This is a genomic window from Streptomyces sp. NPDC056161 (genome assembly GCF_042268025.1).
GTDB lineage: Bacteria > Actinomycetota > Actinomycetes > Streptomycetales > Streptomycetaceae > Streptomyces.
In genome coordinates this window covers 56,923-107,360 of the sequence record NZ_JBHJUV010000035.1, presented here as the reverse complement: position 1 = coordinate 107,360, position 50,438 = coordinate 56,923, and the positions used below count along the sequence as shown (strand labels likewise).

Annotated in this window: 46 protein-coding genes (1 of these 46 running past the window's edge); 7 read left to right on the top strand and 39 right to left on the bottom strand. The window is 71.7% G+C overall.

The window, feature by feature from the left end; all coding sequences use genetic code 11:
- Nucleotides 1–405 precede the first annotated feature (405 nt).
- The 5 genes from ACFC09_RS29070 to rpsB form a co-directional block, all read right to left on the bottom strand.
- Nucleotides 406–1,590 (bottom strand): phosphatidate cytidylyltransferase, encoded by a 1,185-nt coding sequence (locus ACFC09_RS29070; protein ID WP_376533290.1) that lies wholly within the window; start codon nt 1,588–1,590, stop codon nt 406–408.
- Nucleotides 1,590–2,147 carry a ribosome recycling factor gene (gene frr / locus ACFC09_RS29065; protein ID WP_376533289.1) on the bottom strand — a complete coding sequence of 186 codons (558 nt, stop codon included), beginning with the start codon at nt 2,145–2,147 and terminating at the stop codon, nt 1,590–1,592. The genes ACFC09_RS29070 and frr overlap by 1 nt, the downstream gene beginning before the upstream one ends.
- A gap of 145 nt (nt 2,148–2,292) precedes the next feature.
- Nucleotides 2,293–3,051, bottom strand: a complete 759-nt coding sequence (gene pyrH / locus ACFC09_RS29060) for a UMP kinase (protein WP_376533288.1) — start codon at nt 3,049–3,051, stop codon at nt 2,293–2,295.
- A 189-nt stretch (nt 3,052–3,240) separates the two neighbouring features.
- Nucleotides 3,241–4,077, bottom strand: a complete 837-nt coding sequence (gene tsf, locus ACFC09_RS29055; RefSeq protein ID WP_376533287.1) for a translation elongation factor Ts — start codon at nt 4,075–4,077, stop codon at nt 3,241–3,243.
- A 157-nt stretch (nt 4,078–4,234) separates the two neighbouring features.
- Complete coding sequence (rpsB, locus tag ACFC09_RS29050; RefSeq protein WP_376533286.1) at nt 4,235–5,167, bottom strand: 30S ribosomal protein S2; 933 nt, start codon at nt 5,165–5,167, stop codon at nt 4,235–4,237.
- Between the two features lie 379 nt (nt 5,168–5,546).
- On the opposite strand from rpsB, the gene ACFC09_RS29045 reads away from it, so the two are divergent.
- Nucleotides 5,547–6,191, top strand: a complete 645-nt coding sequence (locus ACFC09_RS29045) for a M23 family metallopeptidase (RefSeq protein WP_376533293.1) — start codon at nt 5,547–5,549, stop codon at nt 6,189–6,191.
- 313 nt (nt 6,192–6,504) lie between these two features.
- On the opposite strand, the gene ACFC09_RS29040 is transcribed toward ACFC09_RS29045, so the two are convergent.
- The 18 genes from ACFC09_RS29040 to proS all read right to left on the bottom strand — a co-directional run bounded on the left by ACFC09_RS29040 (nt 6,505) and on the right by proS (nt 21,976).
- Nucleotides 6,505–7,062 carry a TetR/AcrR family transcriptional regulator gene (locus ACFC09_RS29040; RefSeq protein WP_376533292.1) on the bottom strand — a complete coding sequence of 186 codons (558 nt, stop codon included), beginning with the start codon at nt 7,060–7,062 and terminating at the stop codon, nt 6,505–6,507.
- Between the two features lie 382 nt (nt 7,063–7,444).
- On the bottom strand, nt 7,445–8,287 hold the full coding sequence (gene whiG, locus ACFC09_RS29035) for an RNA polymerase sigma factor WhiG (RefSeq protein ID WP_376533285.1): 843 nt from the start codon (nt 8,285–8,287) through the stop codon (nt 7,445–7,447).
- A gap of 292 nt (nt 8,288–8,579) precedes the next feature.
- Nucleotides 8,580–9,740, bottom strand: a complete 1,161-nt coding sequence (gene dprA, locus ACFC09_RS29030) for a DNA-processing protein DprA (protein ID WP_376533284.1) — start codon at nt 9,738–9,740, stop codon at nt 8,580–8,582.
- A complete protein-coding gene (locus ACFC09_RS29025; RefSeq protein WP_376533283.1) occupies nt 9,737–11,356 on the bottom strand; it encodes a YifB family Mg chelatase-like AAA ATPase in 1,620 nt (539 codons plus the stop codon). The genes dprA and ACFC09_RS29025 overlap by 4 nt, the downstream gene beginning before the upstream one ends.
- Before the next feature lies 1 nt (nt 11,357).
- Nucleotides 11,358–11,729 (bottom strand): YraN family protein, encoded by a 372-nt coding sequence (locus ACFC09_RS29020; protein ID WP_376533282.1) that lies wholly within the window; start codon nt 11,727–11,729, stop codon nt 11,358–11,360.
- A gap of 326 nt (nt 11,730–12,055) precedes the next feature.
- Nucleotides 12,056–12,364, bottom strand: coding sequence for a DUF2469 domain-containing protein (locus ACFC09_RS29015; protein ID WP_003965949.1), 309 nt, complete (start codon nt 12,362–12,364; stop codon nt 12,056–12,058).
- Between the two features lie 56 nt (nt 12,365–12,420).
- The gene (locus tag ACFC09_RS29010; protein WP_376533281.1) at nt 12,421–12,954 is read right to left on the bottom strand and encodes an NUDIX hydrolase; all 534 of its coding nucleotides are present in this window, start codon (nt 12,952–12,954) and stop codon (nt 12,421–12,423) included.
- A complete protein-coding gene (gene lepB / locus ACFC09_RS29005) occupies nt 12,944–13,717 on the bottom strand; it encodes a signal peptidase I (protein WP_376533280.1) in 774 nt (257 codons plus the stop codon). The genes ACFC09_RS29010 and lepB (ACFC09_RS29005) overlap by 11 nt, the downstream gene beginning before the upstream one ends.
- A gap of 341 nt (nt 13,718–14,058) precedes the next feature.
- Complete coding sequence (lepB, locus tag ACFC09_RS29000) at nt 14,059–15,051, bottom strand: signal peptidase I (protein ID WP_376533279.1); 993 nt, start codon at nt 15,049–15,051, stop codon at nt 14,059–14,061.
- Nucleotides 14,939–16,030, bottom strand: coding sequence for a signal peptidase I (gene lepB, locus ACFC09_RS28995; RefSeq protein WP_376533278.1), 1,092 nt, complete (start codon nt 16,028–16,030; stop codon nt 14,939–14,941). Before lepB (ACFC09_RS28995) ends, lepB (ACFC09_RS29000) begins: the two co-directional genes overlap by 113 nt.
- Nucleotides 16,023–16,721, bottom strand: coding sequence for a signal peptidase I (gene lepB / locus ACFC09_RS28990; protein WP_376533277.1), 699 nt, complete (start codon nt 16,719–16,721; stop codon nt 16,023–16,025). The genes lepB (ACFC09_RS28995) and lepB (ACFC09_RS28990) overlap by 8 nt, the downstream gene beginning before the upstream one ends.
- 45 nt (nt 16,722–16,766) lie before the next feature.
- Entirely contained in the window at nt 16,767–17,117 is a 351-nt protein-coding gene (rplS, locus tag ACFC09_RS28985) for a 50S ribosomal protein L19 (RefSeq protein WP_376533276.1), read from the bottom strand.
- A gap of 137 nt (nt 17,118–17,254) precedes the next feature.
- Nucleotides 17,255–18,088 carry a tRNA (guanosine(37)-N1)-methyltransferase TrmD gene (trmD, locus tag ACFC09_RS28980; protein WP_376533275.1) on the bottom strand — a complete coding sequence of 278 codons (834 nt, stop codon included), beginning with the start codon at nt 18,086–18,088 and terminating at the stop codon, nt 17,255–17,257.
- A complete protein-coding gene (rimM, locus tag ACFC09_RS28975) occupies nt 18,085–18,660 on the bottom strand; it encodes a ribosome maturation factor RimM (protein WP_376533274.1) in 576 nt (191 codons plus the stop codon). Before rimM ends, trmD begins: the two co-directional genes overlap by 4 nt.
- An 80-nt stretch (nt 18,661–18,740) precedes the next feature.
- Nucleotides 18,741–18,980: an RNA-binding protein gene (locus ACFC09_RS28970; protein WP_003973401.1), complete on the bottom strand. Its 240-nt coding sequence runs from the start codon at nt 18,978–18,980 to the stop codon at nt 18,741–18,743.
- Between the two features lie 5 nt (nt 18,981–18,985).
- A complete protein-coding gene (gene rpsP / locus ACFC09_RS28965; protein ID WP_376533273.1) occupies nt 18,986–19,408 on the bottom strand; it encodes a 30S ribosomal protein S16 in 423 nt (140 codons plus the stop codon).
- Nucleotides 19,409–19,696: 288 nt separating this feature from the next.
- A complete protein-coding gene (locus tag ACFC09_RS28960; RefSeq protein ID WP_376533272.1) occupies nt 19,697–20,299 on the bottom strand; it encodes a hypothetical protein in 603 nt (200 codons plus the stop codon).
- A 261-nt stretch (nt 20,300–20,560) separates the two neighbouring features.
- Nucleotides 20,561–21,976, bottom strand: coding sequence for a proline--tRNA ligase (proS, locus tag ACFC09_RS28955; protein ID WP_376533271.1), 1,416 nt, complete (start codon nt 21,974–21,976; stop codon nt 20,561–20,563).
- Nucleotides 21,977–22,175: 199 nt separating this feature from the next.
- Here proS and ACFC09_RS28950 point away from each other — a divergent pair, with 199 nt between their 5' ends.
- The gene (locus ACFC09_RS28950; protein ID WP_376533270.1) at nt 22,176–23,024 is read left to right on the top strand and encodes an SAM-dependent methyltransferase; all 849 of its coding nucleotides are present in this window, start codon (nt 22,176–22,178) and stop codon (nt 23,022–23,024) included.
- A gap of 94 nt (nt 23,025–23,118) precedes the next feature.
- Here the strand turns inward: ACFC09_RS28950 and ftsH are convergent, their stop codons facing one another.
- From ftsH to ACFC09_RS28920, 6 genes are all read right to left on the bottom strand, one after another.
- Nucleotides 23,119–25,056, bottom strand: a complete 1,938-nt coding sequence (ftsH, locus tag ACFC09_RS28945) for an ATP-dependent zinc metalloprotease FtsH (RefSeq protein ID WP_376533269.1) — start codon at nt 25,054–25,056, stop codon at nt 23,119–23,121.
- A 206-nt stretch (nt 25,057–25,262) separates the two neighbouring features.
- Nucleotides 25,263–26,813 (bottom strand): signal recognition particle protein, encoded by a 1,551-nt coding sequence (gene ffh / locus ACFC09_RS28940; RefSeq protein ID WP_376533268.1) that lies wholly within the window; start codon nt 26,811–26,813, stop codon nt 25,263–25,265.
- Between the two features lie 223 nt (nt 26,814–27,036).
- A complete protein-coding gene (locus ACFC09_RS28935) occupies nt 27,037–29,544 on the bottom strand; it encodes a [protein-PII] uridylyltransferase (RefSeq protein WP_376533267.1) in 2,508 nt (835 codons plus the stop codon).
- 41 nt (nt 29,545–29,585) lie between these two features.
- Nucleotides 29,586–29,924: a P-II family nitrogen regulator gene (locus tag ACFC09_RS28930; RefSeq protein WP_003997576.1), complete on the bottom strand. Its 339-nt coding sequence runs from the start codon at nt 29,922–29,924 to the stop codon at nt 29,586–29,588.
- A complete protein-coding gene (locus tag ACFC09_RS28925; protein ID WP_376533266.1) occupies nt 29,921–31,258 on the bottom strand; it encodes an ammonium transporter in 1,338 nt (445 codons plus the stop codon). The genes ACFC09_RS28930 and ACFC09_RS28925 overlap by 4 nt, the downstream gene beginning before the upstream one ends.
- A 323-nt stretch (nt 31,259–31,581) precedes the next feature.
- Complete coding sequence (locus ACFC09_RS28920) at nt 31,582–33,054, bottom strand: hypothetical protein (RefSeq protein ID WP_376533265.1); 1,473 nt, start codon at nt 33,052–33,054, stop codon at nt 31,582–31,584.
- 458 nt (nt 33,055–33,512) lie between these two features.
- Between ACFC09_RS28920 and ACFC09_RS28915 the strand changes: the two genes are divergently transcribed.
- Nucleotides 33,513–34,169, top strand: a complete 657-nt coding sequence (locus ACFC09_RS28915) for a bifunctional DNA primase/polymerase (protein ID WP_376533264.1) — start codon at nt 33,513–33,515, stop codon at nt 34,167–34,169.
- 355 nt (nt 34,170–34,524) lie between these two features.
- On the opposite strand, the gene ftsY is transcribed toward ACFC09_RS28915, so the two are convergent.
- On the bottom strand, nt 34,525–35,736 hold the full coding sequence (ftsY, locus tag ACFC09_RS28910; RefSeq protein WP_376533263.1) for a signal recognition particle-docking protein FtsY: 1,212 nt from the start codon (nt 35,734–35,736) through the stop codon (nt 34,525–34,527).
- Nucleotides 35,737–35,843: 107 nt separating this feature from the next.
- On the opposite strand from ftsY, the gene ACFC09_RS28905 reads away from it, so the two are divergent.
- Both ACFC09_RS28905 and ACFC09_RS28900 read left to right on the top strand, forming a co-directional pair.
- Nucleotides 35,844–37,328 (top strand): purine-cytosine permease family protein, encoded by a 1,485-nt coding sequence (locus ACFC09_RS28905; protein ID WP_376533262.1) that lies wholly within the window; start codon nt 35,844–35,846, stop codon nt 37,326–37,328.
- A gap of 60 nt (nt 37,329–37,388) precedes the next feature.
- Nucleotides 37,389–38,360 carry an LLM class flavin-dependent oxidoreductase gene (locus ACFC09_RS28900; protein WP_376533261.1) on the top strand — a complete coding sequence of 324 codons (972 nt, stop codon included), beginning with the start codon at nt 37,389–37,391 and terminating at the stop codon, nt 38,358–38,360.
- A gap of 121 nt (nt 38,361–38,481) precedes the next feature.
- Here ACFC09_RS28900 and ACFC09_RS28895 read toward each other — a convergent pair whose 3' ends face one another.
- The 4 genes from ACFC09_RS28895 to ACFC09_RS28880 form a co-directional block, all read right to left on the bottom strand.
- On the bottom strand, nt 38,482–39,900 hold the full coding sequence (locus ACFC09_RS28895) for a sugar porter family MFS transporter (protein ID WP_376533260.1): 1,419 nt from the start codon (nt 39,898–39,900) through the stop codon (nt 38,482–38,484).
- A 206-nt stretch (nt 39,901–40,106) separates the two neighbouring features.
- Nucleotides 40,107–43,661, bottom strand: a complete 3,555-nt coding sequence (smc, locus tag ACFC09_RS28890) for a chromosome segregation protein SMC (protein WP_376533259.1) — start codon at nt 43,659–43,661, stop codon at nt 40,107–40,109.
- A gap of 260 nt (nt 43,662–43,921) precedes the next feature.
- On the bottom strand, nt 43,922–44,125 hold the full coding sequence (locus ACFC09_RS28885) for a hypothetical protein (RefSeq protein ID WP_376533258.1): 204 nt from the start codon (nt 44,123–44,125) through the stop codon (nt 43,922–43,924).
- 383 nt (nt 44,126–44,508) lie between these two features.
- Entirely contained in the window at nt 44,509–44,790 is a 282-nt protein-coding gene (locus tag ACFC09_RS28880; protein WP_376533257.1) for an acylphosphatase, read from the bottom strand.
- A gap of 167 nt (nt 44,791–44,957) precedes the next feature.
- On the opposite strand from ACFC09_RS28880, the gene ACFC09_RS28875 reads away from it, so the two are divergent.
- Together ACFC09_RS28875 and ACFC09_RS28870 are read left to right on the top strand one after the other, a co-directional pair.
- On the top strand, nt 44,958–46,217 hold the full coding sequence (locus ACFC09_RS28875; RefSeq protein ID WP_376533256.1) for a CAP domain-containing protein: 1,260 nt from the start codon (nt 44,958–44,960) through the stop codon (nt 46,215–46,217).
- Nucleotides 46,218–46,294: 77 nt separating this feature from the next.
- Nucleotides 46,295–46,705, top strand: a complete 411-nt coding sequence (locus ACFC09_RS28870; protein ID WP_376533255.1) for a winged helix-turn-helix transcriptional regulator — start codon at nt 46,295–46,297, stop codon at nt 46,703–46,705.
- Here ACFC09_RS28870 and mutM read toward each other — a convergent pair.
- The 5 genes from mutM to ACFC09_RS28845 form a co-directional block, all read right to left on the bottom strand.
- Complete coding sequence (gene mutM / locus ACFC09_RS28865; RefSeq protein ID WP_376533254.1) at nt 46,695–47,555, bottom strand: bifunctional DNA-formamidopyrimidine glycosylase/DNA-(apurinic or apyrimidinic site) lyase; 861 nt, start codon at nt 47,553–47,555, stop codon at nt 46,695–46,697. The two genes, ACFC09_RS28870 and mutM, sit on opposite strands and share 11 nt — an antisense overlap.
- 77 nt (nt 47,556–47,632) lie before the next feature.
- Complete coding sequence (gene rnc, locus ACFC09_RS28860; RefSeq protein ID WP_376533253.1) at nt 47,633–48,484, bottom strand: ribonuclease III; 852 nt, start codon at nt 48,482–48,484, stop codon at nt 47,633–47,635.
- A 7-nt stretch (nt 48,485–48,491) separates the two neighbouring features.
- Nucleotides 48,492–48,665 (bottom strand): 50S ribosomal protein L32, encoded by a 174-nt coding sequence (gene rpmF, locus ACFC09_RS28855; RefSeq protein WP_003951102.1) that lies wholly within the window; start codon nt 48,663–48,665, stop codon nt 48,492–48,494.
- Between the two features lie 2 nt (nt 48,666–48,667).
- Entirely contained in the window at nt 48,668–49,312 is a 645-nt protein-coding gene (locus ACFC09_RS28850) for a DUF177 domain-containing protein (RefSeq protein ID WP_376533252.1), read from the bottom strand.
- A 131-nt stretch (nt 49,313–49,443) separates the two neighbouring features.
- Nucleotides 49,444–50,438 carry the 3' portion of a cell division initiation protein gene (locus tag ACFC09_RS28845; protein WP_376533251.1) on the bottom strand. Its footprint extends 181 nt past the window's final position, so only the last 995 of its 1,176 coding nucleotides appear in the window; its start codon lies beyond the right edge, outside the window — the gene reads right to left on this strand; it ends in the stop codon at nt 49,444–49,446.

Below are 50,438 nucleotides of genomic sequence, written 5' to 3'. Positions count from 1 at the left end.
CAGAGACGGCCCAGTAACCCGCGACAGGCCCTCCATCGATCCTAAATGTGCAGGTGGGGGGCCTGATTCCGTTGGAGGCTCGCCAGTTCTCCGGGCTTAGGCATGGTTTTCCCAGTGTCGCAGATCGGTTCCCGTGGCCTGCGGCCGTCGATCCCCAGGTGCGCATCGCCGCCTAACCGCGCGAGCACCTCCGCCTACCCGCGCGAGCGCCTCCGCCTACCCGCATGCGTGTCGCCGCCGGACGGGCCGACGCTCCGAGCCGCCGAGTACGGCGGAGGCGCCACCGATGCGGCCGAGGGGAAGCTGCCGAGACCTCCGGCACCGTGGGCCTCAGCGGACGAACCCCCCGCCCGGTGACCGGCGAGGGGTTCGCATGCGTGCCGGATGCGTACCGGGTGCGTACCGTCAGGCGGATCCGACGAACAGCACCATCAGCAGCCACACCACGGGCGCCGTCGGCAGGAGCGAGTCGAGCCGGTCCATGATGCCGCCGTGACCGGGGAGCAGGGTGCCCATGTCCTTGATGCCCAGATCCCGCTTGATCATGGATTCGCCGAGGTCACCGAGGGTGGCGCTGGCCGCGACCGCCAGGCCGAGGAGCAGGCCCTGCCACCAGGTGCCGTCGTCGATCAGGAACTGCATGCACAGGGCACCGGCGACCATCGCGAACAGTACGGCGCCGAGCAGCCCCTCGCGGGTCTTGCCGGGGCTGATGCGCGGAGCGAGCTTGTGCTTGCCGAAGCGCCAGCCCACGGCGTACGCGCCGGTGTCGCTGACGACCGTGAGTATCAGGAAGGTCAGCACCCGGTACGGACCGTCGGCGGCGTCCAGCATCATCGCGACGAAGGTGGCGAGGAACGGCACGTAGAACGCCGCGAAGACGCCCGCCGTGACGTCCTTCAGATAGCCCTCCGGTGGCTGCGTCATGCGCCAGACCAGGACCGCGAGCGCGGTCAGTGCCATGGCCACCCAGGCGCCCTGGGCACCGCGGACGTATCCGGCGACGACCATGGCGGCGCCGCCGACGGCCAGGGGAACCAGGGGCGCCTTGATGTCCTTGCGCTCCTGGAGCCGGTTGGTCAGCTCCCACAGCCCCACCACGACGGCGACCGCTATGACGCCGACGAAGACGGCCTTGACGATGAACAGGGACGCGACGATGACCACGCCGAGCCCGACGCCGACGCCTATGGCCGCGCCCAGGTCCCGGCCCGCGCTCTTCTTCTGCGGTGCGGGGGCGGGTTGCGATGCGTCGGGCATGGGCTCCGGATTCTGCGGCGGCGCCCCGTGCGGGAACGCCGACGGGGTCTGCGGGTAGTACGTACTGTCGTGGTACGCACCGCCGCGGAACGTCTCGTCTCGGAACGGGGGGCCGCCCAGCCGAGCGGCCCCACGGTCCCCATCCTGGTCACCGCCATGCGCGGGTACGTCGTCCGGGACGATGGGCATGGGGCGAGTCTGCTGGGCGTCACGCGCATCGTACGCGGGACCCGCCGGGGCGGCTCCTTGGGCGTACGCCTGCCCGGGCCCGTGGTCGGTGGGCCCCCAGTACCCGGCCGGTGGCGGCGCCCCCCAGGAAGAGTCGTTCATCAGACCTCAAGCAGCTCCGCTTCCTTGTGCTTGAGGAGTTCGTCCACCTGGGCGACGTACTTCGCCGTGGTGTCGTCGAGCTCCTTCTCCGCACGCCGACCCTCGTCCTCGCCGACCTCGCCGTCCTTGATCAGCTTGTCGATGGTCTCCTTGGCCTTGCGGCGCACGGAGCGGATCGAGATCTTCGCGTCCTCGCCCTTGCCCTTGGCGACCTTGATGTACTCGCGGCGGCGCTCCTCGGTCAGCTCGGGGAACACCACGCGGATGATGTTGCCGTCGTTGGTGGGGTTGACCCCCAGGTCGGAGTCGCGGATCGCCTGCTCGATGTTGCGCAGCGCGCTCTTGTCGAACGGGGTGACGACCGCCATGCGCGGCTCCGGCACGGAGAACGAGGCCAGCTGGTTGATCGGCGTCGGCGCGCCGTAGTAGTCGGCCACGATCTTGTTGAACATCGCTGGGTGCGCACGGCCGGTGCGGATCGCGGCGAAGTCCTCCTTGGCGACCACGACGGCCTTCTCCATCTTCTCCTCGGCTTCGAGGAGGGTCTCTTCGATCACCACTTGCTCCTGCGTGTCTTGAGTAGGCCCGGCTGCGGTTCCTTGTCGGGGCCCACGGCCGGCTGCGTCGCGTCTTCTTCCCTGCACGGTTCCCGACCGGCAGGTCCTTGTCCATCCCCCGGTCAGGGTCCGGACGGTTCTCCGGTCAGTGCCGACCGTCCTGGTCGCCCACGAGTGTGCCGATCTTCTCACCCTTGACGGCCCGGGCGATATTGCCTTCGGCGAGAAGCTCGAACACAAGGATCGGCAGTTTGTTGTCGCGGCACAGCGTGATGGCCGTGGCGTCGGCGACCTTGAGGTCGCGGGTGATGACCTCGCCGTAGCCGAGGGAGTCGAACTTGACGGCGTCCGGGTTGGCCTTCGGGTCGGAGTCGTACACCCCGTCCACCCCGTTCTTGCCCATCAGCAGCGCCTCGGCGTCGATCTCCAGGGCGCGCTGGGCCGCGGTGGTGTCGGTGGAGAAGTACGGCATTCCCATACCGGCGCCGAAGATCACCACACGGCCCTTCTCCAGGTGCCGCACGGCGCGCAACGGGATGTACGGCTCGGCCACCTGGCCCATGGTGATGGCCGTCTGCACCCGGGACTGGATGCCCTCCTTCTCCAGGAAGTCCTGGAGGGCGAGGCAGTTCATCACCGTGCCGAGCATGCCCATGTAGTCGGAGCGGGCCCGGTCCATGCCGCGCTGCTGGAGTTCGGCACCGCGGAAGAAGTTGCCGCCGCCGATGACCACGGCGATCTGCGCGCCGTCCCGGACGACCGCGGCGATCTCGCGCGCGATCTTGTGCACCACGTCGGGATCCACGCCCAGGCCGCCGCCACCGGAGAACGCCTCTCCGGACAGCTTCAGCAGAAACCGGCCGCGTACTTTGCCGTCGTCACTCTTCTGGGCCTTGGTGGTCATGGGATCCGCCTCTTTCACCTGGTGCGCATACGAAGAAGGCCATTGCCGGTGGGGTCGCTTCTCGCTCCCATGCGCGGCAATGGCCTCCTCGTCAGATCTGCTGTCGTCCGCCGCGCGCCCGGGTGCGGCGGTGTGCGCGGACGACTGCTGTCGACCCTATCGGGGTCGCGTGTCGATCGCGGTACGGACTCAGATGCCGACCTTGATGCGCGCGAAGCGCTTCAGGGTGACACCGGCCTCGTCCAGAACCTTCTGGACCGACTTCTTGTTGTCGAGCGCGTACGGCTGACCGAGCAGCGTCGCGTCCTTGAAGAAGCCGTTCAGACGACCTTCGACGATCTTGGCGATCGCGGCCTCCGGCTTGCCCTCCGCGCGAGTGGTCTCCTCGGCGATGCGGCGCTCGGACTCGACGACCTCGGCCGGGACGTCGTCCTTGGCGAGGTACTTCGGCGCGAAGGCGGCGATGTGCTGGGCGATGCCCTTGGCGACCTCGGCGTTCGGCTTGTCGAGCTCGACGAGGACACCGATCTGCGGCGGCAGGTCGGGCATGGTGCGGTGCATGTAAGCGGTGACGAAACCGTCGGCGAACTGCGCGAAGCGGTCCAGGACGATCTTCTCGCCCAGGTTGGCGTTGGCCTCGTCCACGAACGCCTGGACGGTCTTGCCGGCCTCGATCTCGGAGGCGAGCAGGGCCTCCAGATCGGCCGGGGAGGTCTTGGCGACGTGCTCGGCGATGGTGGCGGCGACGGCCTGGAACTTCTCGCCCTTGGCGACGAAGTCCGTCTCGCACTTCAGCTCGACGATGACGCCGGAGGAGTTGTCGTCGGCGATGATCGAGACCACGGCGCCGTTCTCGGCGGAGCGGCCCTCGCGCTTGGCGACGCCCTTCTGGCCCTTGATGCGAAGCGCCTCGATGGCCTTCTCGACGTTGCCGTCGGCCTCGTCCAGCGCCTTCTTGCAGTCCATCATGCCGGCGCCGGTGAGCTCACGGAGCTTCTTGACGTCGGCGGCGGTGTAGTTCGCCATGAGTGTGTGAATCTCTCTCGAAGTCTGAAGGATCGAAGATCTGCACGGTCTGTGGTCTACATGTAGATGCAGGTTCCCGACCCGGTGCTGACCTACGGGTGAACGGCGGGAGCGGACTTCATGTCGCCGCTCCCGCCGTCGACGCGGCGCTGACGGGTCAGGCCTGCTCGCCCTCAGCGGCCGGAGCCTCGGCGGCAGCGGCCTCCGCAGCGGGGGCCTCCGCAGCGGGGGCCTCCGCAGCGGGGGCCTCCACGGCGGGAGCCTCAGCAGCGGGGGCCTCGGCAGCAGCCTCCGCGGCCGGAGCGTCCTCGGCCTTCTTCTCACCCTCCAGCAGGTCGCGCTCCCACTCGGCCAGCGGCTCGCCCGCGGCCTTCTCGCCCTTGCCTTCGGTCGCGACACCGGAGCGGGCGATCAGGCCCTCGGCGACGGCGTCGGCGATCACCCGGGTGAGCAGGGTGACGGAGCGGATCGCGTCGTCGTTGCCCGGGATCTTGTAGTCGACCTCGTCGGGGTCGCAGTTGGTGTCGAGGATGGCGACGACCGGAATGTTGAGCTTCCGGGCCTCGCCGACCGCGATGTGCTCCTTCTTGGTGTCCACGATCCAGACGGCGCTGGGCACCTTCTGCATCTCGCGGATACCACCGAGGGTCTTCTCCAGCTTGGCCTTCTCGCGGGAGAGCACGAGAAGTTCCTTCTTGGTCAGACCGGAGGAGGCGACGTCCTCGAAGTCGATCTGCTCAAGCTCCTTCAGGCGCTGCAGACGCTTGTAGACGGTCGAGAAGTTGGTGAGCATGCCGCCCAGCCAGCGCTGGTTGACGTACGGCATGCCGACGCGGGTGGCCTGCTCGGCGATGGCCTCCTGCGCCTGCTTCTTGGTACCGACGAACATGACCGTGCCGCCGTGGGCGACGGTCTCCTTGACGAACTCGTAGGCGCGGTCGATGTACGACAGCGACTGGAGCAGGTCGATGATGTAGATGCCGTTGCGCTCGGTGAAGATGAAGCGCTTCATCTTCGGGTTCCAGCGACGGGTCTGGTGACCGAAGTGGACGCCGCTTTCCAGCAGCTCCCGCATCGTGACGACGGCCATGGCCGTGACTCCTTGGGTTTCTCGGTTGTGCCGCGGATGCCGGACGGCTTCCGCGCCTGACGCCCACCTGCGCCGTTGCCACGTGAGGACCGAGGGGCGCTGACCCGAACGGACCGTTGCCGGCCGGTTCGTGTCGGGGCGTGCGAAGTCGACCCGGTGACCCGGGTCGCCACCAGAAGTGTACGGGACCGGCGAGGCACCGGGTGACGCCGCTGTCCACAACCGGTGAGTAGTCCACCGGTCCCGGCCGTGCCCGGCGGGAGTGCGGGACGGTTCTCGCATGTGGACGATGTCTGTGAGGCGCGCGATGCGGACCCGGGGGACCCGGCCGGGGGCACGGGTGTGGGTATGGGTGTGGGTGTGGGCGGTGCTGCTGACGGTGGTGGTACCGGTTGCGGTCCTGGGCGGACCCGCTCCCCCGGCCCGCGCGGAATCGGCCCGGTCAGGGGGTCCCACACCGCTTGCGCCGACCCGCGCGGAGTCACCGCGGCCGGGGGTCCCCGCGCCGCCTTCCCAGACCCGCGCGGATTCGTCACGGCCACGGGTCCCCGCGTCGCCCCCTCCCGCGGTGCCGGCCATCGCCCGCGCCTGGCCGGTGGGGACGCGGCCCGCGGTGGTACGGGGCTGGGAACCCCCGGCGACGCCGTACGGGTCCGGGCACCGGGGCGTCGACCTGGTGGCCGCGCCCGACGCTCCGGTACGGGCGGTGGCGGCGGGCCGGATCTCCTTCGCGGGCCGGGTGGCCGGGCGGGGCGTGGTCTCCGTCGAGCTGCTGGGGACGGATCTGCGGACGACCTACCAACCGGTGAGACCGTCGGTGCGCACCGGGGACGAGGTGGCGGCGGGCGAGGTCGTGGGCCGGGGCGAGCCGACCGCGACGCACTGCGCCGCCGGCCCCTGTCTGCACTGGGGGCTGCTCAGCGGCGGCACCTACCTGAACCCGCTCCTGCTGCTGCCCCCGTGGCTGCTGCACCGGGGGCAGCAGCCAAGACTGCTGCCGGTCCTAGGGGTACCGCTCCCCTGAGACCTGGCATCCGGCCCGGCCCTGGGGCCCGGAGGCCCGGGGGGGCGCGACTTCCGGTCCAGCCCGGGGGCCCGGGGGCGCGACTTCCTGCCCGGCCCGGGGGCCCGGGAGCCTGGGGGTACGGGAGCTTGGGGGTACGGGAGCCTGGGTCGTTTCCCTGAGGGCCGGTTTCTGGTTTGGGCAGCGGGCCGGTGTCCGGTTTCCGCCCCCACCACTCCCCGAGAGTCGGTGCTCCCCCGGCAGACAGACGGAAGCAGTCACCGTGCTCCCGCCGCGGCCCGGACCGGGGTCCGTACCGGGAAGTGCCACGGAGTCAGTCCCTTACGCCCCGCAGGGCCATCGACACGGCGGCCTCCGTGATGGTCTCGGGGTCCTCGGCCGCGCCGAGTTCGATGCGGCGGACCGCCGCGTCCACGACGCCCTGGAGCAGCATCGCTGCCAGGCGCGGCTGGGCGTGCCCCAGTTCCTCCAGTGCCTCGACGATCATCGCGACGAGCCCGCCGTGCGCCGCCCGGATCTTCTCCCGTGCCCCGGCGTCCAGCTCGCTCGCCGAGATCGCCACGACGGCGCGGTGCCGCCGGTCGCCGACGAGCGCAAGTTGTCGGCGCACATACGCCTCCACCTTGTCCTCGGCCGAGTCCGCCCGCTCCATCGCCGCCGCCACCTCGGCCGCCCACACGGGGAAGTCGACCTCGCACAGTTCCTCGACGACCGCGGCGCGCGAACGGAAGTACTCGTACACGGACGACCGCGCGAGCCCGGTGCGCTCGGCGAGGGCCGGGAAGGTCAGCGCCTCCGTACCGCCCTCGGACAGCAGGCTCCGGGCCGCGTCCAGCAGGGCGGCTCGCTGCATCGACCGGTGCTCGACCACTGAGGCCGCTCGAATCCTTGGCACGCCCACCACTGTACGGACGCGCCCGCCGACGCGGGAGTCACCCGGCGGCGCCCGGAGTGTCCACACGGCCCGGACCCGACCACGGCCGAAACCCGACACGACCCGGGAACAGCACGGCCCGGGAACGCATAATCCTGCGACGACCCAATCCGGGGCCGGCCCAATCCGGGGACAGTCCGATCCAGGCGCGAACCGATCCGGGGTCGGCACGGCCAGGGAGAGGCGTAACCCGGGACAGGCGTAACCCGGGACCAGGTATGTCCCGGGGAAGGCGGGGCCAGGGACCCGGCGCGACCCGGGAGCAGCGCGACCTGGGAACGACGCGGTCCGGGAGAGGGCGGCACGTCCCGGTCGCAGGTCACCGTCCGAAACCAGCCAGCTTCGCCCTCAGCTGGAGCACGGACTTCGTGTGGATCTGGCTGACCCGGCTCTCGGTCACACCCAGCACGTTCCCGATCTCCGCCAGCGTCAGTCCCTCGTAGTAGTACAGCGTCACCACGGTCTTCTCCCGTTCCGGCAGCGTGTTGATCGCCCGCGCCAGAAACCGCCGTAGCTCCCGGTCCTCCGCGACCTCCACCGGATTGTCCGCCGCGGTGTCCTCCAGCGTGTCCATGAGGCTCAGCCGGTCCCCGCTCTCACCCCCCACGTGCAGCAGTTCTTCCAGCGCCACCACGTTCGCCAGCGACAGTTGGCCGAATACGGCGTGCAGTTCGTCCACCCCGATCCCCAGCTCCGCCGCCACCTCGCCCTCCGACGGTGTGCGCCGCAACCGCGCCTCCAGCGTCGCGTACGCCCGTTCCACATTGCGCGCCTTCTGCCGCACCGACCGCGGAATCCAGTCCAGCGCCCGCAGCTCGTCGATCATCGCGCCCCGGATCCGCGTGATCGCGTAGGTCTCGAACTTGATCTCCCGCCCGATGTCGAACTTCTCGATCGCGTCGATCAGCCCGAACACCCCCGACGACACGAAATCCGCCTGCTCCACGTTGGGCGGCAGTCCCACGCTCACCCGCCCCGCCACGTACTTCACCAACGGCGAGTAGTGCAGGATCAGCTGCTCCCGCAGCCGCTCGTCCCCCGTCGCCTTGTACGACCGCCACAGTTCGTCGAGTGTCGAAGGAGCGGGCGGTCGTGCGCTGGCACCGTCGCGGGCGGCGGGGGGGATGGCCGCACGGTCGGACCCGGAGGTGTGCTGGGGCATTCGTCGCCTTGTGCCGTTCTGCCGTGAAGTGCCGTGAAGTGCTGTGGAGCGGGGTGGGTGGGCGGGCTGTCGGTCTGGTATCGAGTTGGGCCGGTCTGCGCCGGAGTCCTCGTGAGCGTAGCGTGACTGAGGAGTCGCGGTGTGCGAACGCCGGGGCTCCACCCGTGGGCGGGCCTGCTCCGGGGCCCGTTGCAGCAGGCCCGGCGCGTCGCCGTGCGTGACCTGTCGGACGGGTCAACTCCGGGAAATCCCAAGGGCATCGGGGTTCCCCCGGACGGCCGAACACCCTCGGTCAGCAGGGCCCCGGAGGGGACCGGACCGACATCACCGCCTGGCGTGTCAACTTCCAGCCGTCGCCGTGTCGTTCGACGTATCCAAGTGCTCTAAGTTCGTACAGCCTCGCGATCACCTCGTCCTCAGTGGTCTGCGCGTCGCACGCGATCTCCCGCGGCTGTGCCGGCCGGCCCGCCGGCAGGGCGGCCAGGACCCGCCGGGCGCCCGGTTCCAGCAGGTCACGAGGGAGGACCGGACCGTGTCTGGCCGGGGCCAGCTCTCCCATGTCCCCGACGAGTTCGACGACGTCCGCGGCGTCGGTGACCAGCACGCCCTCCCCGCGCAGCAGTTCGTGGACGCCCGCGGAGCGTGAGCTGGTGGCGGGGCCGGGCACCCCCATCGTGAACCGCCCGAGGCGCTGCGCCGCCCGCGCGGTGACCAGGGATCCGCTGCGGTGGGCGGCCTCGACCACGACCGTGCCCCGGGTGAGCGCCGCGATCACCCGGTTGCGCAGGATGAACCGGCTCGGCGTCGGATGGTCACCGGGCGGCAGCTCCCCCACGACCAGTCCCTGCGCCGCGATCCTGGTGATCAATTCGAGGTGTCCGCGGGGATAGGGGCGGTCGACGCCGCAGGCCAGGACGGCGACGGTGGCGCCGCCCGCGCCGAGGGCGCCCCGGTGGGCGGCACCGTCGATGCCATAGGCGCCGCCCGACACCACGACCCAGCCGCGCTCGGCGAGCCCCGCGGCGAGGGTGGCCGCCATGTGGGCGCCGTACTCGGTGCAGGCTCGGGCGCCGACGACGGCGACCGATCTGAGCGCCCACATCCGCAGCCCGGGCCGGCCGCGCAGCCACAGCCCCAGGGGTCGGGCGTCGCCCAGGTCGTCGAGCTGGACCGGCCACTCGGCGTCCCCCGGTGCGACGAACCGCACCCCGGCTGCCCGCGCGACCTCCAGGTCCCGGCTCGGCTCGGCCCGCAGGGCACGCGCCCGCAGGCCGGCCCAGCGTCGCCCGCTCACCCCTGGCAGCGGCTGTCCGCCCGCGCGCAGCCGCCGGGCGACCTCCCGCACCCCGTACTCCCGCAGCCAGCGCCCGCCGACCTCGTCGCCGGGTTCGACGACCCGGGTGAGCAGGACACGGGAGAGCAGGTCGTCGTCCGGACGGGCGGCGCCGGTCATGCCGGTGCCCCGATGGCCATGGGCACACCCCGGGGAACCCCGGTGCGCAGTTGCAGGGCCAGGGCGACGTCACCGGCGTCGGGCCGGTCATGACCGGCGAGGTCGGCGACCGTCCAGGCGACGCGCAGGACCCGGTCGAGTCCCCGGGCCGTCAGGGCGCCCCGCTCCAGATTCCGCTCGGCCGCGGCCAGCGCACCGCTCGCCGGCTGCCAGCGGTTGCGCAGCTCCCGTCCGGGCACCTCGCTGTTGGTGCGCCACGGAGTTCCCGTGAGGCGGACCGCCGCACGGTCCCGGGCCGCCCGGACCCGGTCGGCGACCGTCGCGGTGGACTCGCCACGGGCACCGGGCCGGGTCAGTTCGGCGCGCGTCACGGGGTCCACCTCGACGCGGAGGTCGACCCGGTCGAGCAGTGGGCCGGACAGCCGCGCCTGATAGCGGCGGATCAACGACGGCGGGCATTCGCACAGCGCGTCCCGCTGCGAGAAGCGGCCGCACGGACAGGGGTTCGCCGCCAGTACCATCAGGAACCGGGCCGGGAACCTGACCACCCCGGCGCTGCGCGCGATCACCACGTGCCCCGCCTCCAGGGGCTGCCGCAGCGCGTCCAGGGCCTGACTGCGGAATTCCGGCGTCTCGTCCAGGAACAGCACTCCTCTGTGAGCCAACGACACCGCGCCGGGGCGTGCGATGCCCTGGCCGCCGCCGACGAGCGACTGCATCGTGGCCGAGTGGTGCGGAGCGCAGTACGGCGCCACGTCGATCAGCGGTTTGCCCGGCGGCAGCAGGCCCGCCACCGAGTGGACCGCCGTGACCTCCAGCGACTCCTCCCGGCCGAGCCGGGGCAGCACGGCGGGCAGCCGCTCCGCGAGCATCGTCTTGCCCGCTCCGGGCGGCCCTTCCAGGAAGAGGTGGTGACCGCCCGCGGCGGCCACCTCGACCGCCGTGCGCGCCGAGTGCTGCCCCACCACGTCGGCGAGGTCGTGGTCGTGCTGTGCGGCACCGATGCCCCGCATGCCGGTGGCCGCGCCCGCGCCGGGCACCCGCAGCCCCGCGCGGAGCGAATCGGGGCGGCCCGGCTCGTCGGGTTCCTCGTCGGGTACGGGCTCGTCCGCCAGCACGGCGATCAACTGGCGCAGACTGCGGATGCCGAGCACCGACACCCCGGGCACCAGCGACGCCTCGGCCGCGGCACACTCCGGCACCACCACCTGCTCGTATCCGGCGTCGGCCGCGGCCAGCACGGCCGGCAGGATGCCCCGGACCGGGCGCACCCGGCCGTCCAGGCCCAGTTCGCCGATCATCACGATGTCGGCGAGGACCCGGGGGTCGATCCGCTCGGCGGCGCCGAGCACCGCGCAGGCCACGGCGAGGTCGAAGCCACTGCCCGCCTTCGGCACCGAGGCCGGGCTGAGGCCCACTGTGAGCTTCTTCGACGGCCAGGACGCCCCGGAGTTCACCACCGCGGCCCGCACCCGGTCCCTGCTCTCCGTCAGGCTCTTGTCCGGCAGCCCCACCAGTGTGAACGCCGCCACTCCCGGTTCCAGGTCGGCCTGGACCTCGACCACCACACCCTCGACGCCCACCAGCGCCACGGAGCACGTCCGGGCGAACCCCATCTCAGGCCACCCCCCGCGCGTGCTCGACCACGGGGGCTCCGCGGTCCGGCACGAGGACTCCGACCAGATCGATGCGGGCGCCGCCGGGCGGTGCGCCGCCGTGGGTCTGGATCCAGCGCTCGGCGAGGTCCCGCAGCCGGTGCGCCTTCTGTGGGGTCACCGCGGCCATCGGATGCTCGTAGCACCCGCCACGGCGTGTCTTCACCTCGCAGAGGACGAGCGTGTCCCCGTCCCGGGCCACGATGTCGATCTCGCCGGAGCGGCCGCAGCGCCAGTTGCGCTCCAGAACCGTCATCCCGGACTCGGTCAGGCGCCGAGCGGCCAGGTCCTCGCCGTACCTGCCGAGTGCGTTGCGTGCCTGCTGTGCGTTCATGTGGGCACCACCTCCGCGCCCACCGTCGCGTATCCGGCCGGAGGAAGTGGATCTTGGTGGGTTACCCGCCGGTTGTGGACAACCTCGTCACCCGCCCGTGCACCTCTCGTCGGCCCGGGGGATCCCCACCGGACAGGAATCCCGTACGACCCAAAGGACCCCCATCGCCATCAGCCCAAGGAAATCCCGTACAGCTGGAAAATCCCGCACAGCCCAGGAAATCCCGTACGGCGCAGTAAATCCCGTACCCGACCGAGAAGTCCCCTCAGCCGTCCCGGACGTCCCCTCAGCCGCCCAGGGTCCCGTCAGCCGTCCCGGGCGTCCCCTCAGCCGCCCGGAAGCTCCAGGTCGCTCTTGTTCAGCTCCTCGATGTTCACGTCCTTGAACGTCAGGACGCGTACCTGCTTGACGAAGCGGGCCGGCCGGTACATGTCCCAGACCCAGGCATCCGCCATGGACACCTCGAAGAACACCTCGCCCTGTACCGAGTGCACCTGCATCTCGTAGTCGTTGGTGAGGTAGAAGCGCCGCTCGGTCTCGATCACGTATTTGAACAGACCGACGACATCGCGGTACTCCCGGTAGAGCTTCAGCTCCATCTCGGTCTCGTACTTTTCGAGGTCCTCGGCGCTCATGGCATGTTCCCCTTCAGCCGTGCGATCCCACCATTGTGCGCCAGTCCCGCGCGCCTCTAGACGATTTCCGTGTCAAGGGTCACGGGCTTGGCCGGGGGACCTTCGTCGAGCAGCGTCCGGAGCAGCTCGGCGAGTCTGGTCGGGTACACCGTCTCATGCGCCCGGGCGAGTTCCCGACACGTCCACCACCTCGCTCCGGCGACGCTGCGGCGCTCCAGCTCGGTCAGGGCCAGCGGCTCGGGCTCCCGCCGGGGCGCGTGGGCCGTACGGGCCAGGTAGTACCACTCGTCCTGGTTCCAGCGGCGGCCTGCGAACGGGAAGGAGCACCGGCGGCGCCAGAGCACCGGGCCGAGTTCGACGTCGGTGATACCGGTCTCCTCGGCCAGTTCCCGCAGCGCCGCCTGCTCGCGGGTCTCGTCGCCCTCCAGGCCGCCGCCGGGCGTGAACCACCAGTCGTCGGCCGGGTCGTCCGGCTCATGGCCGTGCAACAGCAGTATGCGGTCGCCGGGGTCAAGCAGCACCACTCGGGCGACGCGGCGCAGGCCGCCCGCGAAGGAATCCGCGCCCGGATCCCGGGCTTCAGTGGGCACCGGCGGGCTCCGGGCGCGTCCGGGAACGGCTCAGCAGCTTGGCGACCGGGCCGTAGGCACCGCCGGCGAGGACGAGCACCGCCCCGGCCACGATCAGCACGACGATGGTGCGCAGCGGACCCGGCTGGGAGAGGGCGCCCAGCGCCTCGAAGCCGGTGGGCCGCGCCAGCATGCCGTTCAGGGGCCAGACGACGGCGTCGACGCGGGCGGACACGGCGCCGGCGGCGACGGTGCCGCGGGCGGCGTCGGTGAGGTGGGCGGTGGAGTCCAGCGAGCCCTGCCGCTCGTCACCGAGGAGGAAGAGGCGGCCCGAGGGAACCTTGACGGTCGGGAAGCCCGTGAGTTCGGCCGCGCTGCCCTTGGGGAGGTAGGGCTCGTCGATCTGTTTGCCGTTGACGGTCAGCCTGCCGTCGGTGCAGCAGGCGACGGTGTCCCCGCCGACCGCGACCACGCGCTTGACCACGTCGGAGCCGGTGACCCAGGTCTTGTCCTGGAAGACGACGACGTCGCCCCGGCGGATCTCGCCGCTGTCGATGCGCTCCGCGAGGACGCGGTCACCGGCGTCGATCGTCGGGGTCATGGAACTGGTGGGCACGGTGTACGGCCGGTAGACCACCGCGCCCCACGCGAATCCTCCGAGGAACAGCACCAGGCCCAGTGCCACGGCCACCCCGGACAGGCGCTGCCCGAGCGGGCTGCCGACCTGTGCCGTGCCTGTGCCACCGCGGTGCGGGGCCGTACGTGTCGTGCTCTCGCCACCCATGGACCCGCACCCTACCGGGCGGTACCGACCGGGCCCAGCCTCCCTCTCCCTCGGCCGGGAGGGGAAGGAGGCTGGGCCTCGTACAGCTCCGGCGGGTGCCTTTGCGGGCGGGGCGGCCCGGACGGACGGACTTCCCCGGGCCCACAAGCCGGACGAACGGACATCTTCAGGTCCACGGCCCGGACGAACAAGTGCCTCCAGGCCCACGGCCCGGACGAACGGACCTTCCCGGGCGCACGGCCCCGGGTTCCTCCCCGGTGCCCGGGATCACCCGGGCCCCATGCCCACCACGGTCCCGGGGTCCACGGCAGACCCCGGGGTTCCGCTTCGCTCCGGTCTTCTCAGCGGGTCCGGCTCGCAGCGGCCCGTCGGCGGCGCCACACCACCACCGGCAGCACGCCCACGAGCGCGATGCTCTCGGGGCCCACCGGCAGCGGGGCGGCGGCGGAAGAGGACTGCTGGTCGAGACCCGGCTGATCGAAGGTGTCCGGGACCGGCAGGGTGCCCCAGCGGTTGATCGGCCAGGCCCGGACGATGGCGCGGCCGACGACCTCGTCGACGGGAACCATGCCGTGGTTCTTGTCGGACTGGTTGTAGCGCGAGTCGCGGGAGTTCTGGCGGTGGTCGCCCATCACCCAGAGGTAGCCCTTGGGGACCGTCACCTTGAACTGGCCGCCCTGGTCGTCCACGCTGCACGGCGTGTTCCCGGGGTAGACGTACGGCTCGTTCAGCGGCTTGCCGTTGACCAGCAGCGGGCCGGTGTTCTTGCACTCGACCGTGTCACCGCCGACGCCGATGACCCGCTTGATCAGGTCCTTCTCCTCCGCGGACGGCATCAGGCCGATCCAGCTGAGGACCTTCTGCACCGGGTTCGGGTTCGGCGCCGGCTCCCCCGCGAGCCAGTTGTCCGGGTCGTGGAAGACGACGACCTCGCCGCGGTCGGGCTTGGAGCCGAACCACGGGGTGAGCTTGTCGACCAGGACGCGGTCACCCTGCTGGAGGGTGTTCTGCATCGAGTCCGACGGGATCGAGAACGCCTGCACCAGGAACGTCTTGATCAGCAGTGCCAGCACCAGTGCGATGACGACCAGGATCGGCAGCTCCTTCCAGAAGGAGCGCGGTTTCCTCGGCCCGGGAGCCGAGCCGCCCGGACCCTCGTCCGGAGTGCCGACCGCCGGGGGCTGCCCCTCTGCGGGCCTTCCGTCCGGGGCCGATTCGGGCTCATTCCCGGAGGTCACGGCGTTCTCCGCCGTGGGTTCGCTCGATTCCACGGGGCGCCCGCGGTGTTCTTCGCCGTCGTATCCCGACCGTGCGCCAACCGCCACATCCCCCACGCCAACTCCTTACGCCGTGCCGCCGCCTGCTCCGGGTACGGTGCAGGCCCACCACTCCCATAACGAGCGGGAGTTCCGCAGGAGTCGGGAGCTGGATCATTCCGTCCGGATCGTCGGAGGCAACCCTATGCGACAGCCGGGGGGCCGCGGTCGAGCCCGACGCCGAGTCGGAGACGCTTGCGAAGGTTTTAGGTTCGGTCAGACGGGACCAGTGTCCGACGGGCCAGCCGATGACCATGGCCCGGCCCACCACGGAGTTCACGGAGACCGTGCCGCCGTAGTCGGTGTTCTGGTGGGCTCGGGAGTCCGCGGAGTTGCCGCGGTGGTCGCCCATCACCCACAGCCGCCCCTGGGGGACGGTGACGTCGAACGGCGTGCTGGAGGGGACGTCGCCCGGATACAGGTAGTCCGACTCGGACAGCGGAACGCCGTTCACGGTGATCCGGCCCTGCGTGTCGCAGCACTTGACATGATCCCCGCCGACCCCGATGACCCGCTTGATGAGGTCCTTCTCGTTGTCGGAGGGCAGCAGCCCGATGAAGGTCAGCCCTTCCTTGATCTGCTTGACGACGACGGGGTCGTTCTTCTTGCCGGCCTGCTCGCCGCCCAGCCAGCCGCCCGGGTCGTGGAAGACGACGACGTCCCCGCGCTTCGGTTCGGAGCCGAACCACGGGGTGAGCTTGTCGACCAGGACGCGGTCGCCGATCCGGATCGTCTGCTCCATGGAGCCCGACGGGATCACGAACGCCTGGACGAGGAAGGTCTTCAGGACCAGCGCTATCAGCACGGCCACGCCGACCAGGAGCGGTATCTCCCGCACCGCGCTGCGCCTGCGCTTGCGCTTGACCTTGCGCTGGAGCTTGCGCCGCTCCGCGCGGGTCCGGCCGCCGGCCGGACCGGCCGCGCGCCGGCCGCCGGTGGGCAGCGGGCCGTCGGCCGCGTCGCCGGGCGCACCGCGGGGCTTGCCGCGGTTACCCATGCGGCTGCTCCGCCGCGGGCACGCGCGCGTAGGCGGTCGGGCGGTCGAGGTGGGTCCAGTGGGCGACGGGCCAGACGATCCAGTCCGCGCGCCCGATCACCTCGGCCACGGGGATCATGCCGCCGCCCGGGGAGCCCAGGTGGTCGCGGGAGTCGCTGGAGTCGCCGCGGTGGTCGCCGAGGACGAACAGCCTGCCCGGGGGTACGACGACGTCGAAGGGCACGGTGGACGGGCTGTCCCCGGGATAGAGGAACGCCGTCTCGTCGACCGGTCGGCCGTTCACCTCGATCCTCCCCTCCTCGTCGCAGCAGACCACGTGGTCCCCGCCTACACCCACAACGCGCTTGATGTAGTCCGCGTCCCCGAAATACCCGGTTCCGTCGAATACGACCACGTCACCACGGCGCGGCCCGGCACCGAAACGGTACGCCACCTTGTTCACGAGGACGCGGTCGCCGATCCTCAGCCCGTTCTCCATGGATCCGCTCGGGATCTGGAACGGCTGTGCCACGTACGTGTTGAGGAGCAGCAGGAACAGCAGGCAGACGAAGAGGGTGAGGGTGATCCGTCCGCCCGGCAGCCAGTCGGCGAACCGCGACACGAACGCGAAACGCGACCGCCCCTCCGTGCCCGGTGCGCCGGGGCTTGAGGAGGAACGGTCGCGTCTCGTCGGCTGTGCTTCGGTGTCCATCGCGGGCTGATGTTATCCGGCCCGGCTGGGAACTCCCGGGAGCGCTCAGCTCTCGCGCTTCTCCTTGATCTTCGCGGCCTTGCCGCGCAGGTCGCGCAGGTAGTAGAGCTTGGCGCGGCGCACGTCACCCTTGGTGACCAGCTCGATCTTCTCGACGATCGGGGTGTGCACCGGGAAGGTCCGCTCGACACCGACGGAGAAGGAGACCTTGCGGACCGTGAAGGTCTCGCGGACGCCGGAGCCCTGGCGACGGATCACCACGCCCTTGAACTGCTGCACACGGGAGCGGTTGCCCTCGATGACGCGGACGTGGACGTTGACGGTGTCACCCGGACGGAAGGCCGGAATGTCGCTGCGCAGCGCAGCCGCGTCGACGGAGTCGAGCAGGTGGGACATGTCGTCTGCTTTCTTCGCTGATGCCACAGGTCATCAACGGGAACTAGATGTTCGTCAAAGGAGTGCCGTGCGGATCGGGGCGGGCGTCGTGTCCCCCTGCGGCAGGGGCGCACGCCGGACGGACGCACAACAGCGAGCTATTCTTCCATGCCCTCTGGCCTGCGCCAAAATCGGCCGTACGGTTCCCCGTCCGGGTCCGGGGACCAGCCGAGGATGGAGAGCATCTCGCGGTCCTTCTTGTCGAACGCCTGGGGGCCGCAACGCTCGATCAGGTCGGGCCGGTTGGCGGTCGTACGCTTCAGCGCCTCGTCCCGGCGCCAGCGGGCGATCTTCCCGTGATGGCCGCTGAGCAGCACGTCCGGGATGTCCCGGCCGCGCCACGAGGGCGGCTTGGTGTAGACGGGGCCCTCCAGGAGGCTCGCCATCGCGCCGGGTGCGAAGGAGTCGTCCCGGTGCGACTCGGCGTTGCCCAGGACGCCGGGCAGCAGCCGTGCCACGGCCTCCGTGACGACCAGGACGGCCGCCTCGCCGCCGGCGAGCACGTAGTCGCCGATGGACACCTCGTAGACCGGTATCCGCGTCGCGTACTCGTCCATGACGCGCCGGTCGATGCCTTCGTACCGGGCCGGCGTGAAGATCAGCCAGGGGCGTTCGGAGAGTTCGACGGCCAGTTCCTGGGTGAAGGGGCGGCCGCTCGGGGTGGGCACGATCAGCGCGGGCGTCCCGGAGCCGGTCTCGTAGCCGTCGGCCAGTACGGAGTCGAGGGCGTCGCCCCACGGCTCGGTCATCATGACCATGCCCGGCCCACCGCCGTAAGGCGTGTCGTCGACCGTGTTGTGCCGGTCGTACGTCCAGGTCCGCAGGTCGTGCACGTGCACGTCGAGCTGTCCCCGCGCGCGTGCCTTGCCGACGAGGGAGACGTTCAGCGGCTCCAGGTACTCGGGGAAGATGGTGACGACGTCGAGCCTCATGCGCCCTCGTCCCCGGCCCCGGACCCGGCGCCGCGTCCGTCAGCGGCGGCGTCGCCGCGGGCCGCGAGGTCCATGAGGCCCGGCGGGGGCGCCACGACCGCCTTCTGCTCCGCCAGGTCGATCTCGGTGACGATCTCCTCGACGAAGGGGATCAGCACCTCGCTGCCGTCGGGCCGTTCGACGATGAACAGGTCCTGGGAGGGCAGGTGGGAGATCTCGGTGATGCGGCCGACCTCCGTGCCGTCCTCGGTGACCACGTCGAGGTCGATCAGCTGGTGGTCGTAGTACTCGTCCTTGCCCTCGGGCAGTTCCTCCGGGTCGATCTCGGCGATCAGGACGGTGCCCCGGAGGGCTTCCGCGCCGTTGCGGTCCTTGACGCCGGCGAAACGCAGGAGCAGGCGGCCGCTGTGGACGCGGCCGGTCTCGATGGTGAGCGGTCCCGTGGAGGCGGGATCGGTGGCGAGCACGGCGCCGGGCGCGAGCCTGAGTTCCGGCTCGTCGGTACGTACCTCGACGGTGACCTCACCCTTGATGCCGTGGGCACGGCCGATCCGTGCGACTACCAGCTGCACGTTTCCAGATCTCCTGTCATACGCCTCGGGCCGGGGAGGGCCCAGTGGCCTTCCCCGGCCCGAGCCGGTTCTCGAAAGCGTCAGCGGACGTGGTCGACGTCGACGAGGTCGACGCGGACTCCGCGACCGCCGATGGCACCCACGACGGTGCGCAGGGCACGCGCGGTGCGGCCGTTGCGGCCGATCACCTTGCCGAGGTCGTCGGGGTGGACCCGGACCTCAAGGACGCGCCCGCGGCGCAGGTTGCGCGAGGCGACCTGCACGTCGTCAGGGTTGTCGACGATGCCCTTCACGAGGTGCTCAAGCGCCTCTTCGAGCATGCTGCTCAGGCCTCGGTCGACTCGGAGGACTCGGCGCCGGCCTCGTCCTTCTTCTCGGCCTTCTTCCGCTGGGTGATCGCCTCACCCTTGCCCTCGTCCTCGCCGCCGAGAGCCTCGAACGTCGGACGCGCGGCCTTCGGCTCGGCGACGAGCAGCGGCGCCGGAGCGGGCTCGCCCTTGAACTTCTGCCAGTCGCCCGTCTTCTTCAGGATGGCGAGCACGGGCTCGGTCGGCTGGGCGCCGACGCCGAGCCAGTACGCCACGCGGTCGGCGTCCACCTCGATGACCGACGGGTTGTAGGTCGGGTGGTACTTGCCGATCTCCTCGATGGCCCGGCCGTCACGGCGGGTACGGGAGTCGGCGACGACGATGCGGTAGTGAGGCGAACGGATCTTGCCCAGACGCTTCAGCTTGATCTTGACTGCCACGGGAGTGGGTTCTCCTGGATTTGACGTGGTGGGGCACAACGAGATGCCGCGTGGGGTTGCGGACCCGAGTGGCCCGATGGACGCGTCAGCCGGAGGAGAGAGGGGTCCTGTACGGCTGTCGAGTACAGCTAGCCATTGTGCCACACGCAGCGGGTCGCTTCCGGCCGAGGGCCCGGGCCGGGGCGCGGGCATGCCGGACAGACACCCGGCGCGGAGACGACCGTACGTCGGGTGTGCTGCCCGGCACCGGCGAGTCGGCGCACGCGGCTGCCACGAGCAGCCGCGTGCCTAGCTCGCCGCCGCTCCCACGACCTCCGGGATCCGGAACGGCTTGCCGCAGCCGCCGCACATGATCGGCGCCTGGGCCAGCACGGACGGGACGACCCGGACATTGCGCCCGCAGTCGCAGACGGCCTTGACGCGGACACCGCCACCGGAGGAGCCGTGGCGGGCGGCCGGGCCGCGGAAGGTGCGGGAGGTGTCGGCGGAGGTGGCTGCCAGGTGGGCCTTCAGGGCGCGCTGGAGCCGCTCCGTCGTCGGGCGGTAGCGCCGCTTCGCCTCCGGGTTGAGCGTCACCAGCGAGAAGCCGCTGCTCGGGTGCGGCTCGTCGGGGTGGTCCAGGCCCAGCTCCTCGGCGATGGCGAGGAATCTCCGGTTGTGATAGCGGCCGGCCCGGGAGGTGTCGCGTACGCCGCGCGCGGCGGCGATGCCGTGGACTGCCTCGTGAAGCAGTCGCTCGAAGGAGAGCTCGTGTCCGCACGCGGACGACGACTCTCCGATCAGGGACTCTGGCGCGGCAAGGTCAGGCAGCTCGGGGTGGTACCGCTGAATGTCGGCCCACGCCTGTGCCAGCTCTGCGGCGAGTACAGGTGGTGTCTGTGTCGTGCTCACGTAATGAGAACGAGCCGGACCGCCGCTGTGTTCCGATTCCGGGGCATCCCAAAATAATTTTGCACGTACCCGTCAGTTGCCGCTGATGCGACCTGACGAGGGCGGGAGCGCTGATCTGCGGAGAAGCCGCACAGCTCCTACCAACCCGGTACGTAGTCCGACGTAGAACCCGGCACGCAGAACGTGTCCGCGCACCGGGACGGCTGTGGGTGGCCGCCGCGCAAGAGACGTTTCGGTCGCTCTCGCCGTGACGGCGCCGCTTCAGTATGCGCGCGCGACGATCGCGACGTCGTCCGGGGTGCCGTCTGCGTCCGGCACCGACCCGTCCGCCGCGACCAGGCACCGCACGGTCAGGGCGTGCTCGGCCAGCTCGGCCTCGCCCTCCTCACCGAGGTCGGCCCACGGGATGCGCGCCCAGCCGCCGGCGGTGGCGGCCTCGACGGCCTCCGCGACGGTGGCCACGTCGACCGTGCGGGACTCGCGGCGCTCCCGCGACTGCCCGAGCAGCAGCGCCTGGTCCGCTTCGAGGATCCCCGGGAGCAGGGCGGGCAGCGCGTCCAGGGCGACCGGTTCCTTGCCGCCGCGGATGCGGCGGGCCAGCGTCGCGGTACCGGCCTCCAGGTCGCGCGGGCCGACCTCGATGCGGACGGGCACGCCCTTCAGCTCCCAGTCGACGGCGCGGCGGCCGAACGGGGTGTCCGTGCGGTCGTCCACCCGTACCCGGATCCCCGCCGCGGTCAGCCGGTCGCCGATCTCGCGGACCTTGGCCAGGACCGCCTCGTCGTCCTTGACGGCGAGCACCACGGCCTGGATCTGCGCCAGCCGGGGCGGGACGCGCAGGCCGTCGTCGTCCCCGTGCATCATCACCAGGGCGCCGATCATGCGGGTGGTGGAGCCCCACGAGGTCTGCCAGACGTATTCCTGCCGACCGTCCTTCGACAGGTACTGGGTGTGGAAAGCCTTGGCGAAGTTCTGGCCGAGTTCATGGCTGGTGGCGAGCTGAAGGGCCTTCCCGTCGCCCATCATGCCCTCCAGGGTGAGGGTGTTGACGGCGCCGGCGAACCGCTCGCGGGCGGTCTTGCGGCCCGCGAGGACGTCCATGGCGAGGACGTTCTCCATGAAGTCGGCGTACACCTCGCGGTGGATGCGCGCGGCGTAGTCGCGGGCGTCCTCATAGGTGGCGTGCGCGGTGTGGCCCTCCTGCCACAGGAACTCCGTCGTGCGCAGGAACACGCGCGGGCGCAGCTCCCAACGCACCACGTTCGCCCACTGGTTGATCAGCAGCGGCAGGTCCCGGTAGCTCTGCACCCACTTGGCGAAGTAGTCGTTGACGATCGTCTCGGAGGTGGGCCGGACGACGACGGGTTCCTCCAGTTCCTTGCCGCCGGCGTGCGTGACGACGGCCAGCTCCGGCGCGAAACCCTCGACGTGCTCGGCCTCCCGGGTCAGGTACGACTGCGGGATGAACAGCGGGAAGTAGGCGTTGGCGGCGCCGGCCCCCTTGATCCGGGTGTCCATCTCGGCCTGCATCCGCTCCCACAGCCCGTACCCGTACGGTCGGATCACCATGGTGCCGCGCACCGGGCCGTTGTCGGCCAGCTCCGCCTTGTTGATCAGATCCTGGTACCAGCGGGGGAAGTCGACCGCCCGGGGGGTGAGAACGGGTGCCTTTGCCATGGCGCGATGGTACGGGTCCATGTTGCCGGGATGTGAATTCTCGCCACGGCCGCCGGGCAGCGGCGATCCGCGTTCCAGGACCCCTGGACGCCGTCGCGAGCCGGGAGTTACCTGGCATGGGTGGAGAGTGCGAGCGCACGGCACGGGGGCCACGCAACCGGTCGCAGCGGCGGCCTACGGCGGATTGGGGCGCTGATCCATGACACCTGCGCTCGTGCGGCAGCACCCGGCCCCCGCGGGCACCGCCCCCGGTGTGGACCGGCGGGCACGCGCGCGTGACTGGTCCGAGATCCAGGAACGGATGCTGGTCCCGCTCCACGAGTCCGTCTACGAACGGCTTGAAGTCGGCCCGGCCACCCGGCTGCTCGGCCTGCGCTGCGGTTCCGGACTCGCCCTGCTGACGGCGGCGGCCAGAGGGGCCGCGGTGACCGGCGTCGACCGCGGCCGGCCCGAACTGCTCGCCCTCGCACGGCAGCGCCTGCTGCCGGACGCGCGGGACGCACGCGCGCGTGCGCGCGCCCGGATCGTCGACGGCTCGCCCGGGGACGCGGCCGACGCGGAGACGCCCGCGTACACCCTGGTGACCGTCTTCGAACCGACCGGGGGCCGCGCGGACGGTCCGGCGGGGCTCGGCGGCCCGCTCGCCGCCGCGCTGCCGCTCGCCGTGCGCGGCGCGGCCGTGGTGCTGGCCGGCTGGGGTCCGCCGGAGCGCTGTGCCACCTCGGACGTGCTGCGGGTGGCCGCCGGGCCGGCCGGTCCGGCGCGCGGTGCGGGCCCGGCCGGCCGCGACGACCTGGAGGAGGTGGCCCGGCGGGCCGGGCTGCGGCCGGCCGGTTCCGGGCGGGTGGCCTGCCCGTTCGGGTACGCGGACGTCGACAGCGCGGTGCGCGGTCTGCTGTCGACGGGATGGTTCGACGCGGCGCTCACGGCCGCCGACCCGGCGCAGGTGGACAAGGAACTGCGGGAAGCGCTGCATCCCCACCGGCGGCAGGACGGGACGGTGTGGATGCCGAACGTGTTCCGCTATCTGATCGCCCGTGTTCCCTAGGCGGGCGTAGGCACGCACCACGCGCACCTGTCGGGGCAGATCCCCGCGCACCTCGGGGAAGATCCCGCGCCCGGCCCGGACGGGGCGGGTCGGCTCAGGGTTCGTCCTTCGTCAGGCGGGTGATGCCGGCGATCCGGTACGCATCCTTCTCCTCCAGGGTCTCCCGTTCCATCAGGGCCCTGGCCAGCGCGTCCAGTCGGCCGCGGTGCTCGCCGAGTTTGCGGCACGCCTCCTCGTAGCACTCGTCGACGATGCGGCGCATCTCGGCGTCGATCACGTCGAGGGTCTGCGGCGCGGCGGCCAGCCCGTACGCCTGCTGGCTGTCGTCGGGCAGCGCGGAGAGCCGGCCCACCTGCTCGCTCATCCCCCAGCGGGACACCATGCCGCGCGCGATGCGGGTGACCTGTTCCAGGTCGCTCTCCGAGCCCGTGGTGATGACGCCGTAGACGACCTGTTCGGCGGCCATCCCGCCGAGCGCGCCGATGATGCGCCCGCGCAGGTACTCCTCGGTGTACGCGTACCGGTCCGACTCGGGGGTCGAGAGGGTGACCCCGAGCGCCCTGCCGCGCGGCACGATGGTGATCTTGCGGACCGGGTCGGCGCCGGGCTGGAGCATGCCCAGCAGGGCGTGTCCGCTCTCGTGGTACGCGGTGCGGCGGCGCTCCTCCTCGGGCATCACCAGGGCGCGTTCGGCGCCCAGCTGGACCTTCTCCAGCGCCTCCGAGAAGTCGCTCCGCGTCACCTCCCGCTGTGCGCGCTTGACCGCGAGCAGGGCCGCCTCGTTGGCGAGGTTGGCCAGCTCGGCGCCGGTCATGCCCGGGGTGGTACGGGCCACCTGGGCGAGGTTCACGTCCGCGGCGAGCGGGATGCCGCGGGTGTGGATCCGCAGGATGGCCTCGCGTCCGCCGCGGTCGGGGGGCGAGACGTTGACGACCCGGTCGAAGCGGCCGGGGCGGGTGAGCGCCGGGTCCAGGACGTCCGCCCGGTTGGTGGCCGCGATGACGATGACGCCCTCGGAGCCGGAGAAGCCGTCCATCTCGGTGAGGATCTGGTTGAGGGTCTGCTCGCGCTCGTCGTGGCCGCCCATGCCGGAGCCGCCCGCGCGGGCCCGGCCGATGGTGTCGATCTCGTCGATGAAGATGATCGACGGGGCGACCTTGCGGGCCTCGGCGAACAGTTCGCGCACCCGGGACGCGCCGACGCCCACGATCATCTCGATGAACTCGGACGCGGAGGCCGAGAAGAAGGGCACGCCCGCCTCGCCCGCGACCGCGCGCGCGAGCAGCGTCTTGCCGGTGCCGGGCGGTCCCGAGAGCAGGACGGCGCGGGGCATCCTGGCGCCCATCCTGCGGTAGGCGTCCGGGTGCTTCAGGAAGTCGACGACGTCGTTCAGCTCGTCCTCGACCTCGTCGATGCCGGCGACGTCGGCGAAGGTGGTGCGCTGCTGTCCGGGCTGCAACTCGACCGGCCTGGGCGGTGGCTTGCGGCCGAACATGCCGCCCGCGCCGCCGAGTCCCGAGCTGAACCGCCGCGCGATGAAGATCCACACGGCGACCAGCAGCAGCATCGGCGCCAGCGAGATCAGCAGATTGGACAGGAAGCTCCGGTGCTGGACGACCGGTTCCGCCGTGACGGCGACGTTGTGCCTGATCAGGTCCGACCACAGCTGGTCGCCCGCGAAGGACGGGCGCTGGGTCTTGAACTTGGTGTACTTGCTGCCGCTCTCCGGGTCGGTCTGCTCCTTCTTGAGCTGGCCCTGGATCGCGTCGCCCTTGGCGTAGATCTTGGAGACGTTGCCGTCCGACACCTGCTTGCTGAACTCGGTGTAGGAGACCGTCGGCTCGTGGTCCTGGTCCTGGAGGGACAGCACGATGTTGGCGATCAGATAGACGACCAGCGCGGCCAGGGCCAGCCGCCACCAGCCGCCGCGCATCCGCCGCCTGCCGGACGGGGGCTTCTGCGGCTCCTCGGGAGCGCCCTCGGTGCGCCAGGGCTGGTCCGGGGAGTCACGCGGCGGCGCCGGGTTGGTCATATCGGGACGTTACGCCACGTATCGGAATGCGGCACCGCACGTCACGGGCGTACCCGTGGGGCCCGGCGGCACGGTCGGCGGGCGCGGTCGGCGCGCCCTCGGGAACGTCGGAGGGCGGCCCCTCGTGGAAGCGGGACGCCCTCAGGTCGTGGAAGGAAACGCCTCCGGATCGCGCGCGGCCGGGGACCGCGCGGGCTCGGCCGGGCTCAGCCCATGAACTTCTTGAACTCGTCCGGCAGCTCGAAGTCCTGCCCGCCCTGCTGCGGCAGGCCCAGTGCTCCCCCGCCCTGCGCGGCGGCCTCGCGCCGCTGGGCCTCCTCCAGCTCCTGCTGCTTGCGCTTCATCGGGTTGCCGGAGCGCTGCTTGCCCTTGGCCTTCTTCGGCTGCTTCCGCTGCCGGCCGGGACCGCCACCCATGCCCGGGATGCCCGGCATGCCGGGCATCCCGCCGCCCTGGGCCATCCTGGACATCATCTTGCGCGCCTCGAAGAACCGCTCGACGAGGTTCTTCACCGCGCTGACCTCGACACCCGAACCCCTGGCGATACGGGCGCGGCGCGAACCGTTGATGATCGTCGGGTCCTGGCGCTCGCCGGGGGTCATCGACTTGATGATCGCGGCGGTGCGGTCGACGTCGCGCTCGTCGAGGTTGTTGATCTGGTCCTTGATCTGGCCCATGCCGGGCAGCATGCCGAGCAGCTTCGAGATGCTGCCCATCTTCCTGACCTGCTCCATCTGGGACAGGAAGTCGTCGAGGGTGAAGTCCTGACCCTTCTTCGACGCCAGCTTGGAGGCCATCTTCTCGGCCTCTTCCTGGCTGAACGTCTTCTCCGCCTGCTCGATCAGGGTGAGCAGGTCGCCCATGTCGAGGATGCGGGAGGCCATCCGGTCCGGATGGAAGGCGTCGAAGTCGTCGAGCTTCTCGCCGTTCGACGCGAACATGATCGGCTTGCCGGTGATCTGGCGGATCGACAGGGCGGCGCCGCCGCGGGCGTCGCCGTCGAGCTTGGAGAGCACCACGCCGTCGAAGCCGACGCCGTCGCGGAACGCCTCCGCCGTGTTGACCGCGTCCTGACCGATCATCGCGTCGACGACGAACAGGATCTCGTCCGGGGAGACCGCGTCGCGGATGTCCGCGGCCTGCTGCATCATCTCCTGGTCGATGCCGAGGCGGCCGGCGGTGTCGACGACGACGATGTCGTGGACCTTGGACTTCGCGAAGTCGATGGAGTCCTCGGCGACCTTCACCGGGTCGCCGACGCCGTTGCCCGGCTCCGGTGCGAAGACCGCCACACCCGCGCGCTCGGCGACGACGCTCAACTGGTTGACGGCGTTCGGGCGCTGCAGGTCGGCGGCGACGAGCAGCGGGGAGTGGCCCTGCTCCTTGAGCCAGCGGCCGAGCTTGCCCGCGAGGGTGGTCTTACCCGCACCCTGGAGACCCGCCAGCATGATCACCGTGGGCGGCTGCTTGGCGAAGCGCAGACGCCTGGTCTCGCCGCCGAGGACGGTGACCAGTTCGTCGTTGACGATCTTCAGGACCTGCTGGGCCGGGTTCAGCGCCTTGGAGACCTCGGCGCCGAGGGCCCGCTCCTTGATGTTCTTGATGAACGTGCGGACCACAGGAAGGGCGACGTCCGCTTCGAGCAGCGCGATGCGGATCTCGCGCGCCGTGGCGTCGATGTCCGCTTCGCTCAGCCGGCCTTTTCCACGGAGGTTTTTGAAAGTGGCGCTGAGGCGGTCGGAGAGAGTATCGAACACGGCGGCGTCGGTCCTCGGAGTTGGGGGCAGTACAGAGCGTCTTCCAGGGTATCCGGCCCCGCAAGCAGATCGTCCCCGACCGCCGCGTTCAGCGGGGCGGGGCGGGACGCGCGCGGCGGGGCCATGACGCGTCCGTCCCGGCGCGGCCGGGCCGCCTGGTCCGCCCGGTCCGCCCCGCGTCGGCGGGGACCACGTCAGGTGCGCGTACGACACGCCCGCGGGGTCATGCCCGCAGCGTCTCCTCCAGCGCGCGGGCCGTCGCCGCCGCGTCACCGGCCGACAAGGGCGCTCCCGTCCCCGTCGTCACGTAGAAGGCGTCCACCGCGTTGGCACCCAGCGTGCTCACGTGCGCGCTCCGCACCCGGACGCCCGCGTCCTCCAGCGCCCGGCCGATCCGGAACAGCAGTCCCGGCGCGTCCTGGGCGCGGACCTCGATCACCGTGGCGTGCCGGGAGGCGGCCGGAGCGACCGTGACCCGCGGCGGCGGGGCCGGCCAGCCGCGGCGGCGCGGATAGGCCGCGTCGCGCTCGGCGAGCCGGCCCGCGATGTCCAGGCTGCCGTCCAGCGCCCGCACCAGGTCGGCGCGGAGCCGCGCGGCCTGCGGCAGCGAGCCGTACTCCGCCGCGACCCGCCAGTCCAACAGCAGCAGCGACCCGTCGTCGACGTCGTCCGGCAGCCGCAGGGTCCGCAGTTCCGCGGTGCGCACGGTGAGCCGGTGCACGGCGAGGACCCCGGCCACCGCGGGCAGCACCCCCGGCTGGTCGGGTACGGCGATGAGGAGTTCGACGCCCAGCGGCTCGGGATCGCCCGAGGGCTCCTCGTCCGCCGCCGGCTGCTGCTGCGGCTGTGCGCGCAGCGCCAGCACCGGTCCGCCGGTACGGAACGCCTCGATGGCCAGGCGCTCCTGCTCGGCGGTGGGGGTGGCGGGCTCGGGTTCGCCGGGCGTGTCCCCGGCGAGGACCGCCGCGACCCGCTTCACCAGGTCGGCGACCAGGGCGCCGCGCCAGGACGACCAGGCGGCCGGGCCGGTGGCCAGCGCGTCCGCCTCGGTCAGCGCGTGCAGCAGTTCCAGCGTGCCCGGGGTGCCGACGGCGTGGGCGACCGCGCGGACGGTGGCCGGATCCTCCAGGTCGCGCCGGGTGGCGGTCTCCACCAGCAGCAGATGATGGCGTACGAGGGTGGCGAGCACGCCCACGTCGGCGCGGTCGAAGCCGACGCGGACGGCCACGTCCTTGGCGATGATCTCGCCGGCCACGGAGTGGTCGCCCGGCCAGCCCTTGCCGATGTCGTGCAGCAGGGCGGCGACCAGCAGCAGGTCGGGCCGGCTGACCCGGCGGGTCAGTTCGGAGGCGCGGACCGCCGTCTCGATCAGATGCCGGTCGACGGTCCACACGTGGACGGCGTTGCGCTGCGGGCGGCAGCGCACCCGCTCCCAGTCCGGCAGCAGCCGGGTGACGAGACCTTCCGCCTCCAGCGCCTCCCAGACGTCGACCGTCGGCCGGCCGGAGCCGAGCAGTGTGACCAGTTGCTCGCGGGCCTCCGCGGGCCAGGGCGTGGGCAGCGGGCCGGCGGTGGCCGCCAGGCGCCGTACGGCGTGCAGGGAGAGCGGGAGAGCGGCCTGGGCCGCGGCGGCCGCGGCGCGCAGCGGAAGGACCGGGTCGCGTTCGGGGCGCGCGGTGCGGGCGAGCACCACCTCGCCGTCCTGTTCCACGACCCCCTCGGCCAGCGGCGAGCGCTCGGCGACCGGTTTGCCGCCCAGTGCCCTCCCGTCGCCCGCCACCGCCCTTCTGAGGAAGTCGCTTCGCTCCCTCGCCAGTCTGCGCAGTGTGGGGCGTACGGCGCGCGACCGCAGAACGCGCCCCACCTCGCGCCAGGTGACGTCGCTGGCGTACGAGATGACGCGGGCCGCCTCGTAGACCTGCCGCAGCAGGGTGTCGGCGTCGAGCAGGCCCAGCTCGGCGGCCACCTGGTCCTGCTCCTGGAGGGCGAGGCGGTCGGTGGCGCGGCCGGTGGTCAGGTGCAGGGCGTCCCGGACGTCGAGCAGCCGCCGACGGGCGTCCGCGAGGCCCTCCCGGGGGGCGTCGGCCAGCCAGGACGCGGCGACCGCGCGCAGGGCGGTGGCGTCCCGCAGGCCGCCGCGGGCCTCCTTGAGGTCCGGTTCCAGGAGGTACTGAAGCTCGCCCTGGCGGGCCGCGCGTTCGGCGCACAGCTCCTGGAGTTCGGGGAGGCGTGCGGGCGCCTGGTTGCGCCAGTCGGCGAGCACGGTCGTCCGCAGTGCGGTGGTGAGGCCGCGGTCGCCCGCGAGATGGCGGGCGTCGAGCAGTCCGAGCTGGGCCTTGAGGTCGCCGCCCGCCGTCTTGCGGGCCTGAGCGGGCGTGCGCACGGAGTGGTCGAGGGCGAGGCCGAGGTCCCAGACCGGGTACCAGATGCGGTCGGCCAGGGCGGCGATCGCCTCGGTGTCGGGGCCGTCGTGCAGCAGCAGGAGGTCGAGGTCGCTGCGCGGGGACAGCTCGCCGCGGCCGTATCCGCCGACGGCGACCAGCGAGACGCCCGGGAGTCCCTCGGCCGCCGCGCCGAACAGCCCGGCCAGCCAGTCGTCGGTCAGCTCGGCGAGGGCCGCTCGGCGCGGCGGCCCGGACTGCTCCCCCTCGGTGAGGAGGCGCAGCCGGGCCGCCGCGTAGCCACTGGGTCCCGAGTCCTTCGCGTCGTCGTGCTCTTTCGTACCCGTCACCCAGCGGCTCCTGTCGTTCTGCTGTTCGCCTGCGCGTCCGGTCAGAGGGCGTCCGGACCGCGCTCGCCGGTGCGCACCCGTACGGCCGTCTCGACCGGCAGGGACCAGACCTTGCCGTCACCGATCTTGCCGGTGCGGGCGGCCTTGACGATGACGTCGATCAGCTGCTCGGCGTCGTCGTCCTCGGCCAGCACCTCGATACGGATCTTGGGTACCAGGTCGACGGTGTACTCGGCGCCGCGGTAGACCTCGGTGTGTCCCCTCTGACGACCGTAACCGCTCGCCTCGGTGACCGTCAGGCCGTGCACCCCGAAGGCTTGCAGGGCCTCCTTGATCTCGTCGAGCCGGTGCGGCTTGACGACCGCGGTGATGAGCTTCATGCGTCCACCTTCTTGCTCTGCAGGGCGGCCAGGGCGGGCGCGATGCTACCGATGACCCCGCCACCGGCGCCGCTGAAGTCGTATGCGGTCTCGGCGTGCTCGGCCTGGTCGATGCCGGAGACCTCCTCGTCCTCGGTGACCCGCATGCCCATGGTCTTGTCGAGGAGGAAGGCGAGGACGGCGGAGACGATCAGGGAGTAGGCGAGGACCGCGAAGACACCGGCGCACTGCTTCCAGAGCTGGTCGAGTCCGCCGCCGTAGAACAGGCCCTTGACGTCGGACTGGCCCTTGCCGCTGGCGAAGAAGCCGATGAGCAGGGAGCCGAGGACGCCGCCGACCATGTGGACGCCGACCACGTCGAGGGAGTCGTCGTAGCCGAACTTGTACTTCAGGCCCACCGCCATGGCGCACAGCACACCGGCGATGGCGCCGACGGCGATCGCGCCGAGCGGGGAGACCGCGCCGCCGGACGGGGTGATCGCGACCAGTCCCGCGACCGCGCCGGAGGCGGCGCCCAGCGTGGTGAACGCGCCGTGCCGGATCTTCTCGTAGACGAGCCAGGCCAGCATGGCGGCCGCGGTGGCGATCTGCGTGTTGACGAACATCAGCGCGCCGACGCCGTCGTTGTTGCCGAGCCAGGAGCCGGCGTTGAAGCCGAACCAGCCGAACCACAGCAGACCGGCGCCGAGCATGACCAGCGGCAGGCTGTGGGGGCGCATCGGGTCCCTCTTGAAGCCGACCCGCTTGCCGATGACGAGGATCACGCCGAGGGCCGCGGCACCCGCGTTGATGTGGACCGCGGTACCACCGGCGAAGTCGATCACGCCGAGTTCGTAGGCCCACCCGCCGGAGCCCCAGACCCAGTGCGCCACCGGGAAGTACACGATCGTGACCCACAGCACGAGGAAGACGGCCCACGCCGAGAACTTCACCCGGTCCGCGAGGGCACCGCTTATCAGGGCGGGCGTGATGATCGCGAACATCAGCTGGAAGACGGCGAAGACGAAGACCGGGATGGTGTAGCCGGGCCAGAGGTCCATCTTGCCGATGCCACTGAATCCGACGAAGTCGGAGGTCCAGCCGACGAGGGAGCCCTTGTCGGTGCCGAAGGCCACGGAGAAGCCGTAGAGCACCCACAGGATGGTGACGATGCCCAGGCTGATGAAACTCATCATCAGCATGTTCAGGGTGCTCTTGACGCGGACCATTCCTCCGTAGAAGAAGGCCAGGCCGGGGGTCATGAGCATCACCAGGGCGGAACAGATGAGCATGAAGCCTGTGTCCGCGGCGGACAGCTTGGGTGCCTCCGCGGCAAGCGTGATGGCTGGTGCCATCGGCGTCTCCTCGTCGATTGGTACGGCCCGTGCGGGCAGGGCCTGAAGAGTGGTCCGGTCGGTGAGGGGCGGGCCGGTTATGCGCCACGAGACTGGCGCAGCGCGGTTTCGGTCGAAGCCCCTCGTTGTTTCACCGGAGTGACGAAGGCGCCGTGTGTGTTACGCGTGGATGAACTGCCGGATTCGCCGCACGGCGCTCGTTATCGTGACGCAACCACCTCCCGCGGAACGAAACCGGCCGCGGCCGGCCTTCCGACGACCTGGCGCGGGGGAGCCGAGTCGGGCTGTTCGGGAGGGCCGGCCGCGGCCGGGGTCCAGCGGGGTCAGACCGCCTCAGCGGTCTCCGGGAGGGCGGTCGCGAGCTGGTCGGTGAGGTCGATGACCTCGGCGAGGCCGCCGAAGTCGCGTACGGCCGTGTCGACGGTCTTGCGGATGCGCGTGTTCACCCGTTCGGACCGCACCTTCCCGGCGACGGTCAGCGCCTTGGTGACGTAGGCGGTGCTCCGCTCGGGCTCACGGCGCAGCAGGTGCACGGTGGCCATGCCGATCAGGTTCAGCGCGTACGACCGCTGGTGCTCGTGGTCCGCGGCGAACAGCTCGACGGACCGCTGCATCAGCGGTTCGGCCAGGGAGGCGTAGGCGGGGCTGCGGCCGGCCACGTAGGCGAGGTCGCGGTAGGAGTGGGAGTTCTCGCCGTACAGCTCGGCCTCGGAGAAGAAGCGGATCCAGTCGGGGTCCGGCTCGTCCCACTCGTCGCCCTCGGCGAAGGCGTCCTCGGCCATCCGCACCGCGCGCTTGCACTTGCCGGGCTGGCCCATGTTGGCGTAGGCGCGGGCCTCCATCGCATACAGCATGGACTGGGTGCGCGGGCTCGCGCAGTCGCGGCTGCCGTACTGGGCGAGGTGGATCAGTTCCAGGGCGTCGTCGGGCCGGCCGAGGTGGATCATCTGGCGGCTCATGCTGGAGAGGATGTAGGAGCCCAGGGGCTTGTCGCCCGCCTCCTTGGCGGCGTGCAGGGCGAGGACGAAGTATTTCTGCGCGGTGGGCTGGAGCCCCACGTCGTAGCTCATCCAGCCGGCCAGCTCGGCCAGCTCGGCGGCGACCTTGAAAAGCCGCCTGGCGGTGGCCTCCGGCTGGGGTTCCTGAAGCAGGTCGGTGACCTCGTGGAGCTGGCCGACGACCGCCTTGCGGCGCAGGCCGCCGCCGCACTGGGCGTCCCACTGGCGGAACATCACCGCGGTGGTCTCCAGCAGGTCCAGCTCGGGCTTGGACAGGCGGCCGGGGCGGCGGGGCTCGACCGGCTCGGGCTCCGGCAGCGGGGACGGCGGCGAGGGGACCAGCCAGCGCTGCATCGGCTCGATGAGGGACGGGCCCGCGGACAGGACGAGCGATGTGCCGAGGAAGCCGCGGCGCGCCAGCATGAGGTCGCTGCGCGAGTACTCGCTCAGCAGGGCCACCGTCTGCGGGCCCGTCCAGGGCAGGTCGACGCCGGTCGCGGAGGGTGAGGGGCGGGTGGCGCGCAGGCCCAGGTCCTCGACCGAGACGGCGCAGCCGAACCGCTCGGAGAACAGCTCGGAGAGGATCCTCGGGATCGGCTCGCGGGGGTTCTCGCCGTCCAGCCAGCGGCGCACCCGGGAGGTGTCCGTGGAGATGTGGTTGGCGCCCAACTGACGGGCGCGGCGGTTGACTTGGCGGGCCAGTTCGCCCTTGGACCAGCCGCTGCGCACGAACCACGAGCCCAGCAGCTCGTTCGGGCGTTTGTCAGTGTTCGTCCCGCCACCGCCGTTGCCGCCCACTGGAGCGCCCCCAATTCCTGAGACTACTTGTCACCGAGTGCGCCAAGCCTTATCAGGATGCCGCTACCCACCGTGGTCCGTCCGGCGGTTCTCACCCTTAGAACGGAGAGCCGACTTGCCTCCGGCATACCCGTACGCGCATGTGCCCCGGGACTCGTGCTACTCAACGTAATCCTACGTTCACGGACCCACCATGGCGATCCTGGAAACGCCACCATTCGCCACCCCTTCGAATGAACTCACGACTACCCAGGCGCGATTCACTTGACATAGGACGGCCACAAGTGGGTGCAACGGTGCAACTCGGGGGCGCGCACCCCCCGACGCACCACCGAAGACGCTTCAAAGCGCCGCTCGGCCCCCGCAGGAGTGGGGTAGACGGAGCCGTATACGGTCACGTTCCGCTTCCGTCTCGCTCCGCGTCGTAACCACGGCGCGCTGGACCCGTTGGAGGGGGCATGGACTTCACGATCGGCGGCATGCGCGAGATCCGCTCCGGCACTCGCCGGCGCGGCCGCTCCTCGGAGTGCACCGCGGTCGCCGAGTTCACCGGCCTGTGGGGCTGGGACGTGGTGCCGGGCGCGCGGACCGCGGGGGGCGCCTGTTCCTGCGGCCGGGCGGACTGCTGTGCGCCGGGCGCTCATCCGCTGGAGTTCGCGCCCCACATCACCGCCGGGGCCACCCTCGACGAGGTCACCAAGACCTGGGGGGAGTTCCCCGGCGCCGCGGTGATGCTGCCGGCCGGGCGCACGTTCGACGCGCTGGAGGTGGCCGAGCCCGCCGGGCGCCGGGCCCTGGTCCGCCTGGAGCGCATGGGCCTGCCCCTGGGACCGGTCCTCGCGACCCCCGACGGCCGCGCCCAGTTCCTGGTCGCCCCCGGCGCCGCCGCCGAACTCCCCGCGCTGCTCTACCGCCTCGGCTGGGACGACCCGGCCGCCCTCGACCTGCGCGGCCTCGGCCCCGGCGGCTACCTCACGGCACCGCCCTCGGACCGCGGCGGGCTGGGCCCCACCCGCTGGCTGCGCCCGCCCGCCCTCGACTCCGCGACCAAACCCCCGGCCGCCCGTCTGCTCCTGGGCACCCTGGCCTACGTGGCACACCGGTCGCGCGCATAGCGCGGGTCCCGAAAGCGGCGCCGCCCGCGCGGAGGGCGGTCCGGTGGTGTCCGGTATGTGTGGCCGCGAGGCGTACCGGGCGCGCGGGCAGTCCCGACAACCGCGGCGAGCGCGCGTTCCTCCACCTCCCGACCCACGGCCGGGGGGGCGCGTGGGGCGGGCGGGGACTTTCGAGACACGCCCCGGCGCACTGGGAGCGCCACCGGACTCCGGGCGCCCGAGCACGCCCCGGCTGTACCGGCGCGTACGGCGAAGCGCCCGTCCCCAGCCACATGCCGGTGGGGACGGGCGCTTCCTGGGCACATTCGGGTTTTCGCAGGTGGTGCCGTGGATCATGTGCTTCCGTGGGTCGCCCTCAGTCACCGATGAGCGCATCCACGAACGCGTCCGGTTCGAACGGCGCCAGGTCGTCGGCGCCCTCGCCGAGGCCGACGAGCTTGACCGGCACGCCCAGCTCGCGCTGGACGGCGACCACGATGCCGCCCTTCGCCGTGCCGTCGAGCTTGGTCAGCACGATGCCGGTGATGTCGACGACCTCGGCGAAGACCCGGGCCTGGACCAGGCCGTTCTGCCCGGTGGTGGCGTCGAGGACGAGCAGCACCTCGTCGAGCGGGGCGTGCTTCTCGACGACCCGCTTGACCTTCCCCAGCTCGTCCATGAGCCCGGTCTTGGTGTGCAGCCGCCCGGCGGTGTCGATGAGCACCACGTCGACGCCCATCTCCTTGCCCTCCTTCACCGCGTCGAACGCGACGGAGGCGGGATCGCCGCCCTCCGGGCCGCGCACGGTGTAGGCGCCGACCCGCTCGCCCCAGGTCTGCAACTGGTCGGCGGCGGCGGCCCGGAAGGTGTCGGCGGCGCCGAGGACGACGGTGCGCCCGTCGGCGACCAGGACCCGGGCGAGCTTGCCGGTGGTGGTGGTCTTGCCGGTGCCGTTGACGCCGACGACCATCACGATGCCCGGTCTGCGGTCCTCCGGCTCGGTCCGGACGGTGCGGTCCACCTCGGTGCCGACCAGCTTGAGCAGCTCCTCGCGCAGCAGCCCGCGCAGTTCGTCGGGGGTGCGGGTGCCGAGCACCTTCACCCGCTCGCGCAGCCCCTCGACCAGTTCCTGGGTGGGTTGCACACCGACGTCGGCGGTCAGCAGCGTGTCCTCGATCTCCTCCCAGGTCTCCTCGTCGAGGTGCTCGCGCGACAGCAGCGTGAGCAGCCCCTTGCCGAGGGCGTTCTGCGAGCGGGAGAGGCGGGCGCGCAGCCGCACCAGGCGGCCTGCCGTGGGCTCCGGGACCTCGATCTCGGGGGCCGGCAGCTCCTCGACGGCGGGTGGCTCCGCGACGGCGGCCGGGGCGGAGCCGCCGGGGAGGTCCACCTCCTCGATCGTCCGGCGCGGTTCGTCGTGCGGCGTCTCGGCCTCGTCGCCGACGTGCGGCTCGGCCGGGGGGGCGGTGATGTCGGGGGTGGCCGGCGGTGGCGGGGGCAGCGGCCTGCGGCGCCGACTGCCGATGACGAGCCCGCCGACCGCGGCGATCACGACCACGGCGATGACTACAGCAAGGATGACGGTTTCCATAACCCGTCCAGTATCGGCCATGGGTCCCGGCCGGACCCAGCTTCCGGATCCGCCAGGCGGCTCGGATCACTTCAGTAATTTTGTCAGGTTACGTACCATGTCGTCCCATGGGTACCGCCGCTCCCCACGATGGCGCGCCCCGCCCGGAACCCGCGCGGGGCCACGGTCTGGAGACCCGGGGCATCGAACCGGTCCCCAGGAGTGAACGCACCGCGCGGACCCGCGGACTCGTTCCCACCTGGATCGCCGCCAACATCACCGTCCTGCTGCTGACCCTGGGCGCGGGTCTGTCCGTGACCTACGGGCTGAACTTCTGGCAGGTCCTGGTCGTCGGCTGCGCGGCGCCGCTCGTCTCGTACGGCCTCGTCGGGGTGCTCGGCATCGCCGGCAAGCGCGGCGGCGCACCCGGCATGGCACTGTCCCGCGCGGTCTTCGGGCAGCGCGGCAACCTGCTCCCCGGCGCGCTGATCTGGGTCGCCCGCTGGGGCTGGGAGACGGTCAACGCGGTGACCGGGGCCTACGCGCTGCTCGCCGTTGTGCACCTCACCCTGGGCGTCAGACGCACCGGTCCCCTGACCCTGGCCACCCTGCTGGCCTTCGTGCTCGCCACCTTCGTGATCTCGGGCCTGGGCATCCACGCGCTACGGCACTGCGCCAGATGGGCGTCCTGGCTGTTCGGCACCTTCTCCCTGCTGGTCCTGGCCCGGCTGGTCGTGACGACGGACTGGAGCGGCGTCCTCGCGCGTGCGCCGGCGCCGGCCTCCGCGGTGATCGCGGGCATCGGGCTGATCGCCGCGGGCGGCATCAGCTGGGCGCCGACGGCGGCGGACTTCACCCGCTATCTGCCGCGTACGGCGTCGTCGCGGGCGATCGTGCTGGGCACCGTCGGCGGATCCACCGTCGTCATGCTGCCGATGGTCCTGATGGGCTCCGTGCTGGCCGCCTCCGACCCGCGGTTCGCCACGGCGGCCGACCCCGTCTCCTTCCTGGGCCGGGCCCTGCCGCTGTGGCTCGCGGTCCCCTACCTGCTCATCGCGCTGGTCGGCATGCTGCTGATCAACGCGATGTCGATGTACTCGGCGGGCTTCACCGCGCAGACGCTGGGCCTGCGGGTCCCGCGCCCCTGGGCGGTCTCGGTCAACGCGGTGATCTCCCTGGCCATCGGCGGCGTCCTGATGCTGGCGGCGGCGTCCTTCCTGAGTTCCTTCATCGCCTTCCTGTCGCTGCTCGCGGTGGCCTTCTCGGCCTGGGCGGGGGTGTTCGGCACGGACATGCTGCGCCGCCGGGAGTACGACCCGCGGGCCCTGCTCGACACCGCGCGCACCAGCGCGTACTGGTACCGGGGCGGTTTCTGTCCGGCGGCCGTCACCGCCTGGGCGCTGGGGCTCGCCACGGGTCTGCTGTTCACCGGGTCGGACTGGTTCACCGGCCCGCTGGCCAGGAACAATCCGGTCGGCGGGTACGGACTCGGCTGGGTGGTGACGATCGTCGTCTCGGGCGCGGTGTACGCGATCCTGCCGAAGCCGGCGGTGGTGGCGGCGTCCCCGGACCCCGCGGCGGCCACCGAGGGGTCCACCGCTCTGGTCGTCTGATCGATCGTCAGCTAATGTCCCCCACGGCACCCATCCGCCCCGTGAACAGAGGGACTCCCCATGCCCGCAACGGTCGTCCGGTTCAACCTCGTCGAGCCCGGCGCCACCCCCGCCTCCCTCGCCGCCCGCTACCGGGCGGCCCTGGAGATGGCGGCCTACGCCGACGAGCACGGGATCGCCACGGTGCAGACCGAGGAGCACCACGGGGTCGAGAACAACTGGATGCCCTCGCCGTTCGTGTTCGCGGGCGCGGTGTTCGGGGCGACGCGGCGGATCGCCGTCACGGTCTCCGCGGTCATCGGGCCGTTGCACGACCCGCTGCGGCTGGCCGAGGACATCGCCGTACTCGATCTGCTCAGCGGGGGCCGGCTGGTCACCGTCGCCGGGATCGGGTACCGGCCGGAGGAGTACGCCCGCAGCGGCGTGGACTGGAAGCAGCGGGGCCGGCTCCAGGACGAGCTGCTGGAGACCCTGCTGAAGGCGTGGACCGGCGAGGAGTTCGACTACCGGGGGCGGACGGTCCGGGTCACCCCGCGCCCCCACACCGAACCGCATCCGCTCCTGTTGGTCGGCGGCTCCTCCCGGGCGGCGGCCCGCCGGGCGGCCCGGCTCGGCCTGCCCTTCTTCCCCAGCGCGCACCTGCCGGAGCTGGAGACCTACTACAAGGAGCGGCTGGCCGAGTACGGCACGGAGGGCTGGACCAAGATGCCCGCCGCCGAGACCCCGCTGCTGCACATCGCCGAGGACCCGGACCGGGCGTGGGCCGAGTACGGGAAGCACTTCCTGCACGAGGCGCGGACGTACGCCTCCTGGCAGTCCGGGGACATCCGCTCGGCGGTGCGCTCGGCGGCCACGACGGTGGACGAGCTGCGCGCGGAGGGCGTGTACCGGATCCTCGCGCCCGAGGAGTGCGTGGCCCAGGACCTGGCCAACCTGGTCCTGCACCCGCTGGCGGGCGGGATGCCGGTGGAGGAGGGCTGGCGCAGCCTCAGGCTGCTGGCGGAACGGGTGCTTCCGGCGCTGGCGGACTGAGCCACGGCCTCATGGGGTGGCCGCCCCGGTCCGAGTCCGAAGGCGACGGCGACGGGAGAGCTGCCGCAAAGCCCTGGGGATCGACGATGGCGTCCGCGTCCGGTGAGCGGACGCGGGACCGTCACCCCATCTCCTCCAGCGCCTTGCCCTTCGTCTCCTTGACGAACCTCAGCACGAACGGGACGGACAGCGCGGCGAAGACCGTGTAGATCACGTAGGTCGCGGACAGGTTCCAGTCGGCCAACGACGGGAAGCTGGCGGTGATCGCCCAGTTGGCGATCCACTGCGCGGAGGCGGCGACACCCAGGGCGGCGGCGCGGATCCGGTTCGGGAACATCTCGCCGAGGAAGACCCAGACGACGACGCCCCAGGACAGGGCGAAGAAGAGGACGAACACATGGGCCGCGATGAGGGCGGTCCAGCCCTGCGCGGCCGGCAGCCTGCCGTCGACCAGGTGGTGGGAGAACGCCCATGCCTCCAGCGCCAGGCCGACGACCATGCCGGCCGAGCCGATGAGCGCGAGCGGCTTGCGGCCGATGCGGTCCACGAAGATCATCGCGATCACGGTGCCGACGATGTTGATGATCGACGTCGTGAAGGAGTAGAAGAACGAGTCCGCCGGGTCGACGCCGACCGACTGCCAGAGCGTCGAGGAGTAGTAGAACGCGACGTTGATGCCCACGAACTGCTGGAACACCGACAGGCCGATGCCGATCCAGACGATCGGCCGGAAGAAGAAGGAGCCGCCGAGCAGGTCCCTGAAGGTGGACCTGTGCTCGCTCCTCATGGCGTGTTCGATCTCGGCGACCCGGGCGTCCAGGTCGGTGCCCCCGCCCTCCACCTCGGCGAGGATCTCGCGGGCCCGCTCACGCCTGCCGACGGAGAGCAGGAAGCGGGGCGACTCGGGGATGGCGAGGGACAGCAGACCGTAGAGGACGGCCGGGACGACCATGACGCCGAGCATGACCTGCCATGCCTCCAGGCCCAGCAGCCGTCCGCGCTGGTCGCCGCCCGCGGCGTTCAGCAGGCCCCAGTTGACGAGCTGCGAGACGGCGATGCCCACCACGATCGCCGCCTGCTGGAAGGAACCGAGGCGTCCGCGATAGGCCGGCGGGGCGATCTCGGCGATGTAGGCGGGGCCGACGACCGAGGCCACACCGATGGCGAAGCCGCCGACGATCCGCCACAGCGCGAGGTCCCACAGGGCGAAGGGCAGCGCGGAGCCGACGGCGCTGACCGTGAAGAGGACCGCGGCGATCTGCATGCAGCGGATGCGGCCGATGCGGTCGGCGATCCGGCCGGCGGTCGCGGCGCCGACGGCGCAGCCGATCAGGGCGATGGCGATGACCTGGGCGAGTTCCGCCGAGCCGATGCCGTAGCGGCTGCGGATGGCCTCGACGGCACCGTTGATGACGGAGCTGTCGTAGCCGAAGAGGAAGCCGCCCATGGCGGCCGCCGCCGCGATGAAGACGATGTGCCCGAGATGGTCGGGGTGAGCCGTCCCGGCTCCTGACTGCGGTGCCTGCGCTGTGCTGGTCACGTGCCACTCCTCGGGCCACCGGCAACGCCGCCGGGTGGGGGTGAGCCCTACAGGCTTCCAGTGGCGCACAGCTTCACGCCGCTCACACCTGAAGGTGAAAAGAACGCCGCCGAGACTATGTCTTCAAGTTCCGAATACACCAGTCCGCGCGATGTGAGCTTTCAGGCACCGTGCAGCGGAATTAAGTTCATCTCTTGAAACCGAGGTCAGTGGAGTCGCTGGGAGATGACCTTCGACACGCCGTCGCCCTGCATGGAGACGCCGTAGAGCGCGTCGGCGACCTCCATCGTGCGCTTCTGGTGGGTGATCACGATCAGCTGGGACGCCTCCTGCAACTCCTGCATGATGCGGATCAGCCGCTGGAGGTTGGTGTCGTCGAGGGCGGCCTCGACCTCGTCCATGACGTAGAAGGGGCTGGGCCGGGCCTTGAAGATGGACACCAGCAGGGCGACCGCGGTGAGCGACCGCTCCCCGCCGGACAGCAGGGAGAGCCGCTTGACCTTCTTGCCCGGCGGCCGGGCCTCGACGTCCACGCCCGTGGTGAGCATGTTGTCGGGATCGGTCAGCACCAGCCGGCCGTCACCACCCGGGAACAGCCGGCTGAAGACGCCCTCGAACTCCCGTGCCGTGTCCCGGTAGGCGTCCGTGAAGACCTGCTCGACCCGTTCGTCGACCTCCTTCACCACTTGAAGCAGGTCGGCGCGGGTCTTCTTCAGGTCCTCCAACTGCTCGCTGAGGAACTTGTGGCGCTCCTCCAGCGCGGCGAACTCCTCAAGGGCGAGCGGATTCACCTTGCCGAGCTGCTGGTACGCCCGCTCGGCGGCCCTCAGCCGCTTCTCCTGCTCGGCCCGCACGAACGGCCGCGGCTGGTTGCGCGGATGCTCCGGATCCTCCGGCAGCTCCTCCCCGTCGGCGGGCGGGGAGGGCGGTACGAGCTGGTGCGGGCCGTACTCGGCGACGAGCCCGGCCGGCTCCACGCCCAGTTCCTCCAGCGCCCTGGTCTCCAGCTGTTCGATCCGCAGCCGCTTCTCCGCGCCCAGCACCTCGCCCCGGTGCACCGAGTCGGTCAGCTTGTCGAGTTCGGCCTTGAGGTCGCGCCCCGTGTTCCGGGCGGCGGCCAGCTCCTGTTCCCGGCGTGCCTTGGCCGCCTCCGCGGCGGCCCGCTCCGCGTCGGCCCGGCCCAGCGACACCTCGACGTGCGCGAGCAGCTGCCGCGCGCCGGAGGCGACGGCCTCGGCCACGGACGCCTCGTAGCGCAGCCGGGCCCGCCGCTGCTCGGCACGCGCGCGTGCCTCGCGTTCCGCGCGGGCACCCCGGTCGAGCGCGTCGGCCCGCCCGGCGAGCCCCTTGACCCGTTCCTCGTGGGTACGGACCTGGAGCCGCGCCTCCATCTCGGTCTGCCGGGCGTTGGCGCCGTCGGCGGCGAGCCGGTCCCGTGCGGAGGTGTCCGGCTCCTCCTCGATCGGCATCTCCTCGGCGACGGCGAGCCGTTCGGCGAGTTCCTCCGCCTCCTGTACGGCCCTCTCCAGCGCCTCCTGCGCTCGGGCCGCCGCCGCCGCGGACCGCTCGGCCTCGCCGGCCGCGCCGCGCGCCTGCCCGGCGAGCCGGCCGAGCTGCTGGGCGACGGCCGACTTCTCCCGGTCGGCGGCCCGGCGCCGCTCCGCCAGCTCCTCCACCAGCCCGGCGCACTCCCGGCGCCGCTCCCCCGCCGCGGCCTGCGCCTCGGTCAGCTCGGCGCAGCGCACGCCCAGCTCGTCGAGCTGGGCGGCGGCCTCGTCGACGGACGCCTGGACTTCGAGCAGGCTCGGCGCCCCGGCGGACCCGCCGTGCGCCACATGGGCGCCGAGCAGATCGCCGTCGGCGGTGACGGCGGTCAGCTCGGGATGCGCGTAGACCAGGTCCTCGGCGTCTTCGAGGGTGCCGACCACGACGACGCCGCGCAGCAGCCGCCGCACGGCGGGCAGCAGTTCGGCGGGGCCCCGGACGAGGTCGGCGGCGTACGGCGGTCCGTCCGGGCGCGCCTGTCGCGGCGCGTCGTCGGGGGCGCCGCCGAGCAGCAGCGCCGCCCGGCCCGCGTCCTGTTTGCGCAGCAGCCGGATGGCGTCCGCGGCCGCGGCGGGCGTGGTCACCGCGACGGCGTCGGCCGCCACACCGAACGCCGCCGCCAGCGCGGTCTCGTGGCCCGGCGCCACGGTGAGCAGTTCCGCCGCCGGGCCGAGCACTCCGGTGAGCCGGTCCTTCGCTCCGAGCAGCGCGCCGGTGCCGTCCTTGCGGCGCAGGCCGAGCGCCAGCGCCTCGTGCCGGGCCTGGGTCGCGGCCCGTCGGCGTTCGGCCGCGGTGGCCGCCTCGCGTGCGGCGGCCAGCTCGAACTCCGCCTCGGCCAGCGCCGTCCTCGCCGCGTCGTGCCGGCCGGCGAGTTCGGTGTCGCCCGCGTCGAGGCCGTCGACCTCGGCCTGGAGCGACTCGTACTCCTCCTGCGCGCCGGCGGCCCGCTCCTGGGCCTCGTCCCTGGCCACCGCGAGCCGGTCGATCTCGGACTGGGCCGCGGCGGCCCGCGAACGGGCCGCGTTGACCTGCCCGTTCAGCCGGGCCAGGCCCTCGCGGCGGTCGGCGATGGCGCGGGCCGCGTCCTTCAGGCGCCGCTCCTCAAGGGCCAGCTCGCGCTCCAGTCCGGCGCGGTGGCCGACGGTGTCGTCGAGGGCGCGCTGGGCCGCTTCCAGGGCGGCCTCCAGTTCGGCCTCCTGCTCGCGGATGCGGGCGGCCTCCCGCTCCATGTCCTCCGGGTCCCGGCCGCGCCGTTCCTCGGGCGGCGCGGAGGTGGCGCTCTTGACCCGGGCGTCGGCCAGCGAGATCGTGCCGCGCACCCGCTCGGCCAGCTGGGACAGCTCGTACCAGGTCTGCTGGGCGCGCTGCAACCGGGGGGTGAGCCGGCGCACCTCGTCCTCCAGCAGCCCTTCGCGCTGCAACGCCTTGCGCAGTTCCTGCTCGGCGGCCTCCTTGCGCTCCTTCAGCGCGGCCTCGTCGGCGATCTCGGTCCTGAGCGCCTCGCGCAGCCGCACCAGGTCGTCGGCGAGCAGCCGCAGCCGGGCGTCCCGCAGGTCCGCCTGGATGACGGCGGCCCGGCGCGCGACCGCCGCCTGCCGGCCCAGCGGCTTGAGCTGGCGGCGCAGTTCGTCGGTGAGGTCCTGCACGCGCGCGAGGTTGGCCTGCATCGCGTCCAGCTTCCGGAGCGCCTTCTCCTTGCGCTTGCGGTGCTTGAGGACGCCGGCGGCCTCTTCGATGAAGGCCCGGCGGCCCATGGGGTCGGCGTGCAGCACGGAGTCGAGCTGGCCCTGGCCGACGATGACGTGCATCTCGCGGCCGATGCCGGAGTCGGACAGCAGTTCCTGGATGTCGAGGAGGCGGCAGGTGTCGCCGTTGATCTGGTATTCGCTGCCGCCGTTGCGGAACATGATCCGCGTGATGGTGACCTCGGCGTACTCGATGGGCAGGGCGCCGTCGGAGTTGTCGATGGTCAGGGACACCTCAGCCCGGCCGAGCGGCGGACGCCCCGTGGTGCCGGCGAAGATGACGTCCTCCATCTTGCCGCCGCGCAGCGACTTGGCGCCCTGCTCGCCCATGACCCAGCTGAGCGCGTCCACGACATTGGACTTGCCCGAGCCGTTCGGCCCGACGACGCACGTGATCCCCGGTTCGAACCGGAGCGTGGTCGCCGAGGCGAACGACTTGAACCCGCGCAGGGTCAGGGCCTTGAGGTGCACGCCGGTGGACTCTACCCGCCGCCGCTGTTCCACTCCACGAACCCTCGCAACCCCGCGGTTTCACGCTTGAACATGCAGGGCACACCAGACGTTAAAGAGGGTGAAAGGATGCGCGGGGGAGAGAATGACCGGGCAACTAAGAACCGGGCAGGAAAGCAAGAAAGAAGGGACGCCGAAGCGTCCCTTGCCACTCTGACAATTTAGCGGTTGACACGGGCAGCCCGATCACTGCGTGTGCTGGTCGTGGAGCGGTGCAGCGATCAGGTGAGCGCAGGCTCCGCCTGGTGTGCGTCGATGCTCTCCATGACCCTGTCGTGAGAAGCGGCAGCCGTCAGCGCCTCGTTCTCCGCCTGGATCCGTACGAGCTCGGATTCCAGGTCCTGGACGCGCTGCTGGAGCCGTCGCATCTCGGCAAGGAGTCGAGGGTCGGAGCCGCCGACGTAACCGAGAAGCGCCTTTGCCATGATGGATGGTCCTCCACACTGAGTGACCGACCGAATCGGTGTGGGTCGTGAGGGATTCGCACCCGCGGTGCTTGGCACTGCCGAGTGTTGCTCTGCTGTTCCTACATGCCAAACAGCTAAGGTGCGCGGGGCTTTCAGCGTCTCACCAAAAAGTTTGACGGTCAACACGATCACGCCCCGTGTCGGCGGACGTCCCGGGGACACGGGGCCGGCAGAGGGGCCGTGCCGCGTCCGCCACAGGGTCCTTTGGGCGTGGCGATCAGTTGTAACGGGGGAGCCTGCCACGGCCGCCGGTCCTTGGCAACCACCAGGGCGTTTCCCCTTCGGGCAGGTGTCCCGGGCACGTGCCGAGGTGGCGGGCCGCGGCCGTCCGCCCGTCGCCCTCAGCGTACGGCGAATCCCTCGTAACCCCCGCGGGGTGTGTCCCAGATCTCGGTCACGCCGTCCACCCGGCCGGGCGTGTCGTCGCCCTGGAGCCAGTCGAGCAGCCCCTCGCAGTGCGCCCGGGGCCCTTCGGCGACCACCTGGACCCGTCCGTCCCCCAGATTGAGGGCAAAGCCGCTCAGGCCGCCGATCTCCAGCGCCTTGGCCCGGGTGAACCAGCGGAAACCCACGCCCTGGACGCGTCCGCGCACCCAGGCGACCAGCCGCACATCGTCGCTCATGGCTGCAACCTAACGGGCCGATCTCCCCGAGAGCACATCCCGCCCGGACGCCATGCGGTACCGTCCCCACCCAATGAATCTCATATGAATCTCACTCGTTCGAGTGAGATTGGTTGACCCACGGGCTCGCAGGGGGGTCGACCGCGAGACCGAGGGAAGGCCAGGACATGGGACGCCACCGACGCTCCGCCGCCGGCCGCGCCACCGGGGTCATACCGCCGCGCGACCCGGCCCCGCAGGACCCCGACCCGCGGTACGCGTACGCGGACGACCGCACCGCCACGGGCACCGCCCCCCGTCCGAACCCGCAGACGTACGCCGCGGCCGACGCACAGAGCACGGCGAGCACGGCGTACCTGTACGCGACGGACGACGGGTACGGACGGCGGCCGGACGACGCCTACGGGCGAGGGCCCCACGACGGGTACGGGCGGCAACCGGACGGTGGGTACGCACGACAGCCCGGCGACGGATCCGGGCGCCGGCCGCACGACGGGTACGAGCGCCGGCCCGGCGACGGGTACGGACAGCGACCGCAGCAGGCGGACACGCGGGGCCCCGGCGGCGACGGGTTCTCCGTGCCGGAGTTCGCTCCCCTCGACGACGGGCCCCGCGAGCGGGGTCACCGGCGGAAGAAGAAGGGTGCCGCGACCGTGCGCACGGGACTGCTCGGCGTCTCCGCCGCCGTCGCCCTCGGCAGCGTCGCGGTGGCCACGGGGGTACTGCCCGGACTGGACGGCTACCGGACCGGCGGCACGAGCGACGGCGACAAGGTGCGGGCCGACGGGGTGCCGAGCAACACGCCCACGGAGCAGGGCGGCACCTACGGCAGCGCCGAGCCCGGCCGCGACGGCTCGGCCGATGGCCGTGCCACTCCCCGGTCGTCCTCGTCCGCGCCGTCCGCTCCGGCCTCGTCGGCGCCGGCCCCGGCCAGGACGCCGTCGAAGCAGCCGACGGCCACACCCGCGAAGCGGCCGACCAGGAAGCCCACGACGCCCGCGGCGCCCGCGCCGACCCAGCGGACGTCGCCGCCCACGCAGGTGTCCGCCGCGACCGCCGCCGAGGCGCAGGTGCTGAAGCTGGTCAACGAGGAGCGGGCGAAGGCGGGGTGCGGCACGCTGACGGCGAGCAGCTCGCTGACCCGGCTGGCCGAGGCGTTCAGCGCCGACATGGCCGCGCGGGACTTCTTCGACCACACCGACCCGGACGGGAGGACCCCGTGGGACCGGGCGTCCGCGGCCGGCGTCCCGGGCCTCGGCGGCGAGAACATAGCCCGGGGCCAGGCCGACGCGGCCGCCGTGATGGAGGCGTGGATGAACAGTCCGGGGCACCGGGCCAACATCCTGAACTGCGACTTCACGACCCTGGGCGTCGGTGTCCACTTCGGGTCCGGCGGCCCGTGGTGGACCCAGGACTTCGGCCGCTGACCGGCGCGCTCCGGCACCGCCGGCTCCTGGTCGCCGCAGCCTGGCGGCCGGGCGCCGTGCTCACCTACGCTGGCGCCATGTCCACGACCCAGGAGCGAACCGAGGAGCCCCCAACCCAGCGCCTCCCGTACGACGTGTTCGCCAAGGTGTGTCCGTCGCGCGGCACGCTGGAGCACGTCACGGGCCGTTGGGGCGCGCTCACCCTGGGTGCCCTGCACGAGGGTTCGTACCGCTTCAACGAACTGCGCCGCCGCGTCGACGGCGTGAGCGAGAAGATGCTGTCCCAGACACTGCACGCGCTGGAGCGCGACGGCCTGGTGCACCGCGAGGCCCGGCCGACGAGCCCGCCCCGGGTGGACTACGAACTGACGCCGCTGGGCCGGGAGGTCGCCGGGCGGCTGCTGGCCCTCATCCAGTGCGTGGAGGGCTCCATGGACGACGTCCTGACGGCCCGCGCGGCGTACGACGCCCGCGCCGCTACGGTGTGAGGCGCGGCGCGCGCTGGCACTTCGGGCAGAAGTAGCTGGACCGGTTCATCCAGGGACGGCGGCGCATCGGCGTCCCGCACCGGCGGCAGGGCAGCCCTTCGCGCCCGTACGCGTCGAGGGACCGGTCGAAGTATCCCGATTCGCCGTTGACGTTGACGTACAGGCTGTCGAAGCTGGTGCCGCCGACGGCGAGGGCCGCGTTCATCACGTCCCGCACGTCGCCCAGCAGTCCGGCCGTCTGCGGCCGGGTGAAGTGGGCGGTCGGACGCTCGTAGTGGATCCGGGCCCGCCACAGCGCCTCGTCCGCGTAGATGTTGCCGACGCCGCTGATCAGCGACTGGTCCAGCAGGGCCCGTTTGATGGTGGTCCGCTTGCGGCGCAGCGCCTGGTGGAACGCCTCGTCGTCGAAGAGCGGGTCGAGGGGATCGCGGGCGATGTGGGCGATGACGTCGGGCAGCCCGTCCGGGGTGGTGGGATGCAGGGAAAGGCCGCCGAAGGTGCGCTGGTCGACGAAGCGCAGTTCGGTGCCCAGGTCGTCGGCGAACCGCATCCGGATCCTGAGGTGCTTCTCGTCCGGCGCCTCCTGCGGCTGGACCAGCAGTTGGCCGCTCATCCCCAGGTGGGCCAGGACCGACAGGTCCGTGTCCGCGAGCGGCAGCCACAGGTATTTGCCGCGGCGGCCGGCCACGCCGACGCGATGGCCCCCCAGGCGGTGCGCGAAGTCGTCGGCGCCGGCCACATGACGGCGTACGGCGCGCGGGTGCAGCACCTCGGCGTCGGCGACGGTGCGATGGGCGACCCACCGTTCCAGGCCCCGGCGTACGACCTCGACCTCGGGCAGTTCGGGCATGGGACCCCCGTGACGGACGGTGCGGGAAGCCGACCGCCCGCCCCTCGCAGGGGGCGGGCGGGCCGGATGTGCTGGTGTCAGGCGGAGGCGGCAGCCGCGTCGGGGTCGTCGCCGAGGGGCGTCTCGGCCGCGGCGAGGGCCTCCTCGGCCGGCTCCCCGGTCTTGGCACGCTCGTCCGCGGCGGCCCGGATGGACCGCCAGGCGGACTCGGCGGCCTGCTGCTCCGCCTCCTTCTTGCTGCGGCCGGTGCCGGTGCCGTACGAGACGCCTCCGACGCGGGCGGCAGCAGTGAAGGTCTTCTCGTGGTCGGGTCCGGTCTCCGTGACCAGGTACTCGGGCACGCCGAGCCCCTCCATCGCGGTCAACTCCTGGAGGCTGGTCTTCCAGTCCAGGCCGGCTCCGAGGTTCGAGGACTTCTCGATCAGCGGGTCGAAGAGCCGGTGCACCAGCTCGGACGCCGCGCCGAGGCCCTGATCGAGATAGACCGCGCCGATCACCGCTTCCAGGGTGTCGGCGAGGATGGACGCCTTGTCCCGGCCGCCCGTTCCCTCTTCACCACGGCCGAGCCGGATGAAGGAGCCCAGTTCGAGACCGCGGCCCACCTCCGCGAGCGCCCGCGAGTTCACCACCGCGGCCCGGAGCTTGGCCAGCTGGCCCTCGGGCAGATCGGGGTGGGTGCGGTACAGCGTGTCGGTGACGACGAGGCCGAGTACGGAGTCCCCGAGGAACTCCAGCCGCTCGTTCGTCGGCAGACCGCCGTTCTCGTACGCGTAGGAACGGTGGGTCAGTGCACGCACCAGAAGGGCGGACTCCAGCTGGTAGCCGAGCCGCCCTTCCAGAAGCGTGTGGGACGAGGCCGTGTTGTCCGCTGGTCCGTTTCCGCTCACGCGGGAAGAATTCTTCTTCGGTGTGGACACAGTGCCTCTCACCAGCCGCTCAGACCTCTAGAACCTGGCGCTTGTTGTAGGTGCCGCACGACGGGCACGCGATGTGCTGCTGCTTGGGCTCGTGGCAGCGCTCGCACGCAACCAGGGTGGGGACCGCAGCCTTCCACTGCGACCGGCGGTGGCGCGTGTTGCTGCGCGACATCTTCCGCTTCGGAACAGCCACGGCTACTTCTCCTGCTTCTCGTCGACGCCTGATCCGGCGCCGCCCATGTCGTCCTTCTCGCCGTCCCTCATGGTGTCGGCGAGTCCCTGCAAAGCCGCCCAACGGATGTCGGCGGCGTTGTGGTGGTGGTCCGGTTCGTCCGCGAGCCGCGCTCCGCATTCGGAGCACAGACCCGGGCAGTCGTCCCGGCACACCGGCTGCATCGGCAGTGCGAGCACCACCGCGTCACGCAGCGGAGGTTCGAGGTCGAAGAGTCCGTCCTCGATGAAGTACCTGTCCTCGTCGTCCTCGGCGTCGTCGCCCGGTTCCGCGATCACGCGGCCCCGGTCGTCGGCGTCAGGGTACGAGAACAGTTCCTGGAAGTCCGCTTCGAGCTCCAGCCCGACCGGTTCCAGACACCTTACGCACTCCCCCTCGGCCCGTGCACGGGCGGTGCCTGTGACGAGCACACCTTCCATGACCGATTCGAGCCGGAGGTCGAGCTCCACCGGGCTGCCTTGCGGCACTTCGACCACCCCCCGGACACCGAAGTCCTTGGGGGCGTCGATCGTGCGGGCCAGCCGCTGCAACGCGCCAGGACGCCGCCCCAGCTCATGCGTGTCGAACACGAGTGGGTCACGGTGGTCGAGGCGGGCGTTGGCGGACATTCCTGCTTTCGATCTTCTGAGCTCGATGGGTCACCGCCCGGGGTGCTCCGGGGCAGCGCTGATCACGGAGTAGCCGTGACCGAACAGCCAGAATACTGGACCTTCCGCTGTCGGCCCAATCCGGTGCCCGGCTACAGGCCCCGGCCCTGCTCGTACGCCCGCAACTGTTCCGCGCTGATCATGCTGGTGTCGAAGAGGCTGGTCTCGTCGAGGGCGTAGCCCTGCTGGGGCTGCTGCGGGTCCTGGCCCTGGTCGTAGCCGGTCTGCTGGACGTCATAGCCCTGGAAGGCGGCGTCCGCGGTCTGGGCGTAGCCGGGCACGACGGCGTAGGGGTCGGCCTGCTGGATGGGGGCACCTCCCGCCGGAGCGTAGCCGGAGGTGGCGGCGTACGGGTCCTGCTGGGCGTAGCCCTCGTGGCCCTGCTGCTGCGGGAAGGCCCCGTACGGGTCCTGCTGCTGCACGGGGACGCCGCCCGCCGGTGTGTATCCGGAGGTGGCGGCGTACGCGGGCTGCGGCTCGTAGGGCGTGCCGGGCTGGGGTTCGTACGGTGCGGCGGGCTGCTGGTGCGCCGCGGGCTCGGCCGACGCGTCCGACGGTTCCGCGAGGCCGGCCAGGTAGTCGGCGTCGCTGGAGTGCCTGAGCGTCGTCGGGTCGTCGGCGAGGGCGCTGAGGTCGTCGGTGGCGATGCGGCCGTGCAGCTTCTGCCGGCCGCGGCCGACGGCCTCCAGGGTCTTGGCCAGGACCGCCTCGAAGGCGCCCAGCTTGACGTCCACGTACTCGTCGGCGGTGCGCCGCAGGGTCTCCGGGTCGTGGCTGCGCTCGGGAGCGTCCGTGTCCTCGTAGCCCTCCTCGTCGAGGCCGGGGCCGGTGCCCAGCAGCTTCTCGCGTCCGCGGCCGACGGAGCCGAGGGTCTTGGTGAGGACGACCTCGAAGTTCGCGAGCTTGGAGTCCACGTAGTCGTCGGCCTCGGCCCGGATCTCCTCGGACTCCTTGCGGGCCGCGGCGAGGATCCGGTCCGACTCGTCCTGGGAGCGGCGGGCGATCTCGGTGTCGGAGATCAGCGAGCCGCGCTCGGCGTGCGCGTGCTGGATGATCTGCTCGGCCTCCTGGCGGGCCTGCTCGACCA

Coding starts and splice junctions, on each gene's coding strand:
- ACFC09_RS29070 (WP_376533290.1), bottom strand. CDS start 1,590: ATGAACGACTCTTCCTGGGGGGCGCCGCCACCGGCCGGGTACTGGGGG.
- pyrH (WP_376533288.1), bottom strand. CDS start 3,051: ATGACCACCAAGGCCCAGAAGAGTGACGACGGCAAAGTACGCGGCCGG.
- tsf (WP_376533287.1), bottom strand. CDS start 4,077: ATGGCGAACTACACCGCCGCCGACGTCAAGAAGCTCCGTGAGCTCACC.
- rpsB (WP_376533286.1), bottom strand. CDS start 5,167: ATGGCCGTCGTCACGATGCGGGAGCTGCTGGAAAGCGGCGTCCACTTC.
- whiG (WP_376533285.1), bottom strand. CDS start 8,287: ATGCCCCAGCACACCTCCGGGTCCGACCGTGCGGCCATCCCCCCCGCC.
- dprA (WP_376533284.1), bottom strand. CDS start 9,740: ATGACCGGCGCCGCCCGTCCGGACGACGACCTGCTCTCCCGTGTCCTG.
- ACFC09_RS29025 (WP_376533283.1), bottom strand. CDS start 11,356: ATGGGGTTCGCCCGGACGTGCTCCGTGGCGCTGGTGGGCGTCGAGGGT.
- ACFC09_RS29020 (WP_376533282.1), bottom strand. CDS start 11,729: ATGAACGCACAGCAGGCACGCAACGCACTCGGCAGGTACGGCGAGGAC.
- ACFC09_RS29015 (WP_003965949.1), bottom strand. CDS start 12,364: ATGAGCGCCGAGGACCTCGAAAAGTACGAGACCGAGATGGAGCTGAAG.
- lepB (WP_376533280.1), bottom strand. CDS start 13,717: ATGGGTGGCGAGAGCACGACACGTACGGCCCCGCACCGCGGTGGCACA.
- lepB (WP_376533278.1), bottom strand. CDS start 16,030: ATGGGTAACCGCGGCAAGCCCCGCGGTGCGCCCGGCGACGCGGCCGAC.
- lepB (WP_376533277.1), bottom strand. CDS start 16,721: ATGGACACCGAAGCACAGCCGACGAGACGCGACCGTTCCTCCTCAAGC.
- rplS (WP_376533276.1), bottom strand. CDS start 17,117: ATGTCCCACCTGCTCGACTCCGTCGACGCGGCTGCGCTGCGCAGCGAC.
- trmD (WP_376533275.1), bottom strand. CDS start 18,088: ATGAGGCTCGACGTCGTCACCATCTTCCCCGAGTACCTGGAGCCGCTG.
- ACFC09_RS28970 (WP_003973401.1), bottom strand. CDS start 18,980: ATGCTCGAAGAGGCGCTTGAGCACCTCGTGAAGGGCATCGTCGACAAC.
- proS (WP_376533271.1), bottom strand. CDS start 21,976: ATGGCAAAGGCACCCGTTCTCACCCCCCGGGCGGTCGACTTCCCCCGC.
- ACFC09_RS28950 (WP_376533270.1), top strand. CDS start 22,176: ATGACACCTGCGCTCGTGCGGCAGCACCCGGCCCCCGCGGGCACCGCC.
- ftsH (WP_376533269.1), bottom strand. CDS start 25,056: ATGACCAACCCGGCGCCGCCGCGTGACTCCCCGGACCAGCCCTGGCGC.
- ACFC09_RS28930 (WP_003997576.1), bottom strand. CDS start 29,924: ATGAAGCTCATCACCGCGGTCGTCAAGCCGCACCGGCTCGACGAGATC.
- ACFC09_RS28925 (WP_376533266.1), bottom strand. CDS start 31,258: ATGGCACCAGCCATCACGCTTGCCGCGGAGGCACCCAAGCTGTCCGCC.
- ACFC09_RS28915 (WP_376533264.1), top strand. CDS start 33,513: ATGGACTTCACGATCGGCGGCATGCGCGAGATCCGCTCCGGCACTCGC.
- ftsY (WP_376533263.1), bottom strand. CDS start 35,736: ATGGAAACCGTCATCCTTGCTGTAGTCATCGCCGTGGTCGTGATCGCC.
- ACFC09_RS28905 (WP_376533262.1), top strand. CDS start 35,844: ATGGGTACCGCCGCTCCCCACGATGGCGCGCCCCGCCCGGAACCCGCG.
- ACFC09_RS28900 (WP_376533261.1), top strand. CDS start 37,389: ATGCCCGCAACGGTCGTCCGGTTCAACCTCGTCGAGCCCGGCGCCACC.
- ACFC09_RS28885 (WP_376533258.1), bottom strand. CDS start 44,125: ATGGCAAAGGCGCTTCTCGGTTACGTCGGCGGCTCCGACCCTCGACTC.
- ACFC09_RS28880 (WP_376533257.1), bottom strand. CDS start 44,790: ATGAGCGACGATGTGCGGCTGGTCGCCTGGGTGCGCGGACGCGTCCAG.
- ACFC09_RS28875 (WP_376533256.1), top strand. CDS start 44,958: ATGGGACGCCACCGACGCTCCGCCGCCGGCCGCGCCACCGGGGTCATA.
- ACFC09_RS28870 (WP_376533255.1), top strand. CDS start 46,295: ATGTCCACGACCCAGGAGCGAACCGAGGAGCCCCCAACCCAGCGCCTC.
- mutM (WP_376533254.1), bottom strand. CDS start 47,555: ATGCCCGAACTGCCCGAGGTCGAGGTCGTACGCCGGGGCCTGGAACGG.
- ACFC09_RS28850 (WP_376533252.1), bottom strand. CDS start 49,312: ATGTCCGCCAACGCCCGCCTCGACCACCGTGACCCACTCGTGTTCGAC.